At 36.7% G+C, this 57,671-nt stretch carries 51 protein-coding genes (1 of these 51 running past the window's edge); 18 read left to right on the top strand and 33 right to left on the bottom strand.

Translation table 11 applies throughout. The annotated features are described in order from the left end of the window. The 5 genes from DRF65_RS22155 to DRF65_RS22135 all read right to left on the bottom strand — a co-directional run. Nucleotides 1–945, bottom strand: partial view of a sulfate adenylyltransferase subunit 1 gene (locus tag DRF65_RS22155; protein ID WP_115972916.1) — the 5' portion only. The gene continues 294 nt to the left of window position 1, outside the view; only the first 945 of its 1,239 coding nucleotides appear in the window; it begins with the start codon at nt 943–945; its stop codon lies beyond the left edge, outside the window. Nucleotides 946–1,030: 85 nt separating this feature from the next. Further along, nucleotides 1,031–1,939: a sulfate adenylyltransferase subunit CysD gene (gene cysD, locus DRF65_RS22150; protein ID WP_115972915.1), complete on the bottom strand. Its 909-nt coding sequence runs from the start codon at nt 1,937–1,939 to the stop codon at nt 1,031–1,033. A gap of 11 nt (nt 1,940–1,950) precedes the next feature. Beyond that, nucleotides 1,951–2,664: a phosphoadenylyl-sulfate reductase gene (locus DRF65_RS22145; RefSeq protein ID WP_115972947.1), complete on the bottom strand. Its 714-nt coding sequence runs from the start codon at nt 2,662–2,664 to the stop codon at nt 1,951–1,953. A gap of 80 nt (nt 2,665–2,744) precedes the next feature. Then, nucleotides 2,745–3,161 (bottom strand): RrF2 family transcriptional regulator, encoded by a 417-nt coding sequence (locus DRF65_RS22140; RefSeq protein WP_115972914.1) that lies wholly within the window; start codon nt 3,159–3,161, stop codon nt 2,745–2,747. A gap of 92 nt (nt 3,162–3,253) precedes the next feature. After that, nucleotides 3,254–4,111, bottom strand: coding sequence for an AraC family transcriptional regulator (locus tag DRF65_RS22135; protein ID WP_115972913.1), 858 nt, complete (start codon nt 4,109–4,111; stop codon nt 3,254–3,256). An 89-nt stretch (nt 4,112–4,200) separates the two neighbouring features. Between DRF65_RS22135 and DRF65_RS22130 the strand changes: the two genes are divergently transcribed. Together DRF65_RS22130 and DRF65_RS22125 are read left to right on the top strand one after the other, a co-directional pair. Next, a complete protein-coding gene (locus tag DRF65_RS22130) occupies nt 4,201–5,178 on the top strand; it encodes a polysaccharide deacetylase family protein (RefSeq protein WP_115972912.1) in 978 nt (325 codons plus the stop codon). 43 nt (nt 5,179–5,221) lie between these two features. Next, entirely contained in the window at nt 5,222–5,608 is a 387-nt protein-coding gene (locus DRF65_RS22125) for a DoxX family protein (RefSeq protein ID WP_115972911.1), read from the top strand. A 65-nt stretch (nt 5,609–5,673) separates the two neighbouring features. Here the strand turns inward: DRF65_RS22125 and DRF65_RS22120 are convergent, their stop codons facing one another. From DRF65_RS22120 to DRF65_RS22090, 7 genes are all read right to left on the bottom strand, one after another. Then, nucleotides 5,674–6,174: a GNAT family N-acetyltransferase gene (locus tag DRF65_RS22120; RefSeq protein ID WP_115972910.1), complete on the bottom strand. Its 501-nt coding sequence runs from the start codon at nt 6,172–6,174 to the stop codon at nt 5,674–5,676. 303 nt (nt 6,175–6,477) lie between these two features. Further along, the gene (locus DRF65_RS22115) at nt 6,478–8,634 is read right to left on the bottom strand and encodes a zinc-dependent metalloprotease (RefSeq protein ID WP_115972909.1); all 2,157 of its coding nucleotides are present in this window, start codon (nt 8,632–8,634) and stop codon (nt 6,478–6,480) included. An 82-nt stretch (nt 8,635–8,716) separates the two neighbouring features. Continuing rightward, a complete protein-coding gene (locus DRF65_RS22110; RefSeq protein WP_115972908.1) occupies nt 8,717–9,982 on the bottom strand; it encodes an NAD(P)/FAD-dependent oxidoreductase in 1,266 nt (421 codons plus the stop codon). 14 nt (nt 9,983–9,996) lie between these two features. After that, on the bottom strand, nt 9,997–10,995 hold the full coding sequence (locus DRF65_RS22105) for a 4-hydroxyproline epimerase (RefSeq protein ID WP_115972907.1): 999 nt from the start codon (nt 10,993–10,995) through the stop codon (nt 9,997–9,999). Continuing rightward, nucleotides 10,992–12,476, bottom strand: coding sequence for an aldehyde dehydrogenase (NADP(+)) (locus DRF65_RS22100; protein ID WP_115972906.1), 1,485 nt, complete (start codon nt 12,474–12,476; stop codon nt 10,992–10,994). Before DRF65_RS22100 ends, DRF65_RS22105 begins: the two co-directional genes overlap by 4 nt. Nucleotides 12,477–12,492: 16 nt before the next feature. Continuing rightward, on the bottom strand, nt 12,493–13,398 hold the full coding sequence (locus DRF65_RS22095) for a dihydrodipicolinate synthase family protein (RefSeq protein ID WP_115972905.1): 906 nt from the start codon (nt 13,396–13,398) through the stop codon (nt 12,493–12,495). An 88-nt stretch (nt 13,399–13,486) separates the two neighbouring features. Then, nucleotides 13,487–14,371, bottom strand: coding sequence for an AraC family transcriptional regulator (locus tag DRF65_RS22090; protein WP_115972904.1), 885 nt, complete (start codon nt 14,369–14,371; stop codon nt 13,487–13,489). A 186-nt stretch (nt 14,372–14,557) separates the two neighbouring features. Between DRF65_RS22090 and DRF65_RS22085 the strand changes: the two genes are divergently transcribed. The 3 genes from DRF65_RS22085 to DRF65_RS22075 all read left to right on the top strand — a co-directional run bounded on the left by DRF65_RS22085 (nt 14,558) and on the right by DRF65_RS22075 (nt 19,228). Further along, entirely contained in the window at nt 14,558–15,952 is a 1,395-nt protein-coding gene (locus DRF65_RS22085) for an aminopeptidase P family protein (protein ID WP_115972903.1), read from the top strand. A 14-nt stretch (nt 15,953–15,966) separates the two neighbouring features. Then, a complete protein-coding gene (locus DRF65_RS22080) occupies nt 15,967–18,138 on the top strand; it encodes a S9 family peptidase (RefSeq protein WP_115972902.1) in 2,172 nt (723 codons plus the stop codon). A 484-nt stretch (nt 18,139–18,622) separates the two neighbouring features. Then, nucleotides 18,623–19,228: a DNA-3-methyladenine glycosylase gene (locus tag DRF65_RS22075; RefSeq protein WP_115972901.1), complete on the top strand. Its 606-nt coding sequence runs from the start codon at nt 18,623–18,625 to the stop codon at nt 19,226–19,228. Between the two features lie 3 nt (nt 19,229–19,231). Here DRF65_RS22075 and mug read toward each other — a convergent pair whose 3' ends face one another. Continuing rightward, complete coding sequence (gene mug, locus DRF65_RS22070; protein ID WP_115972900.1) at nt 19,232–19,735, bottom strand: G/U mismatch-specific DNA glycosylase; 504 nt, start codon at nt 19,733–19,735, stop codon at nt 19,232–19,234. A 284-nt stretch (nt 19,736–20,019) separates the two neighbouring features. Between mug and DRF65_RS22065 the strand changes: the two genes are divergently transcribed. Next, nucleotides 20,020–20,337 (top strand): DMT family transporter, encoded by a 318-nt coding sequence (locus DRF65_RS22065; RefSeq protein ID WP_115972899.1) that lies wholly within the window; start codon nt 20,020–20,022, stop codon nt 20,335–20,337. Between the two features lie 100 nt (nt 20,338–20,437). On the opposite strand, the gene DRF65_RS22060 is transcribed toward DRF65_RS22065, so the two are convergent. The 8 genes from DRF65_RS22060 to DRF65_RS22025 form a co-directional block, all read right to left on the bottom strand. Beyond that, nucleotides 20,438–21,874, bottom strand: coding sequence for a SusD/RagB family nutrient-binding outer membrane lipoprotein (locus DRF65_RS22060; RefSeq protein ID WP_115972898.1), 1,437 nt, complete (start codon nt 21,872–21,874; stop codon nt 20,438–20,440). A gap of 10 nt (nt 21,875–21,884) precedes the next feature. After that, entirely contained in the window at nt 21,885–24,917 is a 3,033-nt protein-coding gene (locus DRF65_RS22055) for a SusC/RagA family TonB-linked outer membrane protein (protein WP_115972897.1), read from the bottom strand. 284 nt (nt 24,918–25,201) lie between these two features. Further along, nucleotides 25,202–25,903 carry a LytR/AlgR family response regulator transcription factor gene (locus DRF65_RS22050; protein WP_185148480.1) on the bottom strand — a complete coding sequence of 234 codons (702 nt, stop codon included), beginning with the start codon at nt 25,901–25,903 and terminating at the stop codon, nt 25,202–25,204. After that, entirely contained in the window at nt 25,884–26,957 is a 1,074-nt protein-coding gene (locus DRF65_RS22045) for a sensor histidine kinase (protein WP_115972896.1), read from the bottom strand. Before DRF65_RS22045 ends, DRF65_RS22050 begins: the two co-directional genes overlap by 20 nt. Before the next feature lie 163 nt (nt 26,958–27,120). Beyond that, complete coding sequence (locus DRF65_RS22040; protein WP_115972895.1) at nt 27,121–27,516, bottom strand: DoxX family protein; 396 nt, start codon at nt 27,514–27,516, stop codon at nt 27,121–27,123. 444 nt (nt 27,517–27,960) lie between these two features. Beyond that, complete coding sequence (locus tag DRF65_RS22035; protein WP_228438884.1) at nt 27,961–28,464, bottom strand: TlpA family protein disulfide reductase; 504 nt, start codon at nt 28,462–28,464, stop codon at nt 27,961–27,963. Between the two features lies 1 nt (nt 28,465). After that, complete coding sequence (locus DRF65_RS22030) at nt 28,466–28,894, bottom strand: rhodanese-like domain-containing protein (RefSeq protein ID WP_115972893.1); 429 nt, start codon at nt 28,892–28,894, stop codon at nt 28,466–28,468. An 83-nt stretch (nt 28,895–28,977) separates the two neighbouring features. Beyond that, on the bottom strand, nt 28,978–29,253 hold the full coding sequence (locus tag DRF65_RS22025; RefSeq protein WP_115972892.1) for a hypothetical protein: 276 nt from the start codon (nt 29,251–29,253) through the stop codon (nt 28,978–28,980). A 126-nt stretch (nt 29,254–29,379) separates the two neighbouring features. On the opposite strand from DRF65_RS22025, the gene DRF65_RS22020 reads away from it, so the two are divergent. The 3 genes from DRF65_RS22020 (at nt 29,380) to DRF65_RS22010 (ending at nt 33,099) form a co-directional block, all read left to right on the top strand. After that, entirely contained in the window at nt 29,380–30,480 is a 1,101-nt protein-coding gene (locus tag DRF65_RS22020; protein WP_115972891.1) for an SMI1/KNR4 family protein, read from the top strand. A 128-nt stretch (nt 30,481–30,608) separates the two neighbouring features. Further along, entirely contained in the window at nt 30,609–32,273 is a 1,665-nt protein-coding gene (locus DRF65_RS22015; RefSeq protein WP_115972890.1) for an FAD-binding dehydrogenase, read from the top strand. A 22-nt stretch (nt 32,274–32,295) separates the two neighbouring features. Further along, the gene (locus DRF65_RS22010) at nt 32,296–33,099 is read left to right on the top strand and encodes an SDR family oxidoreductase (protein WP_115972889.1); all 804 of its coding nucleotides are present in this window, start codon (nt 32,296–32,298) and stop codon (nt 33,097–33,099) included. Between the two features lie 98 nt (nt 33,100–33,197). Here the strand turns inward: DRF65_RS22010 and DRF65_RS22005 are convergent, their stop codons facing one another. Continuing rightward, entirely contained in the window at nt 33,198–34,802 is a 1,605-nt protein-coding gene (locus tag DRF65_RS22005) for a T9SS type A sorting domain-containing protein (protein ID WP_115972888.1), read from the bottom strand. A gap of 280 nt (nt 34,803–35,082) precedes the next feature. On the opposite strand from DRF65_RS22005, the gene DRF65_RS22000 reads away from it, so the two are divergent. Next, nucleotides 35,083–36,006 (top strand): alpha/beta hydrolase, encoded by a 924-nt coding sequence (locus tag DRF65_RS22000; RefSeq protein WP_228438882.1) that lies wholly within the window; start codon nt 35,083–35,085, stop codon nt 36,004–36,006. A 180-nt stretch (nt 36,007–36,186) separates the two neighbouring features. On the opposite strand, the gene DRF65_RS21995 is transcribed toward DRF65_RS22000, so the two are convergent. The 6 genes from DRF65_RS21995 to DRF65_RS21970 form a co-directional block, all read right to left on the bottom strand. Continuing rightward, nucleotides 36,187–36,987 (bottom strand): phosphatase PAP2 family protein, encoded by an 801-nt coding sequence (locus DRF65_RS21995; protein ID WP_115972887.1) that lies wholly within the window; start codon nt 36,985–36,987, stop codon nt 36,187–36,189. Nucleotides 36,988–37,008: 21 nt separating this feature from the next. Further along, a complete protein-coding gene (locus DRF65_RS21990; RefSeq protein ID WP_115972886.1) occupies nt 37,009–39,426 on the bottom strand; it encodes a TonB-dependent receptor domain-containing protein in 2,418 nt (805 codons plus the stop codon). A 36-nt stretch (nt 39,427–39,462) separates the two neighbouring features. Further along, the gene (locus DRF65_RS21985; protein ID WP_115972885.1) at nt 39,463–40,215 is read right to left on the bottom strand and encodes a COG4705 family protein; all 753 of its coding nucleotides are present in this window, start codon (nt 40,213–40,215) and stop codon (nt 39,463–39,465) included. A 114-nt stretch (nt 40,216–40,329) separates the two neighbouring features. Beyond that, nucleotides 40,330–41,364 (bottom strand): sulfite exporter TauE/SafE family protein, encoded by a 1,035-nt coding sequence (locus DRF65_RS21980; protein WP_115972884.1) that lies wholly within the window; start codon nt 41,362–41,364, stop codon nt 40,330–40,332. Nucleotides 41,365–41,457: 93 nt separating this feature from the next. Then, on the bottom strand, nt 41,458–42,750 hold the full coding sequence (locus DRF65_RS21975) for a sensor histidine kinase (RefSeq protein ID WP_115972883.1): 1,293 nt from the start codon (nt 42,748–42,750) through the stop codon (nt 41,458–41,460). Nucleotides 42,751–42,890: 140 nt separating this feature from the next. Further along, entirely contained in the window at nt 42,891–43,565 is a 675-nt protein-coding gene (locus tag DRF65_RS21970; protein ID WP_115972882.1) for a response regulator transcription factor, read from the bottom strand. 244 nt (nt 43,566–43,809) lie between these two features. On the opposite strand from DRF65_RS21970, the gene DRF65_RS21965 reads away from it, so the two are divergent. Then, nucleotides 43,810–45,657, top strand: coding sequence for a chloride channel protein (locus DRF65_RS21965; RefSeq protein WP_115972881.1), 1,848 nt, complete (start codon nt 43,810–43,812; stop codon nt 45,655–45,657). Nucleotides 45,658–45,757: 100 nt separating this feature from the next. Here DRF65_RS21965 and DRF65_RS21960 read toward each other — a convergent pair whose 3' ends face one another. The 3 genes from DRF65_RS21960 to DRF65_RS21950 all read right to left on the bottom strand — a co-directional run bounded on the left by DRF65_RS21960 (nt 45,758) and on the right by DRF65_RS21950 (nt 50,394). Further along, nucleotides 45,758–46,702 (bottom strand): aldo/keto reductase, encoded by a 945-nt coding sequence (locus tag DRF65_RS21960; protein WP_115972880.1) that lies wholly within the window; start codon nt 46,700–46,702, stop codon nt 45,758–45,760. A gap of 414 nt (nt 46,703–47,116) precedes the next feature. Then, on the bottom strand, nt 47,117–48,925 hold the full coding sequence (locus DRF65_RS21955) for a hypothetical protein (RefSeq protein ID WP_115972879.1): 1,809 nt from the start codon (nt 48,923–48,925) through the stop codon (nt 47,117–47,119). Nucleotides 48,926–49,137: 212 nt separating this feature from the next. Beyond that, nucleotides 49,138–50,394, bottom strand: a complete 1,257-nt coding sequence (locus DRF65_RS21950) for an MFS transporter (RefSeq protein ID WP_228438881.1) — start codon at nt 50,392–50,394, stop codon at nt 49,138–49,140. 152 nt (nt 50,395–50,546) lie between these two features. Between DRF65_RS21950 and DRF65_RS21945 the strand changes: the two genes are divergently transcribed. Then, nucleotides 50,547–51,305, top strand: a complete 759-nt coding sequence (locus DRF65_RS21945; protein ID WP_310473122.1) for an NUDIX hydrolase — start codon at nt 50,547–50,549, stop codon at nt 51,303–51,305. Nucleotides 51,306–51,384: 79 nt separating this feature from the next. Beyond that, nucleotides 51,385–52,116, top strand: coding sequence for an MBL fold metallo-hydrolase (locus tag DRF65_RS21940; RefSeq protein WP_115972943.1), 732 nt, complete (start codon nt 51,385–51,387; stop codon nt 52,114–52,116). A gap of 14 nt (nt 52,117–52,130) precedes the next feature. On the opposite strand, the gene DRF65_RS21935 is transcribed toward DRF65_RS21940, so the two are convergent. Then, a complete protein-coding gene (locus DRF65_RS21935; protein WP_115972877.1) occupies nt 52,131–52,472 on the bottom strand; it encodes a helix-turn-helix transcriptional regulator in 342 nt (113 codons plus the stop codon). Nucleotides 52,473–53,079: 607 nt separating this feature from the next. On the opposite strand from DRF65_RS21935, the gene DRF65_RS21930 reads away from it, so the two are divergent. Then, nucleotides 53,080–53,673 carry a Crp/Fnr family transcriptional regulator gene (locus DRF65_RS21930; RefSeq protein ID WP_115972876.1) on the top strand — a complete coding sequence of 198 codons (594 nt, stop codon included), beginning with the start codon at nt 53,080–53,082 and terminating at the stop codon, nt 53,671–53,673. Nucleotides 53,674–53,694: 21 nt separating this feature from the next. On the opposite strand, the gene DRF65_RS21925 is transcribed toward DRF65_RS21930, so the two are convergent. Further along, the gene (locus DRF65_RS21925; RefSeq protein WP_115972875.1) at nt 53,695–54,321 is read right to left on the bottom strand and encodes a chloramphenicol acetyltransferase; all 627 of its coding nucleotides are present in this window, start codon (nt 54,319–54,321) and stop codon (nt 53,695–53,697) included. Between the two features lie 401 nt (nt 54,322–54,722). Here DRF65_RS21925 and DRF65_RS21915 point away from each other — a divergent pair, with 401 nt between their 5' ends. The 4 genes from DRF65_RS21915 to DRF65_RS21900 form a co-directional block, all read left to right on the top strand. Then, nucleotides 54,723–55,166: a PPC domain-containing DNA-binding protein gene (locus DRF65_RS21915; protein WP_115972874.1), complete on the top strand. Its 444-nt coding sequence runs from the start codon at nt 54,723–54,725 to the stop codon at nt 55,164–55,166. A gap of 47 nt (nt 55,167–55,213) precedes the next feature. Beyond that, a complete protein-coding gene (locus tag DRF65_RS21910) occupies nt 55,214–55,798 on the top strand; it encodes a Crp/Fnr family transcriptional regulator (RefSeq protein WP_115972873.1) in 585 nt (194 codons plus the stop codon). 86 nt (nt 55,799–55,884) lie between these two features. Beyond that, on the top strand, nt 55,885–56,961 hold the full coding sequence (locus tag DRF65_RS21905; protein WP_115972872.1) for an SDR family oxidoreductase: 1,077 nt from the start codon (nt 55,885–55,887) through the stop codon (nt 56,959–56,961). 248 nt (nt 56,962–57,209) lie between these two features. Then, nucleotides 57,210–57,671: IS110 family transposase (locus tag DRF65_RS21900; RefSeq protein ID WP_165852293.1), on the top strand; the 462-nt coding region annotated here is incomplete at its 3' end.

Below are 57,671 nucleotides of genomic sequence, written 5' to 3'. Positions count from 1 at the left end.
AACTTCAAGGTCTTTTTCAACGACTGGAAGTTGTTCTTCCGTTGCAAAAATATCTCCTCTGCTGATGTCCACATCATCGGTTACATGAATGACAGCGGGTTGTCCTTCAAAGGCTTCTTCTTTTTCAATTCCATTGATCTCAATCTTAGCAATTTCCGTTGTAATTCCAGCCGGAAGAATATGGATTTTATCTCCTTTCTTGAATTTTCCACTTAAAATCTGCCCGGCATATCCTCTGTAATCATGCAGTTCCTCAGTCTGAGGACGAATGACATACTGAACCTGAAAACGGCTTCCGGTATTTAATTCTTCATTCAGGGTTACCTGTTCCAGATATTCTAAAAGTGAAGGCCCCTGATACCAATCTGTTTGAGTAGATTCTGAAACAATGTTATCACCTTTCAATGCTGAAATCGGGAAATAGCTTACCTCATTTAATCCAAGGCTTTCTGCAATTTTAGCATAATCTGCTTTGATGGTTTCAAATACTTCCTGTGAATAATCTACCATATCCATTTTATTAATGGCTACAGCTACTTTCTTCAGTTTTAATAATGAAGCAATGATAGAATGTCTTCTTGTCTGTTCAATTATTCCCTGGCGGGCATCAATCAGAATCACCATCAGATCAGAGTTGGAAGCTCCGGTAATCATATTCCTTGTATATTGTACATGACCGGGAGCATCAGCAATGATAAATTTTCTCTTTGAGGTCGAAAAATATCTGTATGCAACATCGATGGTTATCCCCTGCTCTCTTTCAGCACGTAAGCCGTCTGTAAGAAGAGCAAGGTCTACCCCGTCATCATTTTTATTTTTAGAATGTTTTTCCAGTACTTCTAATTGATCCTGTAAAATACTTTTACTATCGTATAGCAGTCTTCCGATAAGGGTACTTTTACCGTCATCTACACTTCCTGCTGTTATAAATCTTAATATATCCATCTGTTTTTGTTTATGAGTAATGGTGAGTGATATAAGTAAAAAAGTTGTCAATGGGATTACTTATGACTCATTGCTGATTACTTATTTAAAAATAGCCTCCTTTTTTACGGTCTTCCATTGCTGCTTCTGTCACACGGTCATCAATTCTGGTTTCACCACGTTCAGAGATTCTTGTGGCGACAATTTCTTCAATCACAGCATCTATGGTTTTTGCTTTAGATTCTACTGCTGCAGTACAAGTCATGTCTCCTACGGTACGGTATCTTATCTTTTTTGTGGTGATTACATCATCTGTATCTAAAGAAGCGTGATGGGAGTTGGCAATCCATTGTCCATTAAGATCTACTACTTCTCTGTCATGCGAAAAGTAAATGGAAGGAAGTTCAATTTTTTCTCTTCGGATATAATTCCAGATGTCAAGCTCTGTCCAGTTGCTGATCGGGAATACTCTTACATTTTCTCCTTTATGAATTTTTCCGTTGAAGATGCTCCATAATTCAGGACGCTGTAATTTTGGGTCCCACTGTCCGAATTCATCACGAACCGAGAATATTCTTTCCTTGGCACGGGCTTTTTCTTCATCTCTGCGGGCCCCTCCGATACAGGCATCAAATTCAAATTCTTCAATGGTATCCAATAAAGTAAAGGTCTGCAGCCAGTTTCTGCTAGGGAATTTTCCTTTAGGCTCTGTTAAACCTTTCTTTTTGATGGTATCTTCCACTTTACGCACCACTAAATCAACTTCTAATTGATTAACAAGCTGATCTCTAAAGTTTAATACTTCCTGAAAGTTGTGTCCGGTATCAACATGAACAAACTTGAATGGTATTTTTCCATAACGGAATGCTTTTGATGCTAAATGAGCAAGCACAATACTGTCTTTTCCACCGCTGAATAAAAGTGCCGGGCGTTCAAACTGTCCTGCGACTTCCCTTAAAATGTAAATAGATTCAGCTTCCAGCTGATCCAGGTAATCTAAATGATATGTTGGCATGTTTTTCTTTTTTATTGATGAATATGTAGACCGCATTCCTTTTTGTTGGCATCTTCCCACCACCAGCGGCCTGCTCTGAAATCTTCTCCTTCCTGAATAGCTCTTGTACAAGGCTCACATCCGATGCTTACAAATCCTTTTTTATGAAGATAATTGTAAGGTAGATGGTGGTTTTTCACATAATCTGTCACCTGATCTGTACTCCAGTGAAGAAGCGGATGAAACTTAATGATCTGGTTATCTTCGTCCCATTCTAAGGCTGGCATATTCTGTCTGTTTGGGGAATGTTCAGATCTTAAACCAGTAACCCATACTTGATAGCCTTTCAGTGCTGACTTCAGAGGATGTACTTTTCTGATGGTACAGCATGCTTTTCTCTGGTCAACAGATCGGTAAAATGAATTGGGACCGTTTTCGGATACAAATTTTGTCAGTTCTTCAGTGTCGGGATAATAGGCTTTAATATCTTTTTTGAAGAAAGCTTTTGTAGAAGCCCATGTTTCATAAGTTTGTTCAAAAAGTCTTCCTGTATCTAATGTGAAAATATCAACATTCAGATTCTTTACAAAATGAGTGATCACTTGATCTTCATAGCTAAAGCTGGTTGAAAATACTACTCCATCAGGAAATCTTTCTGTCAGCAATTGTAAAAGATCCTGCTGGGCAGACTGCCCTAAGGCTTCTTCCTTCAATTTTTCAAATTTATTTTTCAGACTGTTTTCCATTTCCATTCCAATTTGTTGATGCAAATATATATAAAATTCTATAACTCCTATCAAAATAGTAGAATTTAAATGAAAAAAAATTATTTTTTATTGATAAACTTGGTCAGAGTGGCCTCCATCATGCTATTTCTGGTTTTTTCACGAACGATGATTAATTCATTTCTAAGGTAACATTCTGCTTCATCTACACAATCATCACATGCTTCGTAGAAGTTTAAAGATACACAAGGCGTCAAAGCAATAGGTCCGTCAAAAATACGGTAGATATCCGCTAAAGATACATCATCAGGAGATTTTAGCAGGTAGTATCCTCCTACTTTCCCTTGCTTGCTGTTCACAAGTTTGGCTCTTTTAAGTTCAAGAAGGATCTGTTCCAGAAATTTTTTGGGAATGTTCTCATCCTGTGCAATAATAGAAGTGGGCAGATAGCCTTGATTGTAATTTCTTGCTAATCTGACCATTGCTTTCAGTGCGTATTTGCAACGTTTGGACATCATAATCTACGCAAGTTATAACAAATTATCTGATTATCGAAATGTTTAGTAATTCCGGAAATATTTTCATTTTCAGAATTGAATATCAATAGGAATTATAATCCGGCTTTATTCCCTTTTTTAAAGGCAGACGGAGACATATTTTTATAGTTTTTAAATATTTTATTGAAATGGCTAAGGTCGTTAAAACCAAGCTTATCCGCAATTTCATTGATGTTATAATTACTTTGATGCAAGAGTTTTTCAGCAGTTTTTATTTTATACTGAATAATATGCTGCTGGATGGAAAAACCAGTCTGTTTTTTGATATAGATACTGATATAATTAGGGGAAAACAGAAATTCTTTGGCCAGGTTTTCTATTTTCATTTTATCCGCATCCAGAAAATTGACATTGATGTAGTATAATATCCTGTCGATTCTGTTTAGGTTTTTGGAAACCCATTTTTGATTGGTAATGTTACCCATTGTGTTTCTTATCAGAATAGTGAAAATTCCTGAAAAGAGATCTGCTGTAACTTCTCTATGATATAAACTTTTATGGCTGAATTCATGCAGAAGAATCCGGGAAAGCTGAAGAAGATGTTCCCTGTCTGTCTTATTTTTAATGAAGGATTCATATACAAAAGACCGGTCTTCCATCAGGAGCTGGATAATTTTTTTAAGCTCATTTTTCTTATTCATCAGGAGGTTTTCCCAAATATACTCTTCAGTAAATTTTATATAGATGAACCTTGTTTTATTCTGAATGGCAAATTCATGCGCATCACTGGGTCTGAGAAGAAAAATATCTCCTTTTTGATATGGGAAGGTAACCCCGTTGAGATGATGAGAGCCTTTTCCACTCTCAATAATAATCAACTCATAGAAGTTATGATTATGGTATTCAATATCCCAGATTTCTTTTTCGATTCTGAAAATGTTAAAGGAATTGAAGTTGACAATTCTTTTCATGAATAATGGATTTTTACAAATTTAAGATTAATTTTTACAATAATAAAGAATGGATTAATAGGCAATTTTGCAGTGTAAATACATGCAAAATGAAATATATAAGACAATCAATAGTAGTACTTGTCGCAACAGTATTTTTAGTACCCGGTTTTAAGGCAAATGACCGTGATGGAAAAGGAAATCACGAAAAAAAAAAACTTATTGCAAAGAAACACTGGCCTAATGGAGCGCAACTGGTGATTTCCGTATCCATGCAGTTTGAAACGGGTGGTCAGCCTGAAGGAGCAGAAAGTCCTTTCAGTAATACTCCACTTCCCAAAGGTCAGCCGGATCTTCCTGCAGAAAGCTGGTATCGTTATGGAGGAAATGAAGGAATTTACCGCATGCTGGATCTATGGAAAAAATATGATATCAAAGTAACTTCCCATGTTGTGGGAACGGCTGCGGAGAAATATCCTGAAATAGCAAAAGCGATTGCAGAAGGCGGACATGAGATTGCTGCTCACGGAATTTCCTGGGATAATCAGTGGAATAAAAGTTATGATGAAGAATTACAGTTTGTAAAGCAAGGTGTAGATGCAGTTGCGAAAATTACAGGTCAAAAAGCTGTAGGTTACAATTGCAACTGGCTGAGAAGAAGCCCAAATACTCTGAAAGTATTGCAAGAGCTTGGATTTCTTTATCATATTGATGATCTGAGCCATGATGAGCCTTTTATTACCAAGGTGAAAGGGAAAAACTTTGTAGTCATTCCTTATACGCTTCGTAACAATGATATTGTGAATATAGAAGGAAAACACTGGAGTCCGGATCAGTTTCTTGCTCAGCTTACATTTGAATTTGACAGACTGTATGAGGAAGGAGGAACCAAAAGAAGAATGATGAGTATCAGTTTCCATGACAGAATTGGCGGAACTCCTGCAATGATGCATGCTATGGAAGAATTTATTAAATACACTAAAGAAAAACAGGGTGTGGTCTTTATGAGAAAAGATGATATCGCTAAAATGGTAATGAACGATCCGGATACTCCGGTTGATAATAGTGAAGCGAAATTCAATAATTAACAAACTGTTTATCAGGTTGAAATAATAATTTAAACATACTTTTATGAATAAAAATACCGCTTATCTTTTCCTTCGGTTATCGATGGGAATCAATTTTCTAGGACATGGATTGGTGAGATTGACCAAGCTTCAGGATTTTGCTGACGGCATGGCAAAAGGTTTTGAAAAAAGCTGGCTTCCTCAGTTATTTGTACAAACATTCAGTACAGCTCTTCCGTTTTTGGAGTTTAGCATCGGATTGCTTCTTATCTTAGGTTTTAAAACGAGGATTGCTGTAATGGCAGGAGCTTCACTGATCATTTTACTGCTATTCGGCAGTAGTACGGTTGAAAATTGGGAAGCTATGGGAATTCAAATGATCTACGCCGGATTGTTTTATATCCTGATTTCCAGAACGGATGACAATTATCTTTGTGTGGATAGAAAATAGTATTACTAAATATTTAAGCATGCTGAGAGGACAAAAAATGTTTACTCTCAGCATGCTTTATTAGCCTATCCTTCTCCTTTTGAATATAAAAAATAAGCCAGTTCCCGGTTTTCTTCTACCAGATTTTCAATTCTGTTAAACCCAGTTTTGATTAATACTTTTTGTGAACCAATATTATCAAGATCTGTTACGGCAACAATATCTTTCTTTTCGTCGGTTGAAAGACAATGGCTGACCAATGCCTTAGATATTTGAGTTCCGATTCCTTTTCCCCAGTAGTTTTCGCCAAGTATATACCCGATTTCTATCTGGTTGGAATTATGATGGAAAGTTCTGGCGAGACACATTCCAACAAAATCATCATTCTGAGCATTAAATATTCCCCATCTGCTAAATGGTCCTTCTTCATAATCTGATAAAGCTTTTTCAAACATTTCTTTAAATTCTTCGGGAGATTTATAAGGCAGATAACGGGTTACATTTTCGCTTGTAAATAGATCTAAAAATAAATGAAGTTCCTGCGGAGTGAATTCCCGAATAATGATGGTGTCGTTTTTATAGTACATAAGAATAATTTGAGTTTGAAATAGATGAATAAAATTACGTAAATAAACTTACCATTGCTGATAAAGCCTGATAATATTCACCATAAAACAAAAGATGGACTTAAAAAATTAAGCCCATCATTATTCAACAAGTGAATGTTAACATATCAATACTAAATTATTTCATTAAATGTATCTGTTTAAAAAGCCTTAAACCAATCTGTAACCGCTTTGAAGTAGTAATCAGGAGGCTGGTGGCCAAGAAGGGCTCCATTTCCAGAATACTGCCCACCTTCAATATTGTATCGATATAGCATTTCGATCCTATTTTTTAATGAATTTTTGGGAAGATTTCCCTAAAGAAGTTTCAATATCAATTAAATAAGTTCCGCTTAGGAAATGTTTAACATCAACCTTATCACCAATAACTTTAGCATTCATTTTTCTTCCAGACCTATCGTAAACAGAAATTGATTGAACTTTCCCTTTTGTTTTAATATTCAATACATCAGAAACTGGATTCGGATAGATGGATGTTTCTGAGTTTGTTGTATCAACGTCTGAAGTGGATAATGATGATAATGGTAATGCACAAGGCGTTGTAATACTGCCATATGGTTGTGTATTATATGCAAACTCAGTTACAGAATAACCTGAACCATTGGCCCCAACATTCAGTTTGAAATAGCCGTTAATATTGTAGCCTTCGAATTGGTTTCTAAAACCAACATAAGCTGTTTGGCCAGACCAGGTAGTGTATGTAGGGGTGTACACGTCAAGCTGTCCGGGAGTATTGGTTGGATAACCTATATTATTTGCATTACTTATAGTGGTGCAAGACGGAATTAAACTAATATTTCTTGTCCCTACCCCACATACTAATCCTTTCCAATAGGTTTCCAATTTTAATTGATTTGCTCCATAGTACCACGCGCCATACCCTGCATCATCACTAAGCTCCGGGTTAATGATAAAATATTTCCAAGGTGCTCCGGAGTTGGTTGTTACTGTTGTTGGGGATGGATTGGCATAACTTTCCAGAGGAGTTCCTGTAACTATTTTATAGGGATCTTTGTAAGAAAAAGTTAATGCCAAAGATGGAGTTGATCCTAATGAAGTTACGCCTCCTGTTATAGCCGGATTTAGGAATGTAATTGATGAATTCAGAACCTGACTTTTAGAATGACTGGTTGCCGCACCATTTATGGTAAGTGTAGCAGTAGTAGGGCTTGTAACTGCTATAGTTGCTGTTTGTCCTGCTGGTAATGAAGAATTGAAATGTGTTCCTGCAGTAAGAGTTGTTCCATTTGGTACGGCAAATGTTGCTCCGTTTAGCGTAATCGTTGACTTAGGGGCAGATGCTACTGTTCCATCTAATGACACGGCTCCATTATTGTTTAAGTTCTCTGTAAAGGTACTGTTGCTAAGAGTTAATTTAGGTGGAGTATTGGCAACTCCGGTTGCTGCTAAGTTGGCAGGCTGCCATAAATTTATTCTTGACGGGTGATTTAATGCGGCTAACATTCTGTTAACCTGTCCATTGGTAAACATTTTATAACAGCCAGCGGAACCGTTGTATCCCATATAATTTTCAACGTTCACTTTTTGTCCAAGACAATTGTTTCCAGTTGTACATCCTAATCCGGAAGAATTATTTTCTACAGGGGTGTCAGCAACTCCGTCACCATCATTACCAGGGTTCGCAGTTGAACAAAGAACATTGAACGTGTGTTGAAGATTTAACCAATGCCCAAATTCGTGAGTGAATGTATCAGAAAACTCGTTTGAAGCCACAGTTCCTGCAGCATCATATATATAACGGCCATTATAAACAACTCTTGCTGTATTTACTGAAGACATGTATGAGTCCGGATACCAGGCAACTCCTGATTGATATAAATCTTTATTAGCATACAGATCATTTTGTATATACACATTCATATACTTTGTATTGTCCCATGCATCTGCGCCAATTTGTGCATCATATCCGCCTCCGTTACCATATCCACTTTTGAAAGGGTGAAATACCACTCCGCTTGTTGCTTTTCCGGTTGGGTCAATTTTAGCTAAGCGGAATTCAATACTTAATGTGCTCCTAATAGGCTGGAAGTAAGAATCTATAGTGTTTGAATCGGTATTGATTCCATTGAAATTTAAGTTGATTTGTTGCAGCAAGTCAACTACTTTTTGGTAATTTACTTTTACATTACTCTGAGATTCTCCGTACACATGAAAAACTACAGGTATGATGTAGGTGGGATTGTTGACCTTTTTATTCAATGGAGTTTTGTTTGATTCCATTTTTTTCACAAAATCTTTGGTGAATTTTTCAAAATTTTCATATTCAGCCTTAGATTCAGGGTGCCGTTCAAAATGTTTTTTCATCATTTCATCAGCTTTACACTCATGAGGTCTATTTTCTTGAGCAAAACCTATTATTGGAAATAGGGAAACAAGTAGTAGTAATTTAAATTTTTTCATGATTTTTTGGATTTGTTTGTTAATAAATTATTTGAATAGTCAAATTGTTTTAGGCATAATTTTGTGTGTTATGTGATGTTTTCTAATTAAATCTTTCAGGGTTGAATATCTTTATCTCAACCGTTGGCTTTTGGTCATTGGCCAGCTCAGAAACTGTTTTTCCAAAAATGGGTCCTAAGCTTAATCCCATCATCCCACCACCACCTGCAATAATCAGATTTTTTAGTTTAGAAGATTGTCCCAGATAAGGAAGTCCATCTGGTGCGCAGGGTCTGTAACCAAACCAGATTTCCGATTCTTTGGGTAATTTAACCTTAAAATCCGGCAAATATTTGGGGATAGATTGGACAATTCCTTCTACTTTTTTCATATTAATTTTATCATGATGGGAAGCCAGCTCCATGGTGCCTCCGAAACGAATCTGTCCGTTCATAGGAGTTACAGCTACTCTTGCTTCCAATAATAAAGCAGCATGCTCCAATCTATGGATTGGGTTTTCAGGAGTATGCATGAAAGAATAACCTTTCCCTGGCATCAATTGAATTTTAATCCCTGCTTTTTGGGCAAGTTCCGGTAAAAATGAACCTCCGGTCATTACAAAACGGTCTGCTGAAAACTTTTTACCATTTGCTATTATCGCATTTATGGTGTTCCCTGCAATTTCATATCCTGTAACTTTATGTTGTGTGTGGAAAATAATCCCCTTATTTTTAAGATAAGAGATCATTTGCTTCATCAGTTTTACCGGATTCATATGGCCATCACATTTGTAATTGATTCCTCCGATGACATCCAGTTGAGCATTAGGCTCCAGCTCCTGAATCCCTTTTTTATCAAGGATATCAACAGCTAAACCTAAACTGCTGGCTTTATGGGCCAATTCCGTCTCCTCTTCTGCTACTTTTTCTGTTTTATACAGCATCAGAATTCCGTTTTGATTCAGTTCAAAATCAAATTCTGGGTTTTGGGCAATTTCATTATAAAGACTGCTGCTTTCCAGATTAAGATCTCTGATTGCAGATGCTGAGCGGTCAACATGATTCTGATTGGTATGTTTCAGAAATTTCAGCCCCCAGGATAATAATTGAGTACTGAGTGAAGGCTTCACATAAAACGGACTTTTACTGTCAAACATCCAACGAATGCCCTGTGCCACAACTCCGGGGGCAGCCAATGGGGTAAAATGGCTTGGTACAATCATTCCTGCATTGCCGTAAGAGCAATTGTTGCTGAGATCATTCTGTTCAAGGATCTCTATCTGCCAGCCTTTTTGTAAAAGATAATAGGCTGAGCTTAATCCCGCGATTCCTGCACCTATGATAAGTGCTTTGCCTTTATTTTGTGTCATACTTTTTACAAACTTTACATTACCTGAAATCCTTGCCAATACGGATCTTCATCATCAATAATAATCTGATTATAGCCGGTAATTCTCGCCCAGCCTTCCACTGAAGGAACAATAGCGGGTTTGCCATCAACGGTAGCAGTTCCTTCAATTCTGCCGATAAACTGGGAACCTATATAGCTTTCATGGATAAACTCTTCCCCTTCTTTTAACTTTCCTTTTGCATACCATTGAGCCATTCTTGCGGAAGTACCTGTTCCGCAAGGAGAACGGTCCAGAGCATTTTCACCTACTAATACGGCATTTCGTCCACTGGCTTTTGGATCTGTAGGATTTCCTGTCCATTGAATATGGCTTAATCCGGAAATATGTTCGTTTTCAGGATGAATGAATTGATACTTTTCATTGAGTAATCTTCTGATGATTTTCCCATAGTAGATAAGCTGACTTGCTGTAAAGTCGGAAATATCTCTGAAATTTTCCTGAGGATCAATGATGGCGTAGAAGTTTCCTCCGTAAGCAACATCAGCTTTTATGAGTCCAAGATCTGGACATTCCACTTCAAGATTTTCAGCGTAGAGAAAAGATTTTACATTGGTCAGTTTTACCGATTTTACTTTTTTCCCTTCCTGTACATAATCTATGAGAATAAGCCCGGCAGGTGTTTCCAGGCGTAGTTTTCCCGGGATTTTAGGAACAACCAATCCTTCTTCTATGGCAATGGTAACCGTTCCAATAGTTCCATGTCCACACATAGGAAGGCAGCCGCTGGTTTCTATGTATAAAACTCCGATATCATTCTCTTCGTCAGCAGGTGGATAAAGAATGCTTCCACTCATCATATCATGACCACGGGGTTCAAACATTAAACCTTTTCGGATCCAGTCATATTCTTTCATGAAGTGAAGCCTGCGCTCCATCATGGAGTTTCCTTTTAAAATCGGGCCGCCTCCCGCTACCAGACGTACCGGACAGCCACAGGTATGGGAATCTATACAAAAAAATGTTCTGTTCATAGTACTTCTGATTTTAATGATTCTGAATGAACTTCTCCATCTACAATTCTGTTGATTTGTAAAGGGTTTTCATTCTTAAGCTCTTCCGGTAAGAATTCATCCGGCCAGTTCTGAAAAGAAATAGGGCGAACAAATCGTTTTACGGCATCTGGTCCTACTGAGGTAAAACGGGAATCTGTAGTAGATGGGAAAGGTCCTCCATGCTGCATAGCATACACAACTTCTACTCCGGTAGGCATTCCGTTGAATAACAGTCTTCCACATTTATCTTTTAAAAGATGAATCAATTCCGCATTTTCACGGGCATCATCTGAAGTAGCAGCTACAGTAATGGTTAGCTGTCCTTTTAGTTTTTTAGCGATTTGTATAAGCTCTTCTTTGTTTTCACAAGTGACAATGATACCAAATGGACCGAAAACTTCTTCACTCAGTACAGGATTATTGATGAAACTTTGAGCATTGGTTTGTATAACAGCAGCACTTCCTTTTCCTTCTTCGATTGCTGTGGTAGCGATTACTTCAATATCAGGTTGGGCTATTGTGTTTGCTTTATGATGTTCAAAGTTTTCATATATTCCTTTATGAAGCATATTAGCAGGTGCAATACCTGTAATTTCATTTTTTACAGCAGAGATAAACCGGTCCAGAGATTCTCCTTTAACAGCGATAAATACTCCCGGGTTGGTACAAAACTGTCCTACTCCTAATGTTAAAGAAGTAACATATTCTTTAGCTAAAGCTTCTGCTTTATTTTCAATCAGGTTTTTAAGTGCAAATACGGGGTTGATGCTTCCCATTTCAGCAAATACGGGAATAGGGTTTTCACGGCGATTGGCAATATCAAACAAAGCTTTTCCGCCAGTAAATGAACCGGTAAATGCTACTGCCTGAATATCCTGATGCTGTGTTAAATAAGCACCTGTTTCATAAGATGTTCCGGTAATATGGCTAAAGATACCTTCAGGCCAGCCAAATTCTTTTATGGTATTTGTGATTGCATCGGCCATTATTTTAGAGGTTTGAGGATGAGCCGGATGAGCTTTTACAATAACAGGACAGCCTGCTCCTATTGCACTTGCCGTATCACCTCCTGCTGTGGAAAAAGCAAACGGGAAATTACTGGCTCCGAAAACAACTACGGGGCCTAACCCTATACTGTACTTTCTAAGGTCTCCTTTCTGCTTCTCGGGCTGAGCAAGATCAATTCTTGCTTCAGTATATATTCCGGAGGCTACCGCTTTTGCATAACTTCTCCATTGTCCTGCTGTTCTGGCTTTTTCACCGGTAAGTCTTGCCAGAGGTAATGAAGTCTCAATATGAGCGGTGGTTAAAAGTTCTTCTCCTAAAGCCTCAATCCGATCAGCAACAGCATTCATCAATGCAGCTCTTTCTTTTATCGTTGTATTCTTCAGGAATTGGTACGCTTCGGAAGCCATCTGAATTCTTAACTCAATATTTTCTTTTGATGTTTCTTCAATCATAGCTTTTGTTTTGGAATTAGTCTAATGTTGGACGGTTGGTTCTACCCTCTTCAATAATCTTATAGATTCTTTCAGCTTCTTCGCCCTGAATTTCAAGACGCGGAGCTCTTACATAGGGATTACTGATTCCTTCAGCGGTGGCTGCCAGTTTAATGTATTGGATAAGTTTAGGATGAATATCCAGTTCCAATAATGGCATAAACCATCTGTAAATGGCTACTGCTTTATCATATTGACCTGCTTTAACATGGTTATACATGGCCATTGTTTCATTAGGGAAAGCATCTACAAGTCCTGCTACCAATCCATCGGCACCAAGTAGTAAGGTTTCAAGGCAAATGGTATCTACTCCGCCAAGAATTTTGATTCTGTTTCCAAAACGGTTAATCATTCTGGTTACATTCGCCAGATCTCTTGTGGATTCTTTAACAGCTTGAATGGTTGGATATTTTATAAGCTCATCAAACATCTCAAGCGTTACATAAATTCCGTAATCTACCGGGTTATTATAGATAAGAATCGGAAGGTCCGTAGCAGTGGCAACGGCTTTGAAATATTCTACCACTTCACGACTGTCTGCTTTGTAACGCATTGGAGGAAGTAACATTAATCCGTCAGCTCCTAGTTCTTTTGCTTTTTGAGCAAATTTTATAGCATTTTTGGTTGTATTTTCAGAAAGGTTAAGGATAATGGGAATTCTGCCTGCTGTAATCTTTTTAGCATATTGAAGAAGTTCAAATTTTTCTTCGGTTTCCAGCGTACTGGCTTCCCCTAATGTTCCGGCAAGGATAATTCCGTGAAGTCCGGCTTTAATCTGGGCTTCTGTATTGACTGCAAACATTTCAAAATCAATCTTTCCCTCTTTTGTAAAAGGAGTTAATACAGCAGGATAAATCCCTTCCCAGTTTAGTTTTGTACTCATATCAAATAATATTTATTCAAAACTAAGTGAATTTTAAAACGGTAAATGTTAATATTTTAATGTATTCTAACCGTATTTTAACATGTGATTATTCGTGGTCTGTAGTAGCCTCTTTATAATGCTTCAGATATTCTTTTGGAGAGTACTTCATGATGGATTTAAATACTCGGTTGAAGTTGGTAAGACTGTTGAATCCGCTGTTAAACGCAACGGATGAAATGCTGTACATACTGCTGGAGGTTAATAATCTGCAGGCTCTTTGTACCCGTAATTCATTAAGGTATTGAATATAAGTAATTCGGGTGCGTTTTTTAAAGGATCTACAGAATGCCTGTGGAGTCATGCAGGCCTCTTTTGCAATGGCATCAAGAGTAAGCTTATATTGAGTGAAATTTTTTTTAATATAGTTTTGGGCATCTATAATTCGCTGATCATTGTCTGAAATATGATTAGGCAGATTCTTTTCTGAAGAAAGGGGGATATGCAGATGTCTGTTCTGCATCAAGTGGTTTAAAATCTTTATAAAGCCTATGATTTGTTCTATTCCCTGTGTTTTTTGTAAGGCTGCCATACTCTCTCCTACACTTGCTTTTAATTTTGAACCAACCTGGAATCCTACTTTTGAGTGTTCAATGAAATTTTTAAGCTCTTCAAATTCGGGTAAATCAAAAAAGGCGGCTATTTTTTTATCAGGATCGAAGAATATAGAGATCGCATGAACTTTTTGCTTTTCATTTTCTTTAAAATCTCCTTTGAAAACGTGAGACTGATTGGCGCCCAGATAAAAAATATCTCCAGATTCAAAGGTGAAGAGGTTTTGTTCTATCGCCAGAGTACCATGCCCTTTAAGGATCCACATGATCTGTGTTTCTGTATGCCGATGGAAATAAGGATAGAAATTAGGCATAATATCTTCCTGAATACGGATACTTTTGTTGGTGTCAGCAGGGACTGAAAACTGAAGGCTCTTCATATAATCAATACTTTATAAAACCAATGAAGGAGTAGGTTAAAATATTACCGAATTTAAGTAAAATATGAACATTAAATATCAGATTAAAATACAAACTTTACATCTTCATAATTTTAATGAATAAAGTGCTTCAAGTAGTACAAAATCGTAACTTTAAACTTTTAAAATAAAAAGTATTCATAATATATGTTTTCAGCACAGACTTATCAAGACAGAAGAGCCGTATTGCAGAGCAATGTGGCGAGTGGAATTCTATTGTTTTTAGGAAATATAGAGAATCCTGTAAACTTTGAGCATAATCCTTATTATTTCCGCCAGGACAGTACTTTCCTATATTATTTCGGAATTCAGGAACCTAAGATTGCAGCTATCATTGATATTGATGAAAATAAGACCATTGTTTTCGGAGATGAACTGAGTATTGATGACATTGTATGGATGGGCAGACAGGAAACGTTGAAAGAGAAAAGCCAAAAATCCGGTGTACAGGAAACTTTACCGTATGTGGAGCTTTCTCAATACCTTATAAAAGCACAGGGATCCGGTAGAAAGGTACATTATCTTCCACCCTATCAGCCTTCCAATAAAATCTTACTGACGGACCTTTTAGGGATTAAGATTGCAGAATTACAGCCTTCTGTGGAGATGATTAAAGCTGTTGTAAAACAACGTTCTATAAAGGAAGCCCAGGAAATTGTACAGATCGAAGAAGTTGTGAATGTATCCAATGAGATGCATTTACTGGCAATGCGAATGGCTCAACCTGGTGTTAAAGAATATGAGATCGCCAACGCTATTCAATATCTTGCAGCCAATAAAGAGTGCCAGATGTCTTACCCACCGATCGTAACTATAAACGGTGGAATACTTCATAATCATTACCGTCTTAATACTTTGAAGGAAGGGGATCTTTTCCTGAATGATTCCGGAGCAGAAACGGCTATGGGATATGCAGGTGACTTAACCAGAACATTTCCTGTAAGCAGAACCTTTAGTACAAAACAAAAAGAAATGTATGACGTGGTTTTGAATTCATTCAATAACGCTCAGAATCTTTTGAAACCGGGAGTTAAATTTAAAGATATTTACCTGAAAGCTTCTGAATATCTGGTAGAAGGACTTGTTGATTTGGGCTTGATGAAAGGGAACCCTGAAGAAGCCGTGAAAAACAATGCTCATACTCTGTTTTTCCAATGTGGACTGGGACATATGATGGGATTGGATGTACATGATATGGAAGATCTTGGCGAACAGTATATTGGATACACAGAAGAGGAACCAAAAGATACCCAAACATTTGGTCTTAAATCTTTACGTTTAGGAAAAGCCTTAGAATCAGGTTATGTAGTAACGGTGGAGCCTGGCATTTATATGATTCCAGAACTTATTGATATCTGGCAGGCCGAAAATAAAAGTGCGGAATTCATTAATTACGATAAGGTAAATGAATATCGAAACTTCGGTGGAGTTCGTGTGGAAGATGATTTCCTGATTACAGATCACGGTTACAGACTTCTTGGAAACGGATTGATTACAACCGTTGATGAAATTGAAAACTACAGAGCAGAGCATTTAGCTTAATTCCGATTTTATATATGAAAAAGATAAAAAAACTAACAATTGTAGCATTATATTTTCTGTGTTTGTCACCATTTGCAGCACAGAAAACGCAATGGACTCCTGATGGTAATGCTTATTACTCATTTACCCAAAATGGTGTCGGGATTATTGACGTACTGAATCCTGGAAAAGATCAGGCTTTTTTAAGCAATAATGAATTAATTCCTTCCGGAAGCTCTACAGCTTTAGAAGTACAGAGCTTTCAGGTTTCACCGGATGGGAAAAGTTTATTGCTTTTTACCAATACCCAGAAAGTATGGCGCGATAATACCCGTGGAGATTATTGGATCTTTGATAAAAATACCAAAAAGCTCACACAGCTTGGGAAAAGCTTGCCCACCTCATCATTAATGTTTGCAAAGTTCTCTCCTGATGGTAAAAAGGTGGCTTATGTATCTAAGCATAATATTTATATTGAAGACCTTTCTAATAATCAGCTTACTAAGATTACTAATGATGGTACAGACCGAATGATTAACGGAACTTTTGATTGGGCCTATGAGGAAGAGTTCGGGACTCAGGATGGTTTCAGATGGTCTCCGGACGGAAGCAAAATTGCTTACTGGAAGCTGGATGCACGGGATACTAAAAACTTCCTGATGATTAATAATACAGACAGCCTGTATTCATTTACCGTTCCTGTAGAATATCCGAAAGTGGGTGAAAATCCTTCGGGATGCAGCATCTGGTTCTATGATCTTGCTGCAAAATCTTCGAAGAAAGCAGACATTGCAGGTGACGAGGTACAACATTATATTCCCAGAATGGAATGGGTATCGGATTCTAAATCTATTATTTTGCAACAGCTTAACAGAAAACAGAATCAGAGTAAAATTATAGTGGCAGACGCTCAGTCCGGAAGCAGTAAAACCATTCATACGGAAACAGATGCAGCATGGATTGACATCAAATCCCGCTGGAATGACAATGACCCAAGTGGCTGGGACTGGATCAACAATGGTAAAGAGTTCTTATGGCTTTCTGAAAAAGACGGCTGGAGACATATTTATAAAATAGATATGAACGGTAAGGAAACGTTGATTACAAAAGATGCTTTTGATGTGATTAAACCTGAGTTTTTTGATGTTCAGAACAAGCTGATCTACTTTTTGGCTTCCCCTGATAATGCTGCCCAGAAATATCTGTACAAAGTAAGTATGCAGGGCGGAAAAGCTCAAAAAATCACTCCTGCAGCGTACACCGGATCCAATCAATATACAATATCTCCCAACGGAAAAATTGCAATGTTTAACAACAGCAGTGTCAATGTGCGTTCGGCAGGAGCTGTGGTATCACTTCCGGAACATAAAGAGCTTGTAGCTGCCAAGAGTGTCTCAAAAGCAGATCCGGCGAGATCCAAAACAGAATTTTTCCAGATTACTACACAGGATGGTGTTACCTTAGACGGATGGGTAGTAAAACCTAAAGATTTTGATCCTAATAAAAAATACCCGATTGTGTTTATGGTATATGGTGAACCCGGATCGCAAACCGTAACAGACAATTTCTACGCAGGAAAGAATGGTTTATATGTTGGAGATATGGCTCAGGACGGGTATCTGTATGTTTCCCTTGAAAATCGCGGAACTCCTGCTCCTAAAGGGCGTGAATGGAGAAAATCTATCTACCGTAAAATAGGACAGCTGAATATTCGCGATCAGGCTATGGGTGCTAAAGCGCTGTTTGCAAAATGGTCTTATATAGATACTTCCAGAGTGGCTGTTTGGGGCTGGAGCGGCGGTGGTTCTTCCACATTAAATCTTTTAGGACAATATCCTGATATTTACCAGACCGGAATCGCCATTGCCCCGGTAGCCAATCAATTATTCTATGATAATATCTATCAGGAACGTTATATGGGACTTCCGCAGGAAAACAGAGAAGATTTTGTAAACGGTTCTCCTCTGGCTTATGCTAAAAACCTTAAAGGGAATCTGTTACTGGTTCACGGAACAGGTGATGATAACGTGCATTATCAGAATACAGAAGTTTACATTAATGAACTTGTAAAATATAACAAACAGTTTCAGCTGATGTCTTATCCCAACAGAACTCACTCTATCAGTGAAGGTGAAGGAACATCATTGCACCTGGCTACAATGTTTACCAAATATTTAAAAGAACACTGTCCTCCGGGAGGAAGATAAGATAATCAATAGAAGTCTCACAGGAATGTGGGGCTTTTTTTGAGTAAGGAAGAAAAGGAGAAAGGAAGAGGGAGGCTGGGAGCTGGAAGTACTTGCAGTCAGGAGGCGATTCTATTTTTTTTCAGCTGTACTTTCATCTGTTCCTTTTGAATTTCTGCAGTAGCTTCCTCTAAAATGTTTGCTTCTCCTTTTTTAATCTTAAACCGGCTTTATCAGCAAAGTTGCTGTACAGTTGGCTATTGCATTTAAATAGTGTTTTAATCAAGTTAGAAATGTCATTCAGAAGTTATCAACGAAATAGTAACCTCCAGCTTCCCTCTTCCCGCCTCCAACCTCTTTTATTTCTTTTTCAACAATGCTTTACTGAAGTTAAAAATGTAATTCAAAAGTTATATATGTCCAATAGTAACTTCCAGCCTCAAGCTTCCCTCTTCCAGCCCTTCATATAACAAATTATTACTAATTTTAGGCAAACATAAATCAATTGAAACTACCACTCTCCTATTATTCAGCCCAAGACGTCCTTTTTCTGGCTCAGGATCTTTTGGGAAAAGTACTTTTTACAGAAATTAATGGTGAAATAACAGCCGGAATTATTGTAGAAACGGAAGCTTATAATGGAATTTATGACAAAGCTTCTCATGCTTACGGAGGCAAACGTACAGACCGAACTGAGACATTGTACAGCCATGGCGGAATTTCTTACGTGTATTTATGTTATGGCATTCACCATCTTTTCAATGTGGTAACTTCTGTGGAAGATGAGCCTCATGCCGTTCTGGTGAGAGCTATTGAACCGTTAATCGGAACTGAGATTATGGAAAACAGAAGAAATATGCCCGCTTCTAAAGCTGCAATTTCCTCTGGCCCCGGATCTGCTGCTAAAGCTCTGGGAATTGATCGTTCATTTAATAAAAAAGATCTGACCGGAAATGAAATATGGATTGAAGATCACGGAATTCAGTATCCTTCTGAAGATATCGTCACAGGGCCTCGCATAGGAGTTGCTTATGCACAGGAAGATGCATTATTACCCTGGCGTTTTTTTGTGAAGGGAAATAAATATGTGAGCAAGCCCAACATAATATAGATTTTACGATGGATGAATGGTCTGATAAAACTCTTTGTAATAAGCAACAAGGTCATCCAAAGAAAATCCACGATTTAAACCACTTGTATTAGGTAAAACCCAGACTTTTGCCCCACAAAAATCCTCCGGTTGTTGTCCCCATTGAATTTCTTTCTTTTTAGAAAAGGCTTTATAAGCAGCCTTACCCAGAAAAGCTACATACTGAGGCTGAAATTCTGTTATTTTGGCCTTAAACGTTTCAAGAGCATCATCAAACTCTTCCTTTGAAAGTTCATCAGCGCGGGAAGTTGCTCTTGCAACAGCCGTTGTTAACCCGCACCCGAATTCTAGAATAACAGTATCATTCACCGCTTCAATCTCATAAGGAGTAAAACCTGAGAGATGAAGAACTTTCCAAAAACGGTTGCTCCTCCCTGAAAAATGATGGCCATCGTTGGAGGATTTTAAGCCTGGATTAATTCCGCAAAAGATTACATTGAGATTAGAGGTAATGATATCTGTTAGCATATCTGAAGTAAATTAAATAGATCTGTTTTTTATAATTTAAAGATATCAAATATTTTGGTTATTTAAACTTAGATTGGTTTAAGATGTTTATCGTTTCATTCTCAGAATAATACGATTTATCTGTGTTTTCTGCAGGATCACTTAGTTTCTACCTCTGGATATGAGTAGATCCTGATACCTTTGTATGGTAATTGAGAAGGATGAAATAGTATAATGATGACCATTAAAATAAATTGGGAGTCATTAGTGATAGATTTTCATTCCTAATCATTAAAATAAATAGTATGAACTGGATTGCGTTAATTATTGCAGGAATTTTTGAAATCGGATGGCCGTTGGGACTTAAGCTATCTCAGCAGCCTGAAAATAATAAATGGAACTGGATCATGTTTTCAATCGCATGTATGGCAGTGAGTGGTGGTTTTCTCTGGTATGCTCAGAAAAGTATTCCCATTGGGACGGCATATGCTGTGTGGACAGGAATTGGTGCAGTAGGAACTTTATTAGTAGGTATTATACTTTTTCAGGACTCAGCAAGTATCTTAAGATTACTATCAGCATTGCTGATTGTAGTAGGAATCATTGGACTTAAACTTTTTTAACCACTAAAACGGTAACTCTAATAGCAGTAAAAAAGCCTGCATTATAAAAATACAGGCTTCATGTATAAAATAATTGATATGAAAAAAGTAAAAAACTTATTTACTGAACATCCCAGAAAACTTTTGTTGTGAGTTTATCACCACCAATGGCTGCTGAAGCTTTGGCATAATTAGTTCCATTAGTTGTTGCTTCTAATGTTGGATACTGAAGTCTTACAGGAACTTTTCCGCCAGCATTGGCAATAGCGGTAGGTGGAGCCTGTAAAACCGGAAAGTCTAATCTCCGGTAAAAATTCCAGGATACTACAGGATGGTTGTACATAGCAACCCATGCCTGCTCTCCAATAGATTTTTTCCAGTTGGAAGCATCATAAGGATTATTTGAAAGGTAGTTCTGTGCATCCTGGGTAGAAAGCCCCCACTCCAGAAAAGAGGCCTGTACAGCATTCTGATAAAGACCCCCGGGACTTCCGCCAATTCCAAATCTGGCCGCTGCTTCTGTAAGGTAAAAAGCAACTTCAGTACTGGTCATTAGTTTTCCGGGAGTAACAGGAATGTAAGCGAAAATCCCCGGAGCAGAAAAATCTGAGAAAACACCTGATACTCCTATTACCTGACCAATATATTCACCATGTACATCCTGAAAGTATTGAGTTCTTCTGGGATCGGAAGTGGCATTAAGAAAATCTATAAAAGGCTTTCCTCCAAAAAAATCATCCCTCCCACTATTGGCAATATTTTCAAACAATGGGTTAAAGTTGGGCGTTTCAGCCTGATACTTAAAAAGAGCATTATCTGTTTCATTGGTAATAACTCCTCCTGTAATCGCTGCATTGATAGTAGATTGAGCCAGTGCAGGATTAACGTCGGAAAGAGCAATTCCTAATTTTAAAAGCAGAGAATTTCCAAATTTTTTCCATTTTCCTATATCTCCTCTGTAAAGAATATCTCCCGAACCGAAACTGCCTTCTCCCTCTTCCAGATTATTGAGATCTGTTTGTAAGCGATGGATTAATTTTCCGTAAATCTCTGTATCATTTTCGTAGGTAGGAAGAGGAAATTTATCATAATTAAGAGCCTGACTGTAAGGAATGTCACCAAAAGTATCAACCATGGTCTGAAATGTATATACTGAAAGAATATCAATAATAGCCAGCTGATTCCGTTTCTTTGCAGGCCAGGTATTCACTTCTGAGGCTGTGGGCTGATATTGTTCTATAAGTTCTTTAGCCTTATTCAGATTATTCAGAACATTCACATAATTGTCTGCCCACACATTATTGGAGACATTTCTTGCTGTAAAATTATAATTACTTTCACTTACATAGGTTACTTCCTGCCAGTATTGCATAGTAAGGCGAAAATTATTTTCATTGACGCTCGGAGTGGTCATATAATCACTGAGTTCTTTTTCTGCATACGTGAGAAGAGGCTCAGGAGCCATAGTATAGGCTACATTGGCATCATCATTCACATGATCTGATGTACAGTTTGTAAGGGCCAGTACTAAAAGAGAGCTTATTATAATGTTTTTCATGGTAACGGTTTTAAAAATTAACTTTCAGATTAAAGGCGAAGTTTCTGGTAGAAGGCATTACTCCGGATTGATATCCCTGGATACTTCCTGATGAAAGCCCGGATTCCGGATCTGCATAAGGAAGATTCTTATGAATAATCCACAGGTTGCTTCCTGTCAGTCCAAGTGTAAGGTTCTGGATCCCTGCCTTTTTTAAGAATTGATTGTTGAAGGTATAAGAAACAGATACCTGGCGAAGCTTGATAAAACTTGCATCGTACACAAATGCTGCCACAGGAGGATCGGTTTCCAGCGTCTGGCTGGACATTGAACGGTCAAGGCGGATGGTATTGGGAATATATTGCCCCGGATTATTAGGATTCTGCATTACACCCGGTAAAATAACACCGCCACCATTATCTAAAGGATTTCTGACAGGATTTCCAAGATCATTAAAGCCTACAGAATCCGGATAAAGTCCAGTTCCATAACCATAATACTGATCCAGCGAAAATACTTTTCCTCCTTTTTTCCAATCGATCTGAAAGCTTAAATTAAAGTTTTTATAAGTAAATGAATTATTCAGGCCTGCCACAAAATCAGACTGAAAACTCCCAAGATTATGATTGCTGTCATCAGTATGCAGATAAGCCCCATTATTTCCTATAATCTTGTTCCCATTGGGATCATACACAAAATCTGCTCCCCAGATACTTCCATATTCCTCGTTGAGGGGAGCATTAATGGAAATACCACCCTGTAGGGATCCAAGTGTAATATTTTCTATACCTTCCCGTAAAGCTGTGACTTTAGTTTTGGGATTAGACCAGTTAATAGACATATCCCAGTTAAAATATTCAGATTTCAATGGAGTCACATTCAAAGTAAGTTCAATCCCTTTTGTGGTAAGCTCACCTGTATTCTGAATTTTAGACAGAGAGCCCGTTGCCAGTGAAATGGGAAGGGGTAATATTTGATCAAATGCAATATTTCTGAACCAGGAAAGATCTATTCCTATCCTGTTTTTTAAAAACTGCATGTTGGTTCCTATTTCAAGATTTTTCAGTTTCTGGGGAAGAAGGTCTGCATTCCTTAAAGAAGTATTGTAAGAATACACAGGATTATTATCTATAGATGCCTGAGGAATGTATCTGTTTCTTAGTTGATCTGCATTAGTATCCGAACCTACTTCTGCATACGCTGCTCTTATCTTTCCGAAACTTAACCATGGTTGTTTCAACAGATTGGAGAATACAACACTGGCAGAAACGGAAGGATAATAATAAACCTGTTTTGCTTTAGGTAATGAGGTAGACTGATCTCTTCTGAAAGTTCCTTCCAGATAATAAGTGTTTTTATATCCTAGAGAAGCCTGTACAAATGCGCCATAAATATATTTTGTATTATCGTTTACAATAGGTTTGGCAGGAGTGGATGCCGAATTGGAAATAGTATAAAGATCAGGAATATATAAACCTCCTGTTGTTGTCTGTGCATTGGAATAATTTGACTGTACATTGACATTGCCTCCCAATAATGCCTGCAGATTTAAGTCCTCTGCAACATTATTTTTATAAGTAGCGATCAGGTCATAATTGGTTTCTGTAAAGCGGAGATTCGTAACAGCATATCCCGAAGGCTGTTCTATAGGATTAAAGCTGAAAAAAGCCGGCATGGAACCTACTGCTTTTCTTTCCTCAGTCATCATGGTATACCCGTCAATTCCTACTCTTCCCAGAATATTGATGCTTTTTGAAACATCATAGTTCAGGCTGAAGTTTCCGGCAAAACGGTCTCTATTGTCATTCTGATAATTCTGATAATTCTGATACCGTGAAAAATAAGGATTATCCCAATAAGAAGGAGAAAGATTATCCGGTCCTTTTATATTCCATGTATAGTTTTTATGGTAAGTATCATAAAGATATTTCTGATCCTGAATATCTATATTGGTTGCCCACCACTGTCGGAATCCGGTCATAATATTGTCCGTATATCCTGTGGAATTTCTTCCTTTGGTTCTTTGTGTGATATAATTTGCAAAAAGAGTTGCTGTAAGTTTATCGGTAATCTTATAAGTTGCATTTCCGCCAAAATTATTTTTCATTAAGGAAGAATTAGGCATAATATCCGTAGCATTGGTGTTAGAATAGCTCAGTCTGAAGGTTGCCTTATCATTTCCGCCACTCAAAGCAATATTATTGGTTTGGTTAATAGCCTTTTCAAAGAAGGTAATCGGTCCGTTTTTAGCCATTACCCAGGGTGTTTTCTTTCCAAAGTTTTTGGAACCGGGGATGAAGGCATCATATTGCCATACCATAAGATTGGGATCATATGGAGCTCCGTAAGAGGCATCATGCCACAAAATTGCCATTGGTTCATTCTTGTATGGCGGAAAATAATTTCCCCAGTATCCCTGTCCATATTGTGTCTGGTATTCCGGAAAAGTGGATTTATCAACAGTAGATACAGAAATACTTCCACTGTATTCCAATCCGATGCCCTGTGAGTTTTTCTTTCCCTTTTTAGTAGTGATGATGATAGCCCCGTTTTGCGCTCTGGATCCATATAAAGCTGTTGCAGCAGCCCCTTTTAATACATTCACTGTTTCAATATCATTAGGATTGATATCCGAAACAGGACTTCCGTAATCATAACCACCACCTCCGTTTTGCTGAACCGTTGAATTTATATTCCTATTGATAATGGGAACTCCATCTACGACAAATAAAGCCTGGTTATCACCCAAAATAGATTTATACCCTCTTGATACGGCATCTATTGAGCCTCCGAAGTTGGTAGACTGCCTGATCTCAAGCCCTGCCACTTTCCCTGATAAATTATTCAAGAAATTGGTTGTAGGATTTTTGCTGAGATCTTCCCCTTTTACCTCCTGTGTAGAATACCCTAAAGATCTTTTTTCTCTTTTGATTCCTAATGCGGTGACAACAATCCCTTCAATATTGTTTGTGATAAGGGTGTCCTGTTTTCCCTGGCTGAAATAGGTTTCGCTTCCGATAAAAAAAGCGACTCCCGCACTTAAAAGCTTTAACTTATATTTCATAATTATTGATTTTGCTTATTGTTTATTCAAAATTCAATAATTGGTGAAGAATATCGTGAAATCTATATATGAATGGCAGGATGCAGTCTACTAAAATATGAGTAATGAGTTACGGAGATTGTTTTTGTTATTACTGGAATAAAATATATTACAGTATTTTAAATGATTTAAAATACTTTGGAAATCTGCAGCTTCCACAACTCCTGAATTGAAGGACTATACATTCCCCTCCTCTGAAGGGGTGGCAAAAATTCCTCTAATTTTTAACGGGGTGGTTTTAAATCCTACAAGTCAATAAATGGCTTGTAAGTCCGGCCAATAGGAAGCTTTTTGCCTTTAATCTGTACAACGGTTGCAGATTTTACTTCGATTTTTGGTTTGGAAATAATATAGGACTTATGAATACGGGTAAAGATATTCGGGTTTAGACTTGTCTCTATTTTACTGATTGGCATTTTAAAGGTAAATGTCTCTGTTTTAGTATGAATATGAATGTATTCCCTTAAACTTTCGATATAAAAAATGTCCTGTAGAATGATCTTAATCTGTTTCTTGCCACTGCTGATAAAAATATGATCGCGTTCAGCCATTTCCAGTAAGGCATCTTCAGCTTCCATTAAGTATTTAAATTTACCAACGGCTGTTACAAACCGTTCATAAGGAATAGGTTTCAGTAAATAATCTGCAATATTCAGTTCATATCCCTCTACTGCATATTGATGATAGGCTGTTGTTACAATCACAAATGGCGGATTCTTCAGCTGTTTCAAAAATTCAAAGCCTTTAACCACCGGGAGATGAAGATCTAAGAACATCAGATCTACTTTATGAATACTCAAAAGATTGCTTGCATGTACAGCATCAGAACATGTGCCTGTCAGATTCAGTTCCGGATCCCGGGAAATAAAAGTTTCGAGAATTTCTGCGGCAATGGGCTCGTCTTCTACAATAATACAGTTGTATTTTTTAGAGGTTGGATGTATCATTGAAATCAATTTTGAGTTGCACAATATATCGGTCAGTTTTATTCTCAACAGTTAGCCTGTGTTTAGGATAAAGCAGTTCAAGCTGGCGGCGGATATTTTTCAGTCCTATTTTAGTAGAATGCTGATGAGCTCTCTCTTCTTTGGAATTTTCAATAGAATAGGTAAGAATTCCGTCTGCCAGTTTAATATCAATGGTAATAAAAGACTCTCCCAGACTTTCGGAAACACCATGCTTAAAAGCATTTTCAACAAACTGAATCAGGATAAGCGGTGAAATTTCCTGAGAAGGATTATCAATGCTTTCCTGTAATTGCACACTAAGATGGTGATGTCTTATTTTCTGAATCTGTAAAAAATCCTTAATATTTTCAATATCTTTTTCTATGGAAATACTTTTTTCAGCCGCTTCATAGATATTGTACCGCATGATTTTGGAGAGCTGGAGAATTACATCAGGGGTTTCATCTGCCTTTTTAAGAGCCATTCCATAGATATTATTCAGAGTGTTAAACAGAAAGTGAGGATTGATCTGGGCTTTTAACATGGTAAGTTCCTGATCCAGTTTTTCCGATTTCAATTGAGAAATCTGTTCTTTCAGCATGTTTTTCTGTCTTGTAATTTCTACTCCGAAAACCAATCCAACCATAAAAATAAGATCCATAAAGGAATTGAAAGCCACCAGACCGTTGATAAATCCGGAAGGCTGCTTATCACCTAAAGTCTCAGTGACTCCATAGATATAAGGATAAATAATATAATGGGTAAAAAACCGATGTCCTAAAACGGCGAGTATAATAATCAGAATATAGAGAATACATTTAATAACCTTATTAAAATGAATCTTTTCATACACATACAATAATAAATAAGCAAGAGGAATTTTAATCAGAAGATACCCCAGTTCCAGAAGAAGGGTATTCTGAAGCCGTATCTGCCAAGTGAAATCCGGAAACTGGTATCTGGACCAGTAAAAGTCAAGATAGGCCTCCAGAATATAATACAATATCCAAAAAAGCAAATGAATCTGTACCTTGGATTTTATGATTGATTTCAAGCTTATTACGATTTAAAAGTACAAAGTAATATTGTTCAGTCAAATATAAAAATATAAAAGCTATAAAAACAGTTCTTTCATCTACAAACAACCTATAGGATTAATACAGTAATATCAAAAATGTTTTATTAATCCTTCTTAACAGTTCAAAATAAAGATCAAATTACAATATTTTTGTTGATCCTTTTTTTAAACGAACTTCAGGGTACACGAGATTGATAAAAGAAAATATCAAAAGAATATTAAATTCAATTCCATTGCTTCCGCCTCCTACCACAAACCAACCATTCCCCCAATGAATATAATAAATTCCAAAAATCAAAATGATAATATTACTGATGGCAACCGGTTGTATACAACGATCCAGCCAAAGTAATGGAACTGAAACAAGATGTGTCAGTTTTATAGCCCACGCAAGGTACAGTCCTATAGGCGCATAGCCTATGGTATTAAGATAATTGATTCCAAAATTATTAACATCGCCACTAAAAATAGAAATCACACTATGCATAAGTAAGATAACAGACAATGCAAATCTGAGGTAGAAGTTCTTTTTCATGAATCTAAGATAGATATCATGATGAAATATTTGTTTTTATTGTATATGAATTGCTTCTAACAGCATATGAAATTCTTTTCCATTTTTTGAAAATGAATATTCAAAGTATTCTAACCTGTTTTGTCTCTGATGGTTAACAAATATTTTCCTTTATTCATCTTCTATTATTAACTAATTGTTACTTATTTAAAAGCAAAGATTAACATATTAATTATTCCCTTAATTGTGATTTTTGTAAATTTATTCCTTACTTTTACCGCATTAATTCAAGAAATTAATAAAACTTGACCGAAAAAAACTTATCAATCGGGAACGTCTTCCCTCTATAACTTTCTGATTGATAACAACAGCTAAATCAGCTCCGATTCTAATGCACAAACAACTGTCAAAAAACAAAAAGAGTGGCCACCCTGACCACTCTTTTGTATCGTTATTCTTCCGATCTTAATTCTGACCTAAACTTTTCTTTAAAAATTCTTCAAGTTCCTTTTCATGTAGGTTTTTAGCGATGATGGTTCCTTCACCATCAATAATAACATTGAAAGGCAGTTCATCTATTTCATAGGCTTTTGCTACAGGGCTTTTCCAGAATTTTAAATCACTGATCTGTAGCCAGTTGATACTAAATCGATCAATCGCTTTCTGCCAGCTCTCTTTATTTTTATCCAGAGAAACACCCAGGATCTCAAATTTATTAGCTTTTACCTGATCAGAATAGGTGTCATATAGCTTTTTCAATTCCGGTTGCTCTCCTACACACGGAGCACACCAGGTGGCCCAGAAATCAACAAGAACCAATTTTCCCTTTAAGCTTGAAAGCGAAAATGGAGATCCATCTGCTTGAGACATTACTATTTCAGGAGCCTTCTTCCCTACTTCTATCTTATTTTGAGCGAAGGTACATCCTGAAAACAGGATTAAAAATAATAGTATACAACTCGTTTTCATATTAATCATTTGTTGGATAATCTTTATCCAGCCAATCGGTTTTTATGTTTTTAGGAAGATTTAAAAGTTGAGCATTTTTAAAACCCATTTCCATCAATAAATTAAATGCAGGACGAATATTCGGGCATTTTACGAAAGGACAGCATCCGCAATAGATTACAATTTCCTTATTTTTAGGAATATCTTTAAGATAAGTTCTTAATTTTTCCAGATTCTCAGGCTCATGAGTAGGGCCAATATCTACAGAACCTTTGATAATTGCTTCAGGCCCTACAGAAATGATTAATAAATCCTTGGTTTTGTGTTTTACAATTCTGGAGGCCAATAATGCCGGATCCATCAGCTGACTATCTTTCCACGGATTCTGTGCTTGCTGTGCCTGGCTGAAGATGGAACAGACAAAGCACACCATCATAAACAAATACTTCATACTTCTATTTTTCACAAATATATAAATGATTTGTTGAATTTTAAAGGAGTTCAGGTCTATATTTTCCGATAATTACCAGTGTTTTAGAGGGTTTTATTCTTTTTAGGAGTGATATGGATGACATTAGCTGCTCCCGGTTCAATGATCAATCGGGTTCCGGAACCTCTCTCCTGTTCCCTACCGTGAATAGCAGAACCGGTTGCTAAGGTCAGTTTTCCTTGAAAAACAGGATGTGGCGGGGTTAGTGATATTTCAATATCCTCTTCTTCGAGCTGTATAATAATGGATGCAGCATCAATGCTGTGGCGGGTTCCGTCTTTATCTACTGCAAATATTGGATAAGGTTTAGTTTCTTCCATTGTAATATGATTTTTTACAAAGATAAAACTTCAGATGAATTTCTCTTTTTTGTATTTTAGTAGAGAAAAACAAATCATAGTAAGGCTTAGCTATGATTTAAGGTAACTTAAAAGTATTTTTATTCTATGAAAATGAATCCTCCTGAGCACTGGGCAAATTTTATTAAGGCTTTTACTAAAAAATACAAAGACGAGATTATTTTTGATGTAGTCCGTGTGTTTCGTACAGTAGAAGAGATACAGGAACGTTATGATACTTATGAATTTGAGGAATATATTTCCGAATATCTCCCGGTGGCAGACGATTCCGGTGGGCAGGTTGCTGTTATTTCCAAAGATGCAGGAAATACAAAAGTGTACCTGAGTTCATATGGAGTATTGCAGGAAAAAGATTTTGAAGTACTGGATCGCGATCTGATGCACTGGATGCAGCGGAAATTTCCTTTTGAAAGAAAACAGAATGCCGTTTCGGAGGCTAGCCTTGAGAGAAAGCAAAATGAAAATACCATTTTAGCTCAAAAAATAGCTTCTTTCCCCTCTATTCTGCAGTTTTTGAAAGAACCAGCCATTATTGAAGGACTTGCGTTGCCGGAAAATTATACTTCTGCAGAACATATTTATTATTTTCAGGATGGATATCATTATAACTCAGTAGAAAATAAAGACCTGACGAGTGATGCTCCGGGAGAATTTAAATCAGATTGGATTGTTCTGGCTTCCAATTATTTTGCAGATCCTTTTTTTATTGATCTAAATGAGGCTAAAGATGATTTTCCGGTCTATTTCGCCTATCACGGTCAGGGAGTTTGGGAACCTGTAAAAATAGCCGAAAGTTTAAGTACATTTCAGGAAATACTGCAGGAAATACAGAATCTAAGATTTGATAAAGAAGCATTAATTCAATATTTTGATGAAAATATAGATCTGGAAAATCCTTTATGGAAAGAAGTCTATACAAGTATTGAAGAGGAAGAAGAGGAAGAATCAATAGAAACTTATGAATCAATAGGATCAGAAGTCAATTTGTATATTACGGATATAGGACCCAATAAAATGAAGGTTATTGCATTACTGAAGAAACAATTCGGACTCTCAGGATCAGAAGCTCTTGAACTCAGTAAAAAACCTAAAATATTATTCAGCACCGGATACAAAAAATGGTTAGAATATGACCGTAAACAACTGGAAGATCTTGGTGCCATAATTGAATTTGAAACTTTGGATTAAATTTTTCAATATTGTAAGTCTCTGGTATCTCAATAATTTCTTATTGTTTTTGAAAGGGTTGTATCTATTTAAATACAAATATTTTATACATTTATATAAAGTATTGCGAATCAAAAAAACACTTTATCATGGAAGAAAAATTCCAGCCAGATGCGATTGTCATAGGATCCGGATTGGCAGGACTTACAGCAGCAATGGAAATTACAAATGCTGGGAAAAAAGTACTGCTTCTGGATCAGGAAACTGAACAGAATATTGGTGGACAGGCTTTCTGGTCATTCGGGGGACTTTTCCTGATTAATTCACCCCAGCAACGGCGAGTGGGAATTAAAGATTCTTATGAATTGGCTTTACAGGACTGGAAAGGGACTGCAGGTTTTGATCGTGATGAAGATTATTGGCCCCGGAAATGGGCAGAAGCCTATCTTAAATTTGCTGCAGGGGAAAAGTATGAGTACATTTCCAAAATGGGCATCAGACTGATGTTTATGGTAGGTTGGGCAGAACGTGGTGACGGATCTGCCAGCGGGCACGGAAACTCTGTCCCCCGTTTTCATGTAAGCTGGGGAACCGGTACAGGAGTAATAAAACCTTTTGTGGAAAAAGCATATGAAGCCAAAGAAAAAGGGCTACTGCAAATGAAATTCCGGCACAGAGTGACGGAACTGACTGTAGAAAACAGAAAAGTAACCGGTCTGAAAGGTGATATTCTCGAAAATGATACTCAGGAAAGAGGAGTTGCTACCAATAGAAACATCATCTCCCAATTTGAATATTCTGCACCTCACATTATCATTGCCTCAGGAGGTATCGGTGCCAATCATGAATTGGTAAGGAAAAACTGGCCCGAAAGACTGGGAACTCCACCCGAAAATATGGTTTGTGGTGTTCCGGCCTATGTAGATGGTAAAATGATTGGTATTGCTGAAAATGCAGATGCCAGTATTATCAATCGCGACCGGATGTGGCATTACACAGAAGGGTTACAAAATTGGGCGCCCATCTGGCCCAATCATGGAATCCGGATATTGCCGGGACCTTCCTCATTATGGTTTGATGCTAAGGGAAATCGTCTCCCCGCTCCTTTTCTTCCAGGATTTGATACGCTGGGAACGTTGAAATACATTCAGGATACAGGATATTCCTATTCCTGGTTTATTCTGACCCAAAAAATCATCAAAAAAGAATTTGCTCTATCCGGTTCAGAACAGAATCCGGATATTACCAATAGAGACTATGCTCTTTTTCTGAAGAGAATTTTTGGAAAGAAAGCTCCCGGCCCTGTTGAAGCCTTTAAAGAACATGGTAAGGATTTCATTGTATCAGATAATCTGAAAGATCTGGTAGAGAAAATGAATCTGCTGACTGGCAATCAACTTCTGAACTATGAAAAAATAAAATCCCAAATCGAAGCCAGGGACAGAGAACTGGACAATAAGTTTTCAAAAGATACGCAGATTAACTACATCAGAAGCACCAGAAGTTACCTGGGAGATAAGCTTGGAAGAGTTGCTGCTCCCCATAAGATCCTCTCTTCTGAAAACGGACCTTTGATTGCGGTAAGGCTGAATATTTTAACCAGAAAAACACTTGGCGGAATAAAAACCAATCTGAACGGACAGGTTTTAAGAGATGATGACAGTATCATTGAAGGACTTTATGCAGCAGGGGAAGTGGCAGGATTTGGAGGTGGCGGAATGCATGGTTACCGGGCCTTGGAAGGAACATTTCTCGGTGGGTGTATTTTCTCAGGAATGAAAGCCGGAAAGTATATTGCCGGATTAAAAGAATAATTCAAATGGATAAAAGCACAGAATGAGCAATTATTATAACGATAAAGTAATCTGGATTACAGGAGCATCTTCAGGAATTGGGGAAGCCCTGGTAAAAGAATTGGTACAAACAAGCAATGCTAAAATTATTCTTTCCTCAAGAAATGAAGAACAGCTTTATGAAGTGGCAGAGAGTGCCGGGCTTACCGTTAACCGGTATACTATAATTCCTTTAGATCTGAAGAACTATAAAGAAATGCCTGAAATAGCATCCAAAGCCAAGGCTGCATTTGGAAAAATAGATATTCTGATTAATAATGCAGGATTATCACAACGTTCTCTGGCTATGGAAACCGATATAGAAGTAGATAAACGCTTAATGGATGTTGATTTTATAGGGACAGTGGCATTAACCAAAGCCGTGGTTCCTTATATGATTCAAAATAAAGGCGGACAGATTGCTGTAGTTTCAAGCCTTATGGGAATATTCGGAGCTCCGATGCGCAGTGGTTATGCAGCTGCAAAACATGCACTTCATGGTTTTTTTGATGCTCTCCGCGCAGAATTATATGCTCAAAACATTTCAATAACGATAATCTGCCCTGGGTTTATACAAACCAATATATCCATTCATGCAGTAACCGGTGACGGATCAAAACAAGGAACAATGGACGATGCTACCAATAACGGAATGCCTGTGGATATTTTCGCCAAAAAAATGCTGTATGCCATTGAAAAAAAGAAAAATCAAAAAGCCATTGGTGGCAAAGAAATATTAGGAGTTTATCTGAAAAGGTTCTTCCCTGCGCTGTTAGCAAAAATCATCCGAAAAGCAAAAGTAGTCTGAAAGAAAATTTTAGAATGAATGAGATAAGGATGCAGTTTATAATATAAAACCCCACACTTGAAGTGTGGGTTTTATTTGGGTCAATATTTAATGTAAAATTATTCTATAATGAATTTTTTAGTTATTTTTTGTGTACCACCTTGTACGGTTAAAAAATAAACTCCTTTTTCAAGATGACTTGTATTAATTTTTGTTCTTAGTCCTTCTAATTTCTGCTGATGCACTGTTTTTCCTAACATATCTGTAATCACAACCTGCATAGAAGGGGTAAAATAATCAACCTTTAAGGTAATATAATCTTTTGCCGGATTAGGGAAAACATTAGCTGTAACTACAATATCTTTCGAAACCTCGTTTGTTGCCAGATTCTCCGGAGCGAGTTTTACTACCCAGACATCATCATTTCCTTGATTAACGGTTAGATCACCATTGTTTGAATTAGAACCTCCGGCAATTATATATCCCCCATCTGCTGTTTGAATAACAGAGTTTGCATCATCAACTCCTGATCCTCCCAAGCATTTTTGCCATTGAATATTTCCTGTAGCACCCAGTTTTACAGCCCAATAATCATAAGAAGAAGGCACTTCTCCTGAACCTGAACCTGTAGATGGATGATATCCTGTCACCTGGCCGTCATTTGAAGCTGTACTTCCTACAACCAAATACCCGCCATCATTTGTCTGAATGACAGAAGAGGCAAAGTCAGCTTTGCTTCCCCCCAAAGCTTTTTGCCATTGAATATTTCCTGTGGCATCTATTTTTACAACCCAGTAATCAGTTCCATCATGATTTCCGGTTACATCTCCGTCATTAGAAAATGCATGACCTGCTACAATAAACCCTCCATCTGAAGTTTTTGCAAGAGATGTTGCTAAGTCCTGGTGTGAGCCACCTAAAGATTTTTTCCAGTAAATTACTCCACCATCTGAATTCAGTTTTATGATCCAATAATCTTTCCCTCCATGGTTTTCTGTTACATCACCATTATTGTTTTCGGCATATCCGGCAACTACGTATCCGCCATCTGTAGTCTGAACAACAGAACCGGCCCGGTCATCTCCTGTTCCCCCTAAAGATTTTTTCCATTGAACATTTCCATCCGAATTTATTTTTACGATCCAATAATCTATATAACCATTATTTCCGGGTACATCACCGGTATTATTTGAAGAAGAACTTCCCACAAATATATATCCACCATCTGTTGTTGGGACTATTTCATTGATTGTATCATAATTTGTTCCTCCAAAAGCTTTTTTCCAATAAGTAACGCCGGCATCAGAATTTAATTTTAAAACCCATCCATCCGTAAACCCATGATTGCCTGTCACATCACCATTGTTTGAATCAGAATTTCCGGCAACCACATATCCACCATCTGTAGTCTGAATAACTGAAGTGGCTCTGTCATCTCCAGTTCCTCCAAAAGTTTTTTGCCATTGAAGACCTCCTGTAGAATTTAATTTTAAGAGCCAGTAATCTGAATTTCCGTGATTTCCGGTAACATGACCGTTAGTTGAGTTAGACGATGCAGCAATCATATATCCACCATCTGCTGTCTGTATGATAGAACTTGCATAGTCACTTCCGGTGCCTCCAAAAGATTTTTGCCACTGTATGGACGGAGCTTGTGCCATAGCAAAGCCCGAAAAAAAAATACCGGCCAATACAGGTAGTGTTTTTTTGTAATTGAATTTCATGGTTTTTTTAGTTTATTTGAATTAGAAAGAGTAAAAATATAATTTGTAAAGGAATAAACATTCATATTTTAAAATTTTTTAACGTCATTGTTGGATTAATAATTCTGAATGTAAATTAATCTTGTTTTAAAATAAACACTAGGTCTTTCGAAACCTGAAGGTTTTCCTATCAGTAAAATGTATCCGTTTTCAGGTAATATGTTTACCTGCTTTGAAAATGAATGCCTGTACATTTGTATCATAAAATAATCACAGTGTTAATCACTAAAAAACAAGTATTATGATTCAATCAGTAACATTCAAAAATCTTAACTGGGACGTTGCAGCAGATCTCTATTTCCCTCCTAATTTTGACGAAAATAAAAAATATGCAGCCATCATTAGTGCACATCCAATAGGAAGCTGTAAAGAACAAACTTCCGGAAATGTGTATGGACAGGCATTGGCAGATGCAGGATTTGTAGTGCTGGCATTTGATGCATCATTTCAGGGAGCGAGTGGCGGAGATATCCGTTTCATTGAAGATCCCACATTAAGAGTGGAAGATTTCCGTTGTGCCTGCGATTATCTTGTAACCCTTCCCTATGTAGATGAAAAACGTATCGGGGTATTGGGAATTTGTGGTGGCGGTGGTTATGCAATCAACGCAGCTATGACAGAACGTCGTATCAAGGCTGTAGGAAGCATTACAGGAGCTAATTATGGAAGACTTTGGAGAGAAGCATTCGGAAACTGGAACCCTATTGATGCGTTGGAGAAGATTGCGGAACAACGTACAGCAGAAGCAAGAGGAGCAGAAAGACGTATTGACCAATTTTTACCACCATCTGTAGAAGCTGGGGAATCAGCTGGAATCAAGGATATTGATGTATTGGAAGCTACAGAATATTACAAAACCTCAAGAGGGGAAAAACCACACGGAGCAACCAGCTATCTATATTCCCGAAGCAGTGCCGCAGTAAGCTGGGATGCTTTTTATCTTGCAGAGGTATTACTCACACAACCATTAATGGTAGTAATTGGGGATAAGCCCGGAGGTTTTGGAGCGTACAGAGATGGCCTGGAGATTATGAGAAGAGCCAGATCAGAGAAAAAGGAACTTGTGATTGCGGAAGGATGGTCACATTACGAACTGTATGATCAGCCGGAGCCTGTAAAAATAGCATTGGATAAATTGATCCCTTTTTACATGGAAAATTTGTAATATATTATCCATCAATAGACAATGTTTTTAGTTTGAAAGAATATGAATCGGCGGCCACAGGCCGCCGATTCACTTTATCAATAAATTAAATGCTTCATTCAAATTTATTTGAATCTTAACTTTAAGATCAATATCCTTAATGGTTAAAAATTAACAAACGTTCAGCAACAAAAGGTTGATTCAGAAATTTTTAACCAATCCTATTCCTATTATTTTATTTTGATAGAAAGGCATAACCATGGTAGAACTTGAGAGGGGTTTAGCTTTATTCTTTCCACGAAGGATAGTATCGATCCTTGGGAAAAGCCAGTAAGCCAGTTCTGTAGAGAGAATTCCAAAGCCGGCGCCTGCAACTACGTCTCCCAGCCAGTGTTTGTCATTCAGCATCCGGTATACTCCTGTAAAAATGGCAAACGGATATCCGGAAAGGCTAAGCCAGAAATTGGTATCTTTATATTCCCTGAACATAAACTGGGCAGAAGAAAATGCTGTGGCAGAGTGCCCGGAAGGAAAGAAAAGGGTGTTTGACTGATCGGGTCTCTCTTCTTTGACAAGGTATTTTAAAGGCATGGTAAATGCCGCAGAAATCAGTTGTGAAGAAGCATAAATAATAGTACGGTCTCTTAGATTATGTTTTCCTTTTATTCCTATGGTATTCAATCCGTATACCATTACTGCAGGAACATATTGGGTATAATTATCCAGGTTCATTGGTGCCGGCTGATGTTCATTAATCTCTGTACGGGTAGAAAAATTAAGTTGTTTGAGCTTATCTGTTGTTAAGCCTGCTACTCCATACGCAATGAATGCTGTAGGAAGAATCAGACTTTTATAATTCAGCTTACTTGTATGGATACCAGACAAACTATCTTTTTTAGACTCATCAGCCATAATAGTATCATTATTCTGAGCATTGATTTTACTGATAACAGAGGTGAAAATCAATAGATAAATGAGTAATTTTTGACAGGACCTTTTCATTTTACTTAGATTGTTTTTATATTAAAACTTATAGCTGTATCCCAGTCTTACAACCTGGGTTTCATAATAATCATTGCTGGTATATGCAAACCCCATCCCTTGAATATTTTTCTTAATAAGCATTGTGTTGAGGAGATCAGAGGCATTTAAGAAAAGCTCCCCTTTTCCTTTCTGAATTGCTTTTTTCAACCCAATATCCATGGTAAACCTTTCTTTTATTTTTCCCTGAGGAATAACATCCGGGGCCAGATAAACAGCTGTAAGCTGAATATTCAGTCCTTTTGAAAAACGAAAGATGTTATTCAGCTTTATATTTCCGGAAACAGCGTTCTGCATGTCTGCTGAAAATATATTAGGCTGAGGATATAGATTTTGAACTGTAAATGCATTGATCTGGTTACGATAGATATTTCCATTGATATTGAATGAGTAGACATCCGAAACCTTTTGATTCCAGATTGCTTCTAATCCTGTATTATAGCTTTTACCGGCATTTTGAAAAATCGCATAGATCAGATTACTGCATGGTACAATACTCGAGATCCGGGTAATTGTTCCATTGGCAAAGCGATGATATATGGCAGAATATAAATATCCATTATCCCAATTATATTTATATCCCAATTCAATAGAGTTGGTAAATTGTGGCCTTAATGCCGGATTTCCAACCTTAATGATTTCGGCATCATCATATTTTGGAAATATTCTGATATCCACTTCATTCGGACGGTCTACTCTCCTGTTATAGAACACTGAAAACTTGTTATGGTCATTCAGTTTATAGGCTAGTCTAAAATTGGGAAATGGCTGAGTATAATGGTATCCATCACTTTTATACGTTGGATGATTAGGATTCACATCATATTCAATTCTTACATATTCCAGCCTTAGCCCAAGCTCAGCCTCCCATTTTTCATTCTCAAAAATATAGTTTCCATAAACAGCAGGAATAAATTCTTTATAGTCAGCTTTACCACCGGCAGATGCATCCAGTACTGAATTTGTTCCGGGAATAAAGTTCATATTGGTAGGAATACTTCTGCTTCTCAGTTTAATACCTGTTTCAATTCTGCCATATTTTAAAGGCTTTATATAATCTACATTGAAATCATAAACCTGTTCATCTGATAAGAGTTTGAAAGCATCAGTTCCGGTAGATGCCGGTAAATAATTATCATAGAAATATTTTTCATCCTCCCTGTGAAAAGTATAATTGAATCCAACATTTAATAAATGACCTGCTTCTTTAAATTTATGCTGATAAGAAGCACTCCCCATTATGGTCGTTTTCAGCTCATCTTCCAGAAATTGCCACAAACGAAGGCGCTGAGACTTATCTCCATTGAAAAATGGCTGATCTCCACGATCTATAATTTTTTCACTTCCGTACATTCCTGAAATAGTTAAAGTATTCTGGGCGTCAATATTCCAGTCTAATCCTGCTTTTGTGTTAAAGAAGTTGGTATTTCTGTTTCTTTTCAATTGAGAGTTAATAACCGTTCCGTTATCGTAAGTACGGGTTACAAATTCATTTTTATTGAGAGTTTCTGTGTATAAATTATCAGCCTGTAGAAATAGATTGATCTTATTTTTTCTGTAATTAAGAGAAAGAGACGGATTAATTTTTGGAGTCAGTGTATATTGAGGCCTGATGGTTGGCAAGTTGTCTTTTCTTACCCACAATGAGCCCAGACCTGCTGTAAACCCTATTTTTCCGTTCCAGCCATTCTGTTTGTTTTTCTTCATGATAATATTGATGATTCCAGCATTTCCGTTGGCATCATACTTTGAAGAAGGATTGTTGATAATCTCAATCTTCTCAATGGCTGAAGACGGAATATTATCAAGTCCGGTCTGGCTTCCAAATCCCGTAAGGGCGGTCTGCTTACCATCAATAAGAACGGTTACCTTATCATTTCCTCTCAATTGTACTTTTCCGTCCTGTACAGTAATCCCGGGAAGATTCTGCATACTCTGCAATACTGATCCTCCACTTTGGCTGATATTATCCGCTACAGAATAGGTTTTTTTATCAAGTTTGTTATCCAGTTCATTTTTTTTAGAAGCAGATATAACGACTTCTTCAATTGTTGTTTCTTTTTCTTGTTTTTGATTGAGTTCTATCGGCGGAATTTCTAAAAACTCAGAAAGGCCTCCAATAAAAACAGATTGTTTATGCGTATTATATCCTGCGATGGAAGCCTCCAGTAAGTAATGATCTGGTTTAACTCCGCTAATAGAAAACCTTCCCTCTTCATTGGTAATTGTTCCGGCAACAAATGCTGTATCTTTTTCCTTTTTTAAAATTATATTGGAATAAGGAATGGCTTCCTTATCCTTAGTGGTTACTTTTCCGGAAAAGGTGACTGAACTGACTTGTGCGGTCACCATAGAAGAAATAGCAACGGTTGGGAAAAGTAAAAATTTTGATCTGTTCATTATAATTGGGGCTTTAATTACTTATTGTATAAAATTTCAGTTTTGAAGATTAGGTTCGTTAATTTGTTTTCTTTGCGAAATAAAAATCATTACGATCATTAAGGCTAGAGATACCAAAGAAGCATTGATTGTTCCCAGATCAAGACCTCCTTTTGTAAGAGGTTTAGTCAAAAGGTCTCCAAAAGTAGCTCCAAACGGTCTGGTCAATACAAAGGCGATCCAAAACAAAACCACATGATTGATCTTTGTAAAATAATGGAGCAGTACAACAATCAGAATGATCAGTCCGGTAATCAAAGCTCCCGTCATATATCCAAGTCCTAAATTATCACTCAAAAAATCCCCAAATGCAGTTCCAAGGCTATTGGAGAATAATATAGCGGTCCAGTAATAGAATTCTTTATTTCTTTCAAATAGGGGGAATACCTCAAGATTACGATACTTTTTATACCATAAAAAAAGCGAAAGTAAAAGCCCGGAAAGAAGTATCAGGCTTCCTGTTAAATATCCGGCTTTCAATGTTCTGTCAATAAAATCTGAAATTTCCGTTCCCAGTGTGGTTGTTGCGATGATAACCAACCAGTACACAGCCGGGATATATTTTTTGACGCTGAGTTGTATTGATAATATAAAGATGAAAAAGAATAAGGTAATGAGGATTCCTTTCGTGTAACCCAAATTCAGGGTCATGGAAATAAAATCACCAAGGGTCTCTCCTAAAGTGGTCGCTACAATTTTCATAAGCCAGAAAAGGATAGTGACTGCTGCTACTTTATTTGCCGTTCTCATTGTATTTATTTTCTTATTGGGTTAAAATATTCAGAAGGATAAATTGTGTCAATCTGCGAAAAACTCCATGGTAAAACACTGTTTATCTATATTTTATAATTCAGAATTATACTATTAAGCTTTAAATTTTGTAAGCACATTGCCTTTATAACAATAAAACTCATGAGAGGTCTTCTTTCCTAATACATATACTTTTTCAATACGAACCTCATCGTAATGTTCTATGAGGGTATGATACTTTTCTTTCAGATGTCCGGACAGTTCCTCAGGCTGTACATTTTTCTCTATTTCTATTCCTTCTTGACCTTTATATTCAAGAACCATCCGGGTGTTTCTCCAGGACATTGTATAAACATTTTTATGCCTGGTGGATGAAGAATTAATCACAATCTGATCCTGCTGGATAATCTTTCCTGAAGTACTTGTCATTAAAATGATCCCGGAAACAACCATAGCCCCATACCCTATCTTTTTAAACAGGTTTTCACTCAGATGCGGCAGAATATATTTCACGGTATAAGAAGAAAGAATAGCGGCTACTGCAATCGCAATTCCTAACCAAAGAGCAGTATTGGAATATAGTCCTAATGAAATATAAATGATAAGTTTAATAAGATGAAGAAAAATTTCATTAGCCGCACGGGTTGCTACAATTTCCTCTTTTTTAAGTCCGAATTTTAAGTAAAAACGGTTAAAAAGCAATCCTACAGCTCCTGTAATCCCCGAAATAAAACCTGCAGAGAAACCAATAAGAGCCAATGCTGATTTTGGATATTCTTTTCCTGTTTCTTCAATTTTATTTTTAGAGGCAAAAAGCTGCGGCAGATTGGCGATCAGGAAGAATGCTACCATTAGTTGCAGATAATTGGGGTTTACATATTTAATCAGATAGGCACCCAACAGAACAGCCGGAATAGAAAACGGAACAAACCATAAAAATATCTTCCAGTTAATATGTTGTTTAAATACAGCAATTCGGGAAGCTGAACTTGTAAAGGTTCCAATCGTTAGAGAAAAAGGAACCAGTGAGGTAGGAAGCAAAAGATTCAGGATCGGAATCAGAATAAGGCTTGCACCACCTCCACAGATAGCGCTGATCCAGAATGCAAGAATAGTTCCTGCGAATAAAAAAGCAATTTTTAAAATCATTTCTAAATAAAATTTACACTTCAGTACCTAATATTTTCAGTACAAAGATGCCCTCCGATTTAGAATTAATTTTGAATTTTTAAAATTTAAATGTTAAGAAAATAATAAACTAACAGAAAAAATATGATGTCCATTTTCAAATCTGTAATTGATTGTCCAGTGATGAAATTTGCAGATTTCCTGGATAATAAATAAACCAAGCCCACTTCCATTAGTATCCGCAGATAATTTTGAAAACCTTTTAAATAATAATTCTCCATTCAGCTCTTGAGCTCCTGAATTAGAAACTTCGAACACAGAATTCATTAATTGAATAGAAATTGTGCCCCCAAAAGCAGTATGGCGGATCGCATTGATGATAAGATTATTTATCATAATCTCTGTAAGGCTGCTGTTGCCATTTACCTTAATAGGGATTATATTTTTCTCTACAGATATGTTTTTCTGTTCAAAATGTTCCTCAAGAATATCAATACTTTGAAGAAGCATCTGGTCAAATGAAATAGTTTCAGAATTATCAAACTGATGATTATCTATTTTAGCAAGTAATAACAGATTTTTATTAATACGGGAACTTCTTGTAAGTGCTTTGTTCATATCCTCAACAATCTCATACCGTTTTTCAGTAAGATCCTGATCCTGTAACAAAAGATCCAGTTTATTTTTAATGATAGCCAATGGAGTCTGCAGTTCATGGGATGCATTTTCAGTAAACTCTTTCTGGCTTTTATAGACAGAGATATTACGTTCTATAAGCTTTTGAACAGATTGATTCAGCTCTTGAAATTCCATAGTGTCAGAAGTTGGAAATTCAATTTTACTTTGATTGTTAAGGTTAAAAGTTTTAAGCTGATTAAGCGTATCCCTGAAAGGTTTCCAGATGGATGCAGAAAACTTCCTGTTCAGGTAAAGAAGCCCTACCAAAATGACCACAAAGAAGAATATCGTGATCATCGCAATGATACCAATTGTTTCATGAGACTCTTCAATATTGGTCTCTACTGTAAACAGATAAGGTTTTCCATGGATATACACTACCTTTTTCAGGCATCGGTAGCGTTCTTTTTTTTGTTCGGAAATAAATGGCAGATGTTTTTCCGAAATATAAACGCTGTCTTTCCTTATCTGGTTCTGGGTGATTCTTTCAATATCTGTTTCGGGCTGAATATGGTTCCAAAGATCGATACTCCGTTCCAGATTTTCATCAGAAAGCTTTAAATGATTGAATTTATAAGCCGTTTTCTCTACAATAATCTGATTATGCTCATCCAGTTCATTCTGCCAAATGGAGTCCACTACAAAATAATACACGGGAATACTTATCATCAGAACAATAAGTACATAGATAATAAAAGGTTTGGTGGTTTTGCTTAGTAGAGGTTTCAAATTGTATGGTTCAAGGTTTAAAGCTGATCGTTTGAATCGTTTTTACTCTTTGCAATTTAGCATTTTATTTAAGGGGTAAAAATTTGAAAATAGACTGTCATCTGTATCCTTTCAATCATAGCAGGAATATACTTTCTAACCTACGCTTCCCATTTATACCCCGTTCCATATACAGTCTTCAAATAATGTTCACAACCTGCATCATATAGTTTTTTCTTAAGGTTTTTCACATGGGCGTATACAAAATCATGATTATCAAGCATATCAGCAAAATCACCGGAAAGATGTTCTGCCAGTGTACTTTTAGAGATTACTTTGTTTTTATTTCCTATAAAATAGATTAAAAGGTCAAATTCTTTTTTGGTTAAAGAAACAGTTTCATCATTCACGGCTACCGTTTTCGCCAGAAGGTCGATCTGAAGTTCATTTTGTCTGACCACATTAGAACTACTGAACTGCTTTCTACGAATAATGGAATACACCCTTGCCATAAGCTCAGAAAGGTGAAAAGGCTTGGTAAGATAATCATCAGCTCCCAGCTTCAGACCTTCAATCTTGTCATCCAGAGCATTTTTGGCAGAAATAATAATAACACCATCCTCCTTATTTCGCTTTTTTAATTCCTCCAGAATCTTAAGACCATTCCCATCAGGAAGCATAATATCCAGTAAGATACAGTCATAGTCGAACATTTCTATTTTATTTATGGCTTCACTGAAGGTAACTGCATTTTCACAGAGGTAATTTTCCAAAGATAAATATTCGGAAATACTTTTGGCGAGTTCTGCTTCGTCTTCAACAATTAGAATTTTCATGCGATAAATCTAAGATTAAATTTTGAAGAAATTTTGAACGCTAAAAAACAATAACTATAAGTTGTCATAATGAGGATTATAATTAGGTATTATCATTGTTTTTAAACAGATTAAAGAGGAAGAATAGTAAGGTTAACTTTTCAGTGTGAAAGTTTAAATCGGTATTTTGGGAAAGTTTCTCTAAGATATTTCATAAATTTACACAGCTGTTTCAAATTGAAGCCGGCATTAAAATTCTTCCCAGGTGAAAATTCACAACAAAAAAAAGTACCTAAGCTTTCTAAAATTTAAAAGAGATTTCCAGAAATATGGACTGGAAAAAGCCCGCAGTTATGAGCTTATTCTGCATTGGCTGAACAACAGACTGAGCCGGAACCAGTTTCTTGTGCTTTCCGGAATTCTTGTAGGATGTACAGCAGGATTGGCTGGAGTTATTTTGAAGACATTGGTACATAATATTCATTATTTCATTACCAATAAAGTTCATTTTGAATATCAGATCCTATTCTATATCGTTTTTCCTTTTTTAGGAATTGTTTTAACCACAATGATAGTTCTTACCTTATTCAAAGGACAGGATCGGAAAGGTATTGGAGCGATTCTTTATGAAATTGCCCAAAACTCAAGTATTGTAGCCTCTGTAAAAATGTATTCACAGGTGATTCAAAGTGCAGTCACCGTTGGATTAGGGGGGTCTGCAGGATTGGAAAGTCCCATTGCTGTTACCGGAGCGGCCATAGGATCCAATTACGCACAGACTTACAGACTTAATTATAAAGAACGTACATTATTGCTGGCTGCCGGAGCCACTGCCGGAATTGCATCTGCCTTCAATGCACCTATTGCCGGAATCATGTTTGCCTTTGAAATTCTGTTGACAGGAGTTGTTTTTACAGACTTTATTCCATTGGTGGTTGCTGCGGTTTGCGGAAGTCTTTTATCAAGGATATTACTTCAGGAAGATGTTCTTTTCAGATTTTATACCAGAGAAGCTTTTAACTATAAAAATCTACCATATTATCTTATTTTAGGTCTTGTAACGGGGCTTTATGCCCGGTATTTTGTGATTATCTCTCAAAAAGTGGAACATTTTATAAAAGGACTTCAGCTTTCAAAAATGCGTAAAGCAATGTTTGGAGGTGCTGTACTGTCTCTGCTTTGTGTATTGTTTCCGCCTTTATTCGGTGAAGGTTATGATACGGTGAAAGCTTTTACCAACGGAAGTACCCATTCTATTATTGAAAACAGTCTCTTCAGATACTTTGAAATTGGTGACTGGACGATTATTATATTCTTAGTCCTGGTATTATTATTAAAAGCATTTGCTACATCATTTACAATATTCAGTGGCGGAAACGGAGGGAATTTTGCTCCTTCTCTTTTTGCAGGCGGAACAGTGGGATATTTATTTGCACTGGTATGTCAGCATATTGGATTTACGGATGTCCCGGTTACCAATCTTGTACTGGTAGGAATGGCAGGGGCCATGAGTGGTGTGATGTATGCTCCGCTTACAGCCATATTTCTGATTGCAGAATCCAGCTTCGGATATGATCTTTTTATCCCGCTGATGATTGTTTCCATCATTTCTTACCTTATCGCCAAATGGTTCTCTCCTATTTCTCCGGAGCTAAAATCTCTTGCCGATGAAGGCAAAATTTTCACCAATAAACATGATAAAAACCTGCTTTTTGCCTTAAGAACAGAAGATTTTATTGATAAATATTCTCAGACTATTCAGGAAAATGCTTCTGTCACAGAACTTTTTGAACTGGTAAAGAATGGAAATAAAAATATTTTTGCCATAGTGGATGATACCAAAGCATTAAAAGGTGTTTTAACACTGGATGATGTGAGGCCTTATCTTTTTAACAAAGAAATGGATACTTCACAAACGGTTGCTCAAATCATGAAGGCTCCGCCGGCAATAGTTTATCCTGAAAATAAACCGCTGGAAATTCTTCAGACTTTTGATGACACCGGTGTGTGGAATCTTCCTGTTGTGAACAAGAATAATGATTTTATCGGATTTATTTCCAAATCTTCTATTCTGATGAGTTATAGACAGCTGTTGAAGGAGTATTCGGATTAAGATATAATTACCTCTCCAAATGACTATAATATTTAGATAAAAAATAAATCCGTTCACAAATACTGAACGGATTTATTAATCTAATAATGAAAGTTTGAAATTAAAGACTCACTTGATTAAGCAAATCAATATCTTCCTGATCCAACACAAGCTTCGGTACATTGAATAATGTTTGAAGCTGTGAAGAACTTGTTGCACTTACAATTGGAGCGGTAACTAGTGGATTGGATAACAGCCATGACAGAGCAACAGTTCCCTGGTTACTGTGATGCTTTTCACTCACCTGATCCAATGCTTTTAATACATCTAGCCCTTTTGGATTTAAATATTTTCTTACGCCTTCCCCCCTTGCACTTTTGGCAAGATCTGCTTCATCACGGTATTTTCCGGTTAGGAAGCCTGCAGCAAGAGACCAGTACGAAAACACACTAAGATCAAATTCTTCTACCAAAGGAGCGTAGTTCTTCTCAAATCCTTCTCTTTCCAATAGGTTGTAATGAGGCTGTAGTGCGACATATTTAGGCAGATTGTTCTTTTCAGAAGCTTCAAAGGATGCCTTTAAACGTTCCGGAGAAAGATTGGATGCTGCAATATAGCGCACTTTTCCGGCTTTAATAATTTCATCATAGGCAGCAAGAGTTTCTTCTACGGGAGTGGTATGATCGTCAAAATGCGTATAATAAAGATCGATATGATCTGTCTGAAGTCTTTGCAGAGATTCATCCACTGATTTCAGAATATGCTTTTTACTGATGTCATAGCCATGTTCTTTGGTTTCAGAACCTACTTTGGTGGCCAGAACAATATCCTTGCGGTTATTACGGCTTTTCATCCATTTTCCAATGATCTCTTCAGATTGTCCGCCTCTTCCGTTTACCCACCATGAATACGTATCTGCCGTATCTATAAAATTGAATCCTGCTTCTGTAAACTGATCCAGTATATCAAAGGATTGTTTTTCATCCAGTGTCCATCCGAAAACATTTCCTCCAAAATTAATAGGAGCCACTTCTAAATCAGTATTTTTAATCTTTCTTTTTTCCATAAAAATAATTTTACTAACTGAGATCTAAGGTAGCGAATATTATCCTTCCTCACTATTCAAAATAGCCATATAATCTATAGTTAATATAAATGAAAAAGCCGATGCTTACTCGTTTATTTTGTAGAACGCTATAATATAAAAAACAGTCTAATATAAGACTGTTCTGCTGTAATTGTTGGATTGACGCAAAGGTGCAAGTTTTATCTGTATACGTATATTTTAAAGCAATAGAAAATCAAAGATTTTCAGCAAGAGTAACATAGATATTTTTTACCATATTTACTACGATACTTTATAAATTGATATGCCTGTATTTTTAGCAGAACTCAATTTTATTGTAGATAAAATCTTTGTGCCTTAAAACATTATATTGTTTAAAAAACGTGCGTCTTTGCGTTTACCAACACGCTGTAACTACTTTTCAGTCTGAGGAATTTCAAGTACTGTAAGCATTTGTGTATATTCTTGAAGCTGGTGATTAATTGTCTCTAGTCCCTGTTTGAAGAAAGATGATGTATTAAAAAGATGATGATAATATTCTACTCCCTCCAACATGTTCTTTTTGAATGCATTCCATTTTTTGGTTTGGGATTGGGTAATTTGTACAGAAGTGTCTGCTATTTCCTTTTTCAGATAGTCTACATACATTTTTAGCTCATTAATAAACATATTGGGACGGTTGTTATCAGGTAGAATGTTGGTGTTTCCATAAATATGCTTGACCATTTCCAAAAGAGAAACTTCTTTGTCAAAAAATGCGATATTCGGGCCCGGACAGATGACAACCCCTTGTTTTTCTCCTTTGATCTCCATTCCCTGTTCCATATAAGCCGCGTTCACAAGTCCTACACAAAGACAGGCTTTATCTGTAATTTTAGTTTTTTTCTTCTCAAATTCTTCTGTGGAGAGAGACTCTTTCTGAGTATAAAGTTCACTTAGTTTAATATCCTGGTATTTTCGGGAGGCCGTACAGGTTCCTTCGGGAGAATATTCTTTGCTTAATGCCAATAGTTTCTTCGGGCATGAGCTTCCATATTTTCCCTTAGCCTCTTTCTGTTCTTTTAGTAATTCGTTGGAGGTTCCCTTTATCATATTGAAAGGAACACCCAAAGGGGAGATCTGGCTCAGGTAAAAATCTTTTTCTTTAGCCTTTAAAAGAAGATTTCTGGTTTCGGTATCTACAGAAGTGGCTTCAGGAACCAATAAAAAGGGAGATCCCCATCCTACACTGTCTACATTATAATGGGCCAGTAAAAACTCATGTTCTTCAGAAGTTCCTACCCCGCCCTGTACGGTAATTTTCATTTCTAAAGGTTTGGAGACAGCGGGTTTACCTTTTTGTGCTAGAGCATTGCTCATTAATGTATGGGCAGACTGGATCAGATCATTCTTTTTCTGTCTGAATTCTTCCATAATAGGACCTAAAAGCATTCCTTCTGTGGCAAATGCGTGGCCACCACAATTTAATCCGGATTCTATTCTGTATTCTGAAACCCATAATCCTTTTTTAGCCAGGAAGTTTCCCTGAATCATAGCGGAACGAAAATCGCTCACTTTAAGAATAATTTTCTTTTTCAGAATTCCGTTTTCATCAGGAAAAAAATCATTGAATTCCTCCATATAGCTGTACAGGCGCGGATTCATCCCGGCAGAAAGAACCATAGAGGAAGATAATTTACTCTTTGCAAATCCCCGGAGTGAAGCATGGGCATCGTTGTACATCACAGGAAGCTGCTCATTCTTTTTATAATTGTCTTTATCAACTTTCGTCATGATATTGACGTCAATACTTCCCGGTATAAGGTTTGTTTCAATAAAGTTTTTGATAGTCTCGCCCCAGTTATCTTTTTGAACAATAAGGCTTTGAAGGCTGTTCTTCAGATCTGAAGTATTGGGTAACATTGCCACAAAGTCTTTCAGGGCTTCTTTATTCTTACTGATATCCTGTTTGAAAGATTCGAATTTTTCATTCACGATATCATCTACCATGTCCAGATAAGCAGTAATCCTTTTGGCTCTGTAATCCTCTGTTTTTGTTGAGATTCCTGAATAATCAAGATTAAACTTTTTGTTGTAAAAGTTTTTCATTTTTTCCAGAATCTCATCATCAATGATGGAAATCACAGAAGAAATTCCATATTGTGCAACGCGGATCGGGCTGTCTATAGTATAAGCCAGTCCCATCACAGGAATATGGAAATTGTGTAACGGTTTAGTTGTCATTATGTTTCAATAAAAGTTCTTTATTTAATGCAACTAAAAATTCTTTCAACTAATTCACTGCTTAAAAGTATTGCTTTTTTAATTAATTATGCATTAAATAACACCTGCAATATTGAAAATATGCTAAAAGTCATTTTATAAAGTACCTTACTTATTATTTGAAGTTGTTGGAAATAGACAAAGAGACAACTTCATCTTCGCTGTATCTTTTTTTAAGATTTACTGACTTTATTACAAAACAGAACATGAGCAATCAAAGCTAAAATACCAAACGCAGTTCCTACCGCACAAACGCCTGTCCATTGTGCTTTCTGCCAGGCTACGGAAGCCAGCCATGTTCCCAGCGATCCTCCAATGAAATAAGAAACCATATAGACTGTATTCAGTCTGTTAACCGCATTTGATTTAATTAAAAAGTAATTGGTCTGATTCATAATATGGCTGGATTGTACTCCTAGGTCTACAAGGATTACTCCTACAACCAATCCCCAATAGGTTTCTCCTCCAAAATAAGTGAATCCCCAGCTTCCTATGAGAATTAATAATGAATACAGTATAATACGGTTGATATCCATGTATTTCTGAAGCTTCCCTACTTTAGCTGCAGCCAATGCTCCTACTGCTCCTGCAAGACCAAAACTTCCTACCACAGATGAACCTGCATTAAAAGGCGGTTTCTCCATATGGAAAACCAATGTCGTAAATAAAGCACACATAGATCCGAAAGCCATAGCTCCACGGAAAGATGCCAGCTGAAGAATAGGCTGTGTTTTGGCAAGATGAGCAACGGAACGCATTAATTCTTTATAGGTACCTTTGAAGTTTGGCTGCAGCTCCGGAAGCATTTTGTAAACGGCTAACCAGACTAAAATCATCAATCCCGCAGCAATTCCGAACATGGCTCTCCATCCCCAGACTTCTCCTACAATTCCTCCAATGAAACGGGAAAGAAGGATCCCTAATAAAAGTCCGGACATCACCAGTCCGATATTGGCCGATTTTTCTTTATCTGAGGAAAGTTCTGCTGCAATAGGAACAAAGAGTTGCGGAATTACAGAAGTAGCTCCAATCAATAAACTGGCAGCATACAACATCCACAGCTGGTTAGCAAAGGTCATCCACAGCAGAGATCCAAAAACAAGAAAAAGATCAATCAGAATTAATTTCTTACGGAAAAACTTATCTCCAAGCGGCACGATCAGTAACAATCCCAGTGCATAGCCTATTTGAGTAAGTACAGAAATTTTACTGGCTGCAGCTTCTGAGACATTAAGGTCCTCCGAGATCAGGGCCAGTAAAGGCTGATTATAATAATTGTTGGCTACTACAAGTCCTGAAATAATAGCCATTAACCACACCACTGTTCTGGAAATACCGTTGGTAGAATTCACCTGCATCTTAAAATTTTTATTGAATAGAAATATATCCTGATGATTTAAATAGTTGGATATACTTTTTAATGGCTTCAAAGGTAGGGATTTTCATAAAAAAGGGAGAGTATTATAATTGATTTAAGCTGTTAGTATTATAGAATGTTTTGCTTACAGTCTGCTTCAGTAAAGAGTTTTTTAAAATATTATCCGATTTTATCTTTACATTTGTAGTAACACATTTTATTTTTATGGATTATATGGATTCCAGGGAACAGATCTTACAGAAATCTGCTGAAGCAAAAGAACTTTATCTTCCTCATATTTCAGTAGACCCGGTTGTTTTTGGTTTTGATCAGAATGAGCTTAAAGTATTGCTGGTGAAAATGAATTACAGAAAACAGTGGCTGCTGCCCGGTGGCTATGTAAGGAGAGATGACGATCTGGATGAAGCAGTAGTAAGAGTACTGGAAGACCGTGCAGGTGTTACTGATGTATTCCTGGAAGAATTTGGTGTTTTTGGAAGAAAAAACAGGAGTCAGCTGTATTTTGAGGAATTTGATGAAACTCTTTTTCAAAAACAGCGTTTTGTTTCTGTGGGATATTATGCGCTTTATAATTCCTCTGAAATCAATCCCATAGCTGATGATGTGAGTGAAGCCTGTGAATGGGTTTATCTCCGCCAGTTACCTGAAATTGAATTTGGGATGGATCACCGTGAAATTATTGAAAAGGCATTGCTTACCCTGCGGGAAAAGATTTCTTCCAAACCAATCGGATACAATCTGATGCCTGAAAAATTCACCCTTCCTGAGCTACAGAAACTATATGAAGCGATATTAGGCAAGCCGCTTAACCGAGGCAACTTCTACAGAAAGATCAAAAACTTAAATGTTTTAAAAAAACTTGATGAGCAAAGACGTGTAGGAGCTCACAGATCTCCTGATCTCTATTCTTTTGATATGGAAAATTATGAGAAAGCATTGGAAAATGGTCTGAATAATTGGTAGCAGTTTCCATTGTTTCTGCCGATGTTAGGTATTGATGAAAAACCTTTCGGATATTGGAAATATTCAGGAAATTTGCAGAATGAAAATCATACCACTTAAAGAAGGCAATTTTTCAGCCAGCAAAACCAAAGATTTTACACTTTTAACAAACGAAAACTTTAATACTGTTTCCGGCATTAAAATGTCTGTTCAGCCCTTTCTTATCATTACTGAAAATGATTATATCCTTTTAGATGCAGGTATTGGATGGAAAAATGAAGAAGGCCAATCTGTGGTGATGAAAATTCTGGAAAGAGAGAATATACAACCTGAACAGGTTACCAAACTCTTACTCTCCCATCTCCATAAAGATCACATTGATGGTGCAGTAAAACTTACCGATAATGGCTATGAGGCGACTTTTCCCAATGCACAGATCTATATCCAGAAACGTGAACTGGATTTTGCAATGGAAAATAAAGGAAATCCTTCTTTTGATTTCAATATTTTGGAACAACTGATTCAGTTACCGAATATCATCTGGATGAATGAAGATAAAGGACAGATTACCAGTGAAATTTCATATGAAGTAGTGGGTGGCCATACCCCATTTATGCAGGTTTTCTGGATCAGAGAGAATGAAGAAACCGTGTTCTATGGTGCAGATGACCTCCCTCAGGCATCTTATTTAAAATATCATTTGGCTTACAAGAGTGATTTTGATGGCAGAAAAGCAATGCAATTAAGAATTTTATGGGAAAGTGAAGCCAGAGCAGACAGTTGGAAAATACTACTTTATCATGATTTGGAGAAAGCTGTCATTGAAGTTTAAAAACAAAAAATGGTTTAATTTTCATTAAACCATTTGTAAATATCTAATTCAGATGGAATATTGAGTTTCTTTCTGATTCTGTTTTTCCGGTTTTGTATCGCTTTGGGTGTGACAAAAATACAGGTAGCTATTTCTTTTGTCGTCATATTGAGCTTAAGATAAATACAAAAGATCAGTTCGGAATTTTTAAGACCAGGCTGTATAGCAGATAACTTGTCGAAAAAATCCGGATAGACCAATCTGAATTTGTTAAGCAGACGGGGAGAATTTGCTTTAGCTAAAGCCATAATTTCATCTTGTACAAGAATCTTCTGATTCAAATCCTCTAAGTTCGGTTCAGTTTTTTTATTTTTCATAATACGTTCTCATCTCTACTCATTTCTGATATACATCCTTTGTATACCAGTATGAAATCTTTTTTATTTTTACAAACCCTTGTTTTATAAATAATTACATGGGAATAAAATAATTTTCACACATTCAAAATCTCTTTATTTTTTATAAATAATATTCAACAATATGTACACTCCAAGCAGTATTTACTAAGTGATCAGGTTAAAAATTCATACATATGAATTTCCATTCATTTTTATATAGGGCAAAGAAATAAAAAATGATTAAAATTCTATTAAAACAGAGTACCACATACATACCACGTTATGCTTTTCGGTAAAATATCACAAACGCTTTTATCAGCCCGTTTATCATCTTTTTTTGCCTGAGATAAATATAGGAGGTTACCCGGTTCTCTTTTTATGATCCAAATCAATAGTTTTAAAAATATAACATCATCAAAATAAATATTTGTGGTATCTGAATGGTACCTTATTTCATGGTTAATGACTGAAATAAACGTTTCTTTATTCTTTTAAAACTCTGAACTTAATTATAGTATTTAAATGATGAAAAAAATGTGTATTTACAAAGGTTCATAAAATTTTAACTAATAAATAAATCACAGATATGATCGTTGAAAATTTATTAATTTCATTTGGGGCAGAAACAAAAAATTTTAAAGCAGGAGAAGTTATTTTCCACGAAAAAGATTTGCCTCTGTACTATTATCAGATAGAAAAGGGAAAGATCAAGCTGAATAATTATACTGAGGATGGAAAGGAATTTATTCAGAATATATTTTCTGATGGTCACAGTTTTGGGGAATCTCTTTTGTTTGTAGAACGGCCATATCCTATGAATGCCATTGCCATAGAGGATTCATTGGTTTTCAGAATGCCAAAATCCAGTTTTTTAAACCTGATACAAAGCAATCCGGAAATATCACTGAATATTTACCAATGCCTGGCAGAAAGAATGTATTATAAGTACATTATGTTCTACAATCTGTCCTTTCAGAATCCGGTATCCAAGCTGAAACTCATGTTAGATTATCTGAAAAGCTACCATGATGATAAAACACCCTATTCTTTCCAGATCCCTCTGACAAGGCAGCAACTTGCTTCACTGGTAGGACTTCGTGTAGAAACAGTGATAAGAACCATAAAACAAATGGAAAAAGATAAGATTGTGAAGCTTGAGAAAAGAAAGATCTATTATTAGAAGAATCTTCAAGTCTAAACCCTATAGGTCAAGCTGTCTCTGAAACTCCTCCAGATATTTTGCAATGTGAATACCGTCTGCAAGACCATGGTGAGCTTCAATGGAAACCGGCATGTATTTTCTGCCATCACGGATACTGAATTTACCAAAAGAGATCTTTGGCACAGATTCTCCATTGTTAAAATCTGTAGGATGAAGAATTGCGCTAAACGAATTCCAGGGAATGGTAGTGTGTCTCACGTGATCTTTTCCCAGCCTCTCATTGCTTAATCTAAGCCCGGACGAATTGTGGACCCCTTTTATTTCTTCCTGCAATGCGGCATTGAAAGTTGCAAAATCCTCAGAAAAAGGAGTAAACGAAAAGCCAAAAGTTCCATCAGGTCTGCCAATGGTGCTTCCGGCATGAACAGTATCAAACTGAACTGCCTGACCATCAATAATTCTAAGTTTTAATTCCTCAACAGTATTCACAGCCATCATAGACTTGTGATAGTAATAGGCAAAGAAAGAATATCCGTTTTCTTTAGCTTTGTCATAAGCTGTTGTACAATCTACTTCTGTTGTAAAGCCAAAGTATGGGCTTGCCATTTGAGAGAAAAATTCAAAATGCTCCTTTCTGTTCCATTGCTGGAGGTCTACAATCTTCATTGATTTTAATTTGCTGCAAATTTCCGTAATTTCCCTGATTTTAACTAGTAAAATGACTATTAATTTTCTATTAATAAGATCTTTTTTCTTTTTAAAAAAGCATTAAAATGTAGATTGAAAAGCATGATTCCTGCATTAGCTGTAATTGTTGGGAATATAAAGACATGTTTTATCGCGATAATACACGAATAATTTCTATGGGCTATAATTTTATGCTTGTCATTCTGTAGAATCTTAATTCCATTGTTAAATATCACATACCATTTGTGTATTGCATTACGGTTACTGAGAATCATATATTGGGTTAAGGTGAAATATACTTGTATTTTGAACTTATTACTGTTTACAATATTCCCAAGTCTTTGCATTTTCCAACATATTCTAATTAATTAAACATCATCATGGAAATACAAAATTTTAAAGGAAATCACTGGACTGCAAGAAAGTATATTGTAAGCCTTAAAAATGATTCCAGTATTGTGGAAGCATTAACGGACTTTGTTCAAAACCAAAATATTCAGGCGGGCGAAGTCACAGGAATTGGGGCTGTAAGTGAAGCAACACTTAGATTTTTTAGTTTTGAAACAAAAAAATATGTTGATAAAACATTCAAGGAACAGATGGAAGTCACCAATATCTCAGGAAATGTTTCTTTGATAGAAGAAAATCCTGTACTTCACTTGCATATTACCTTAGGCAGAGAAGATTATACCGCTTTAGCAGGACATCTTTTAGATGCAAGAATCAATGGTGCCGGTGAATTTATTTTTTATCCTTTATCTACCAGAGTGGTAAAAATCAAAGACAGAAAGATAGGAATAAACCTTTACGATTTTGAAAAATAAACCTTCAATTCCTGGTGAAAGCCTTATTTTTGAGGAAAATTTGTTGGATGTTTGATGTATTGCTTTCCCATATTCAGAATAAGGTTGAGATGACTGCTGAACAGAAAAACCTGATTCAGACCTTTTTTACTGTAAAAAAGCTTAAGAAAAAACAATATCTGTTACAGGAAGGAGATATCTGTAAATGTCTGTCATTTGTAAGCAAAGGATTATTGAAATCTTATTACCCTGATGAGAAAGGAAATGAGCACATCAATATGTTTGCTTTTGAAGGCTGGTGGATCTCAGATTTCAACAGTTTTATTCATCAGGAAAAAGCGGTCTTAAACATTGATGCTGTAGAAGATACGGAAATATTAATGATTACTTTGGAAAACTATGAGAAGATGATGCTGGAAATTCCTGTCATGGACCGTTATTTCAGAATTCTTTATCAAAACAGTCTTGTTACGAAAGATTACAGGCTTATTGTGTCCAATGGCTATACTGCTGAGGAAAAATACCTGCAATTGATCCGGAAAAACCCGGAAATAATCAAAAGAGTTCCTCATAATCTGATTGCTTCTTATCTTGGGCTGGCTCCGGAAACCATCAGCAGAATCCGTAAAAAGAATTTTCCGAATAATACTTGATCCAGATCAACTCAAATGCATGATCCAGATCAAGTGTAAAAGGAAACGTATGTCCATAATTTTGTCAGAGAATTTTTACAATACTTATGGAAAATACACAGAAAACTGCATTGGTAGTTGGTGCTACCGGAATTACAGGAAGTAATCTTGCAGAAGAACTTATTGCACAGGGCTGGACAACCTATGGGCTGTCAAGAAACCCAAATGAGAATATCCCGGGCCTTCGTTCTATCAAAGCTGATTTACTGGATGAGAACAGCCTGATTGAGGCATTGGCAGCCCTCTCTCCTACTCATATTTATTTTACAACCTGGATGCGGAATGATACCGAAGAAGAAAATATCCGGATCAACAGTGCTCTTGTCAGAAACCTTCTTAACGTTTTATCTCCTAAAAAATCGGTTCAGCATGTTGCTTTAGTAACCGGACTGAAGCATTATCTGGGACCTTTCGAAGCTTATGTTCAGAATGGGATATTACCGGAAACTCCTGTTCGTGAAGAACATCCTAGGCTTCCACTTCCTAATTTCTATTATGCCCAGGAAGATGAAATTTACAAAGCTTCAGAAAGAGATGGCTTTACATGGAGTATTCACCGGCCTCATACCGTTGTAGGATATGCTGTTGGAAACCTAATGAATATTGCTGCAACCCTCGCAGTCTATGCCAGTATCTGTAAAGAAACAGGAAGAAAATTCATCTGGCCCGGATCAGAAGCACAGTGGAATGGGGTGTCTGATATAACGGATGCTAAAATACTGGCTAAACAGTTGGTTTGGGCATCTGATACGGGAGCTGCAAAGAATCAGGCGTTCAATATTGCGAATGGAGATGTTTTCCGATGGAAATGGCTTTGGAAAAGACTGGCAGACTGGTTTGATATAGAGGCTGAAGGTTTCAGCGGAACCATAAGATCTCTGGAAAAAGAACTGGAAAATGATCAGGAAACCTGGGAAGCTATTGCAGAAAAATACAGTCTGAAAGAGAACAGATTAAGCCGTTTATCATCAGCATGGCACACCGATCTGGATCTTGGAAGACCTCTTGAAGTAATGTGTGATATGTCAAAAAGCAGAAACTTAGGATTTACCGCATATAAAAGTACAGAAGATTCTTTTACAGAAGTATTTGAAAGGCTGCGAGCTGAAAATATAATCCCATAAAAAATAATCGCCACGAATGCCTTTAGATTTGTAAAAGGATTTAGTAATAAATTAGATAATAATTAAATACTGAAGAACCAGAGAAAATAAAGTGAACTAAACGAATGCATAGAAACGAACTATTTCGTGTATCAGACTCTATTTTCTCTTTTGAATATCTGCCATTTAGAATTTTAAGCGTTAGGGCTTATTAAAGGTTTTAGCATGATTCAAAATGGTTCCTTCAGGATTGACCTAAATCCAAAGTTATGAAAACTTATTTTATTGGAATAGATATTTCCAAGGATACATTAGATGTTTGTATTTTAAATGATTCTGATGAGAAAGAGCTGGCATTTAAAGTTAGTAATACAGTTGAAGGTATAGAAGAAATGATAGCCTTAGCTTGCTGTTCTGGAAATGATTCCAGCCATCGATATTGTTTTGAAAATACGGGAAACTATGGACTTCTTTTAGCTAGTTTGTTGGAAGAAAGGCAACTTCTCTATTATCAGGTTCCGGCTTTGGAAATAAAGCTGAGCCAAGGTATTCAAAGAGGAAAGAATGACAAGGTTGATGCCTGGAGAATAGCCAGATATGCAAAAATGCATGAGCAGGAACTTATCCCTTCCGCACTTTCTGAAGAAGTGCTTTTTACAATAAAAAATTTTCTTACTTACAGAAATTTTCTAATAAAAGTAAGGACTCAGTTTAAGAACGAAAAAAAGGCT

The organism is Chryseobacterium pennae (genome assembly GCF_003385515.1).
Lineage (GTDB): Bacteria > Bacteroidota > Bacteroidia > Flavobacteriales > Weeksellaceae > Chryseobacterium > Chryseobacterium pennae.
This window is presented reverse-complemented; position numbering and strand designations above follow the sequence as displayed.

Bases quoted from the DNA above. Each gene is read 5' to 3' on its own strand.
- DRF65_RS22050 (WP_185148480.1), bottom strand. From the start codon at position 25,903: ATGATACATCCAACCTCTAAAAAATACAACTGTATTATTGTAGAAGAC.
- DRF65_RS21970 (WP_115972882.1), bottom strand. From the start codon at position 43,565: ATGAAAATTCTAATTGTTGAAGACGAAGCAGAACTCGCCAAAAGTATT.
- DRF65_RS22115 (WP_115972909.1), bottom strand. From the start codon at position 8,634: ATGAAAAAATTTAAATTACTACTACTTGTTTCCCTATTTCCAATAATA.
- DRF65_RS21945 (WP_310473122.1), top strand. From the start codon at position 50,547: ATGGATTATATGGATTCCAGGGAACAGATCTTACAGAAATCTGCTGAA.
- DRF65_RS22125 (WP_115972911.1), top strand. From the start codon at position 5,222: ATGAATAAAAATACCGCTTATCTTTTCCTTCGGTTATCGATGGGAATC.
- DRF65_RS22140 (WP_115972914.1), bottom strand. From the start codon at position 3,161: ATGATGTCCAAACGTTGCAAATACGCACTGAAAGCAATGGTCAGATTA.
- DRF65_RS22105 (WP_115972907.1), bottom strand. From the start codon at position 10,995: ATGAACAGAACATTTTTTTGTATAGATTCCCATACCTGTGGCTGTCCG.
- DRF65_RS22080 (WP_115972902.1), top strand. From the start codon at position 15,967: ATGAAAAAGATAAAAAAACTAACAATTGTAGCATTATATTTTCTGTGT.
- DRF65_RS22135 (WP_115972913.1), bottom strand. From the start codon at position 4,111: ATGAAAAGAATTGTCAACTTCAATTCCTTTAACATTTTCAGAATCGAA.
- cysD (WP_115972915.1), bottom strand. From the start codon at position 1,939: ATGCCAACATATCATTTAGATTACCTGGATCAGCTGGAAGCTGAATCT.
- DRF65_RS22000 (WP_228438882.1), top strand. From the start codon at position 35,083: ATGATTCAATCAGTAACATTCAAAAATCTTAACTGGGACGTTGCAGCA.
- DRF65_RS22025 (WP_115972892.1), bottom strand. From the start codon at position 29,253: ATGGAAGAAACTAAACCTTATCCAATATTTGCAGTAGATAAAGACGGA.
- DRF65_RS21940 (WP_115972943.1), top strand. From the start codon at position 51,385: ATGAAAATCATACCACTTAAAGAAGGCAATTTTTCAGCCAGCAAAACC.
- DRF65_RS21960 (WP_115972880.1), bottom strand. From the start codon at position 46,702: ATGGAAAAAAGAAAGATTAAAAATACTGATTTAGAAGTGGCTCCTATT.
- DRF65_RS21910 (WP_115972873.1), top strand. From the start codon at position 55,214: ATGTTTGATGTATTGCTTTCCCATATTCAGAATAAGGTTGAGATGACT.
- DRF65_RS21935 (WP_115972877.1), bottom strand. From the start codon at position 52,472: ATGAAAAATAAAAAAACTGAACCGAACTTAGAGGATTTGAATCAGAAG.
- DRF65_RS21915 (WP_115972874.1), top strand. From the start codon at position 54,723: ATGGAAATACAAAATTTTAAAGGAAATCACTGGACTGCAAGAAAGTAT.
- DRF65_RS22095 (WP_115972905.1), bottom strand. From the start codon at position 13,398: ATGAGTACAAAACTAAACTGGGAAGGGATTTATCCTGCTGTATTAACT.
- DRF65_RS21925 (WP_115972875.1), bottom strand. From the start codon at position 54,321: ATGAAGATTGTAGACCTCCAGCAATGGAACAGAAAGGAGCATTTTGAA.
- DRF65_RS22035 (WP_228438884.1), bottom strand. From the start codon at position 28,464: ATGAAAACGAGTTGTATACTATTATTTTTAATCCTGTTTTCAGGATGT.
- DRF65_RS21990 (WP_115972886.1), bottom strand. From the start codon at position 39,426: ATGAACAGATCAAAATTTTTACTTTTCCCAACCGTTGCTATTTCTTCT.
- DRF65_RS22110 (WP_115972908.1), bottom strand. From the start codon at position 9,982: ATGACACAAAATAAAGGCAAAGCACTTATCATAGGTGCAGGAATCGCG.
- DRF65_RS22010 (WP_115972889.1), top strand. From the start codon at position 32,296: ATGAGCAATTATTATAACGATAAAGTAATCTGGATTACAGGAGCATCT.
- DRF65_RS21905 (WP_115972872.1), top strand. From the start codon at position 55,885: ATGGAAAATACACAGAAAACTGCATTGGTAGTTGGTGCTACCGGAATT.
- DRF65_RS21980 (WP_115972884.1), bottom strand. From the start codon at position 41,364: ATGATTTTAAAAATTGCTTTTTTATTCGCAGGAACTATTCTTGCATTC.
- DRF65_RS22065 (WP_115972899.1), top strand. From the start codon at position 20,020: ATGAACTGGATTGCGTTAATTATTGCAGGAATTTTTGAAATCGGATGG.
- DRF65_RS22145 (WP_115972947.1), bottom strand. From the start codon at position 2,664: ATGGAAAACAGTCTGAAAAATAAATTTGAAAAATTGAAGGAAGAAGCC.
- mug (WP_115972900.1), bottom strand. From the start codon at position 19,735: ATGCTAACAGATATCATTACCTCTAATCTCAATGTAATCTTTTGCGGA.
- DRF65_RS22085 (WP_115972903.1), top strand. From the start codon at position 14,558: ATGTTTTCAGCACAGACTTATCAAGACAGAAGAGCCGTATTGCAGAGC.
- DRF65_RS22090 (WP_115972904.1), bottom strand. From the start codon at position 14,371: ATGAAGAGCCTTCAGTTTTCAGTCCCTGCTGACACCAACAAAAGTATC.
- DRF65_RS22040 (WP_115972895.1), bottom strand. From the start codon at position 27,516: ATGAAAAAGAACTTCTACCTCAGATTTGCATTGTCTGTTATCTTACTT.
- DRF65_RS22055 (WP_115972897.1), bottom strand. From the start codon at position 24,917: ATGAAATATAAGTTAAAGCTTTTAAGTGCGGGAGTCGCTTTTTTTATC.
- DRF65_RS22020 (WP_115972891.1), top strand. From the start codon at position 29,380: ATGAAAATGAATCCTCCTGAGCACTGGGCAAATTTTATTAAGGCTTTT.
- DRF65_RS21995 (WP_115972887.1), bottom strand. From the start codon at position 36,987: ATGAAAAGGTCCTGTCAAAAATTACTCATTTATCTATTGATTTTCACC.
- DRF65_RS21930 (WP_115972876.1), top strand. From the start codon at position 53,080: ATGATCGTTGAAAATTTATTAATTTCATTTGGGGCAGAAACAAAAAAT.
- DRF65_RS22100 (WP_115972906.1), bottom strand. From the start codon at position 12,476: ATGATTGAAGAAACATCAAAAGAAAATATTGAGTTAAGAATTCAGATG.
- DRF65_RS22005 (WP_115972888.1), bottom strand. From the start codon at position 34,802: ATGAAATTCAATTACAAAAAAACACTACCTGTATTGGCCGGTATTTTT.
- DRF65_RS22030 (WP_115972893.1), bottom strand. From the start codon at position 28,894: ATGAAGTATTTGTTTATGATGGTGTGCTTTGTCTGTTCCATCTTCAGC.
- DRF65_RS21955 (WP_115972879.1), bottom strand. From the start codon at position 48,925: ATGACAACTAAACCGTTACACAATTTCCATATTCCTGTGATGGGACTG.
- DRF65_RS22015 (WP_115972890.1), top strand. From the start codon at position 30,609: ATGGAAGAAAAATTCCAGCCAGATGCGATTGTCATAGGATCCGGATTG.
- DRF65_RS22060 (WP_115972898.1), bottom strand. From the start codon at position 21,874: ATGAAAAACATTATAATAAGCTCTCTTTTAGTACTGGCCCTTACAAAC.
- DRF65_RS22120 (WP_115972910.1), bottom strand. From the start codon at position 6,174: ATGTACTATAAAAACGACACCATCATTATTCGGGAATTCACTCCGCAG.
- DRF65_RS22130 (WP_115972912.1), top strand. From the start codon at position 4,201: ATGAAATATATAAGACAATCAATAGTAGTACTTGTCGCAACAGTATTT.
- DRF65_RS21985 (WP_115972885.1), bottom strand. From the start codon at position 40,215: ATGAGAACGGCAAATAAAGTAGCAGCAGTCACTATCCTTTTCTGGCTT.